The sequence below is a fragment of the Intestinirhabdus alba genome, from assembly GCF_009711095.1.
GTDB classification, from domain to species: domain Bacteria; phylum Pseudomonadota; class Gammaproteobacteria; order Enterobacterales; family Enterobacteriaceae; genus Intestinirhabdus; species Intestinirhabdus alba.
The window spans coordinates 1-51,109 of the sequence record NZ_WMJZ01000030.1 but is presented as its reverse complement, the minus strand read 5'-3'; the positions used below and the strand labels follow the sequence as shown (position 1 = coordinate 51,109).

Annotated in this window: 54 protein-coding genes, 1 tRNA gene and 3 pseudogenes; 30 read left to right on the top strand and 28 right to left on the bottom strand. The window is 52.3% G+C overall.

The window, feature by feature from the left end; all coding sequences use genetic code 11:
• The 7 genes from GJV78_RS18295 to GJV78_RS18265 form a co-directional block, all read left to right on the top strand.
• On the top strand, nucleotides 1–1,089 hold a 1,089-nt coding region (locus tag GJV78_RS18295), incomplete at its 5' end, for a thioesterase domain-containing protein (RefSeq protein ID WP_230979182.1).
• 574 nt (nucleotides 1,090–1,663) lie between these two features.
• On the top strand, nucleotides 1,664–2,506 hold the full coding sequence (locus tag GJV78_RS18290; RefSeq protein WP_061351358.1) for a DUF6387 family protein: 843 nt from the start codon (nucleotides 1,664–1,666) through the stop codon (nucleotides 2,504–2,506).
• A 175-nt stretch (nucleotides 2,507–2,681) separates the two neighbouring features.
• Nucleotides 2,682–2,900 (top strand): helix-turn-helix transcriptional regulator, encoded by a 219-nt coding sequence (locus tag GJV78_RS18285; protein WP_000249902.1) that lies wholly within the window; start codon nucleotides 2,682–2,684, stop codon nucleotides 2,898–2,900.
• A 139-nt stretch (nucleotides 2,901–3,039) separates the two neighbouring features.
• Nucleotides 3,040–3,357 (top strand): hypothetical protein, encoded by a 318-nt coding sequence (locus tag GJV78_RS18280; protein ID WP_061351357.1) that lies wholly within the window; start codon nucleotides 3,040–3,042, stop codon nucleotides 3,355–3,357.
• A 65-nt stretch (nucleotides 3,358–3,422) separates the two neighbouring features.
• Entirely contained in the window at nucleotides 3,423–3,659 is a 237-nt protein-coding gene (locus tag GJV78_RS18275) for a hypothetical protein (protein WP_000999357.1), read from the top strand.
• A gap of 70 nt (nucleotides 3,660–3,729) precedes the next feature.
• Nucleotides 3,730–4,026: a hypothetical protein gene (locus GJV78_RS18270; RefSeq protein ID WP_061351356.1), complete on the top strand. Its 297-nt coding sequence runs from the start codon at nucleotides 3,730–3,732 to the stop codon at nucleotides 4,024–4,026.
• A gap of 61 nt (nucleotides 4,027–4,087) precedes the next feature.
• Nucleotides 4,088–4,324 (top strand): H-NS family histone-like protein, encoded by a 237-nt coding sequence (locus tag GJV78_RS18265; RefSeq protein ID WP_061351355.1) that lies wholly within the window; start codon nucleotides 4,088–4,090, stop codon nucleotides 4,322–4,324.
• Nucleotides 4,325–4,372: 48 nt separating this feature from the next.
• On the opposite strand, the gene GJV78_RS18260 is transcribed toward GJV78_RS18265, so the two are convergent.
• Together GJV78_RS18260 and GJV78_RS18255 are read right to left on the bottom strand one after the other, a co-directional pair.
• The gene (locus GJV78_RS18260) at nucleotides 4,373–4,840 is read right to left on the bottom strand and encodes a DUF4756 family protein (RefSeq protein ID WP_001233361.1); all 468 of its coding nucleotides are present in this window, start codon (nucleotides 4,838–4,840) and stop codon (nucleotides 4,373–4,375) included.
• 98 nt (nucleotides 4,841–4,938) lie between these two features.
• Nucleotides 4,939–5,640 carry a hypothetical protein gene (locus GJV78_RS18255; RefSeq protein WP_116484567.1) on the bottom strand — a complete coding sequence of 234 codons (702 nt, stop codon included), beginning with the start codon at nucleotides 5,638–5,640 and terminating at the stop codon, nucleotides 4,939–4,941.
• An 881-nt stretch (nucleotides 5,641–6,521) separates the two neighbouring features.
• Here GJV78_RS18255 and GJV78_RS18250 point away from each other — a divergent pair.
• The 4 genes from GJV78_RS18250 (at nucleotide 6,522) to GJV78_RS18235 (ending at nucleotide 9,171) form a co-directional block, all read left to right on the top strand.
• On the top strand, nucleotides 6,522–6,854 hold the full coding sequence (locus GJV78_RS18250; protein ID WP_001059603.1) for a hypothetical protein: 333 nt from the start codon (nucleotides 6,522–6,524) through the stop codon (nucleotides 6,852–6,854).
• 504 nt (nucleotides 6,855–7,358) lie between these two features.
• Entirely contained in the window at nucleotides 7,359–7,925 is a 567-nt protein-coding gene (locus tag GJV78_RS18245; protein ID WP_155109655.1) for a hypothetical protein, read from the top strand.
• Nucleotides 7,926–7,940: 15 nt separating this feature from the next.
• On the top strand, nucleotides 7,941–8,495 hold the full coding sequence (locus GJV78_RS18240; RefSeq protein WP_155109654.1) for a lipoprotein: 555 nt from the start codon (nucleotides 7,941–7,943) through the stop codon (nucleotides 8,493–8,495).
• Nucleotides 8,496–8,511: 16 nt separating this feature from the next.
• Entirely contained in the window at nucleotides 8,512–9,171 is a 660-nt protein-coding gene (locus tag GJV78_RS18235; RefSeq protein ID WP_155109653.1) for a hypothetical protein, read from the top strand.
• A gap of 68 nt (nucleotides 9,172–9,239) precedes the next feature.
• On the opposite strand, the gene mobQ is transcribed toward GJV78_RS18235, so the two are convergent.
• The gene (gene mobQ, locus GJV78_RS18230) at nucleotides 9,240–10,727 is read right to left on the bottom strand and encodes a MobQ family relaxase (RefSeq protein WP_117098483.1); all 1,488 of its coding nucleotides are present in this window, start codon (nucleotides 10,725–10,727) and stop codon (nucleotides 9,240–9,242) included.
• Nucleotides 10,728–11,563: 836 nt separating this feature from the next.
• Between mobQ and GJV78_RS18225 the strand changes: the two genes are divergently transcribed.
• The 3 genes from GJV78_RS18225 to GJV78_RS18215 all read left to right on the top strand — a co-directional run bounded on the left by GJV78_RS18225 (nucleotide 11,564) and on the right by GJV78_RS18215 (nucleotide 13,828).
• A complete protein-coding gene (locus GJV78_RS18225; protein WP_061351351.1) occupies nucleotides 11,564–11,875 on the top strand; it encodes a conjugal transfer protein TraD in 312 nt (103 codons plus the stop codon).
• Nucleotides 11,876–12,020: 145 nt separating this feature from the next.
• Nucleotides 12,021–12,494: a very short patch repair endonuclease gene (locus GJV78_RS18220; RefSeq protein WP_155109652.1), complete on the top strand. Its 474-nt coding sequence runs from the start codon at nucleotides 12,021–12,023 to the stop codon at nucleotides 12,492–12,494.
• Nucleotides 12,495–12,727: 233 nt separating this feature from the next.
• Entirely contained in the window at nucleotides 12,728–13,828 is a 1,101-nt protein-coding gene (locus GJV78_RS18215) for a DNA cytosine methyltransferase (protein WP_061351349.1), read from the top strand.
• A gap of 65 nt (nucleotides 13,829–13,893) precedes the next feature.
• On the opposite strand, the gene GJV78_RS18210 is transcribed toward GJV78_RS18215, so the two are convergent.
• The gene (locus GJV78_RS18210; RefSeq protein WP_000572863.1) at nucleotides 13,894–14,901 is read right to left on the bottom strand and encodes a hypothetical protein; all 1,008 of its coding nucleotides are present in this window, start codon (nucleotides 14,899–14,901) and stop codon (nucleotides 13,894–13,896) included.
• A 296-nt stretch (nucleotides 14,902–15,197) separates the two neighbouring features.
• Between GJV78_RS18210 and kwaA the strand changes: the two genes are divergently transcribed.
• Complete coding sequence (kwaA, locus tag GJV78_RS24045) at nucleotides 15,198–15,833, top strand: anti-phage protein KwaA (protein ID WP_000204790.1); 636 nt, start codon at nucleotides 15,198–15,200, stop codon at nucleotides 15,831–15,833.
• 21 nt (nucleotides 15,834–15,854) lie between these two features.
• Nucleotides 15,855–16,862 carry a Kiwa anti-phage protein KwaB-like domain-containing protein gene (locus GJV78_RS18200; RefSeq protein ID WP_061351348.1) on the top strand — a complete coding sequence of 336 codons (1,008 nt, stop codon included), beginning with the start codon at nucleotides 15,855–15,857 and terminating at the stop codon, nucleotides 16,860–16,862.
• A gap of 52 nt (nucleotides 16,863–16,914) precedes the next feature.
• On the opposite strand, the gene GJV78_RS18195 is transcribed toward GJV78_RS18200, so the two are convergent.
• From GJV78_RS18195 to mutY, 7 genes are all read right to left on the bottom strand, one after another.
• The gene (locus tag GJV78_RS18195; protein WP_061351347.1) at nucleotides 16,915–18,159 is read right to left on the bottom strand and encodes a tyrosine-type recombinase/integrase; all 1,245 of its coding nucleotides are present in this window, start codon (nucleotides 18,157–18,159) and stop codon (nucleotides 16,915–16,917) included.
• Between the two features lie 179 nt (nucleotides 18,160–18,338).
• Nucleotides 18,339–18,414, bottom strand: a tRNA-Phe gene (locus tag GJV78_RS18190).
• Nucleotides 18,415–18,518: 104 nt separating this feature from the next.
• On the bottom strand, nucleotides 18,519–19,226 hold the full coding sequence (locus tag GJV78_RS18185) for a DUF554 domain-containing protein (protein WP_167519635.1): 708 nt from the start codon (nucleotides 19,224–19,226) through the stop codon (nucleotides 18,519–18,521).
• A 221-nt stretch (nucleotides 19,227–19,447) separates the two neighbouring features.
• Nucleotides 19,448–20,704 carry a nucleoside permease gene (locus GJV78_RS18180; protein ID WP_167519634.1) on the bottom strand — a complete coding sequence of 419 codons (1,257 nt, stop codon included), beginning with the start codon at nucleotides 20,702–20,704 and terminating at the stop codon, nucleotides 19,448–19,450.
• Between the two features lie 348 nt (nucleotides 20,705–21,052).
• Nucleotides 21,053–22,135, bottom strand: coding sequence for a membrane-bound lytic murein transglycosylase MltC (gene mltC, locus GJV78_RS18175; RefSeq protein ID WP_155109650.1), 1,083 nt, complete (start codon nucleotides 22,133–22,135; stop codon nucleotides 21,053–21,055).
• Between the two features lie 85 nt (nucleotides 22,136–22,220).
• Entirely contained in the window at nucleotides 22,221–22,496 is a 276-nt protein-coding gene (locus GJV78_RS18170; RefSeq protein ID WP_155109649.1) for an oxidative damage protection protein, read from the bottom strand.
• Between the two features lie 28 nt (nucleotides 22,497–22,524).
• A complete protein-coding gene (gene mutY, locus GJV78_RS18165) occupies nucleotides 22,525–23,577 on the bottom strand; it encodes an A/G-specific adenine glycosylase (protein ID WP_155109648.1) in 1,053 nt (350 codons plus the stop codon).
• A gap of 162 nt (nucleotides 23,578–23,739) precedes the next feature.
• Here mutY and trmB point away from each other — a divergent pair, with 162 nt between their 5' ends.
• From trmB to ansB, 4 genes are all read left to right on the top strand, one after another.
• On the top strand, nucleotides 23,740–24,459 hold the full coding sequence (gene trmB, locus GJV78_RS18160) for a tRNA (guanosine(46)-N7)-methyltransferase TrmB (RefSeq protein WP_155109647.1): 720 nt from the start codon (nucleotides 23,740–23,742) through the stop codon (nucleotides 24,457–24,459).
• Nucleotides 24,459–24,785, top strand: coding sequence for a YggL family protein (locus tag GJV78_RS18155; protein ID WP_155109646.1), 327 nt, complete (start codon nucleotides 24,459–24,461; stop codon nucleotides 24,783–24,785). Before trmB ends, GJV78_RS18155 begins: the two co-directional genes overlap by 1 nt.
• Nucleotides 24,786–24,837: 52 nt before the next feature.
• Nucleotides 24,838–25,557, top strand: coding sequence for a YggN family protein (locus tag GJV78_RS18150; protein ID WP_155109645.1), 720 nt, complete (start codon nucleotides 24,838–24,840; stop codon nucleotides 25,555–25,557).
• A 545-nt stretch (nucleotides 25,558–26,102) separates the two neighbouring features.
• Entirely contained in the window at nucleotides 26,103–27,149 is a 1,047-nt protein-coding gene (gene ansB, locus GJV78_RS18145; RefSeq protein ID WP_155109644.1) for an L-asparaginase 2, read from the top strand.
• Nucleotides 27,150–27,226: 77 nt separating this feature from the next.
• Here ansB and hemW read toward each other — a convergent pair whose 3' ends face one another.
• The 5 genes from hemW to GJV78_RS18120 are packed head-to-tail and all read right to left on the bottom strand — an operon-like array spanning nucleotide 27,227 to nucleotide 30,533.
• Nucleotides 27,227–28,363, bottom strand: coding sequence for a radical SAM family heme chaperone HemW (gene hemW / locus GJV78_RS18140; protein WP_155109643.1), 1,137 nt, complete (start codon nucleotides 28,361–28,363; stop codon nucleotides 27,227–27,229).
• Nucleotides 28,356–28,949, bottom strand: a complete 594-nt coding sequence (locus GJV78_RS18135) for an XTP/dITP diphosphatase (RefSeq protein WP_155109642.1) — start codon at nucleotides 28,947–28,949, stop codon at nucleotides 28,356–28,358. Before GJV78_RS18135 ends, hemW begins: the two co-directional genes overlap by 8 nt.
• 10 nt (nucleotides 28,950–28,959) lie before the next feature.
• On the bottom strand, nucleotides 28,960–29,250 hold the full coding sequence (gene yggU / locus GJV78_RS18130; protein WP_167519633.1) for a DUF167 family protein YggU: 291 nt from the start codon (nucleotides 29,248–29,250) through the stop codon (nucleotides 28,960–28,962).
• Nucleotides 29,247–29,810 carry a YggT family protein gene (locus tag GJV78_RS18125; RefSeq protein WP_155109640.1) on the bottom strand — a complete coding sequence of 188 codons (564 nt, stop codon included), beginning with the start codon at nucleotides 29,808–29,810 and terminating at the stop codon, nucleotides 29,247–29,249. The genes yggU and GJV78_RS18125 overlap by 4 nt, the downstream gene beginning before the upstream one ends.
• A gap of 18 nt (nucleotides 29,811–29,828) precedes the next feature.
• On the bottom strand, nucleotides 29,829–30,533 hold the full coding sequence (locus GJV78_RS18120) for a YggS family pyridoxal phosphate-dependent enzyme (protein ID WP_155109639.1): 705 nt from the start codon (nucleotides 30,531–30,533) through the stop codon (nucleotides 29,829–29,831).
• Between the two features lie 17 nt (nucleotides 30,534–30,550).
• On the opposite strand from GJV78_RS18120, the gene GJV78_RS18115 reads away from it, so the two are divergent.
• The gene (locus GJV78_RS18115) at nucleotides 30,551–31,531 is read left to right on the top strand and encodes a type IV pilus twitching motility protein PilT (protein WP_155109638.1); all 981 of its coding nucleotides are present in this window, start codon (nucleotides 30,551–30,553) and stop codon (nucleotides 31,529–31,531) included.
• 65 nt (nucleotides 31,532–31,596) lie between these two features.
• On the opposite strand, the pseudogene GJV78_RS18110 reads toward GJV78_RS18115, so the two are convergent.
• From GJV78_RS18110 to hprR, 9 genes and pseudogenes are all read right to left on the bottom strand, one after another.
• Nucleotides 31,597–31,914 (bottom strand): annotated as a pseudogene (locus GJV78_RS18110) (FAD-dependent oxidoreductase); the annotation flags it as partial.
• 338 nt (nucleotides 31,915–32,252) lie between these two features.
• Nucleotides 32,253–32,669, bottom strand: coding sequence for a Holliday junction resolvase RuvX (ruvX, locus tag GJV78_RS18105; RefSeq protein WP_155109636.1), 417 nt, complete (start codon nucleotides 32,667–32,669; stop codon nucleotides 32,253–32,255).
• On the bottom strand, nucleotides 32,669–33,232 hold the full coding sequence (locus tag GJV78_RS18100) for a YqgE/AlgH family protein (protein WP_155109635.1): 564 nt from the start codon (nucleotides 33,230–33,232) through the stop codon (nucleotides 32,669–32,671). The genes ruvX and GJV78_RS18100 overlap by 1 nt, the downstream gene beginning before the upstream one ends.
• An 87-nt stretch (nucleotides 33,233–33,319) precedes the next feature.
• On the bottom strand, nucleotides 33,320–34,267 hold the full coding sequence (gene gshB / locus GJV78_RS18095) for a glutathione synthase (protein ID WP_155109634.1): 948 nt from the start codon (nucleotides 34,265–34,267) through the stop codon (nucleotides 33,320–33,322).
• Between the two features lie 20 nt (nucleotides 34,268–34,287).
• Nucleotides 34,288–35,019, bottom strand: a complete 732-nt coding sequence (gene rsmE, locus GJV78_RS18090; protein WP_155109633.1) for a 16S rRNA (uracil(1498)-N(3))-methyltransferase — start codon at nucleotides 35,017–35,019, stop codon at nucleotides 34,288–34,290.
• 279 nt (nucleotides 35,020–35,298) lie between these two features.
• Nucleotides 35,299–36,003 carry a deoxyribonuclease I gene (gene endA, locus GJV78_RS18085; protein ID WP_155109632.1) on the bottom strand — a complete coding sequence of 235 codons (705 nt, stop codon included), beginning with the start codon at nucleotides 36,001–36,003 and terminating at the stop codon, nucleotides 35,299–35,301.
• Between the two features lie 124 nt (nucleotides 36,004–36,127).
• Entirely contained in the window at nucleotides 36,128–36,652 is a 525-nt protein-coding gene (locus GJV78_RS18080) for a SprT family zinc-dependent metalloprotease (protein ID WP_155109631.1), read from the bottom strand.
• Between the two features lie 42 nt (nucleotides 36,653–36,694).
• Complete coding sequence (locus GJV78_RS18075) at nucleotides 36,695–38,056, bottom strand: heavy metal sensor histidine kinase (protein ID WP_155109630.1); 1,362 nt, start codon at nucleotides 38,054–38,056, stop codon at nucleotides 36,695–36,697.
• Nucleotides 38,049–38,729 (bottom strand): response regulator transcription factor HprR, encoded by a 681-nt coding sequence (gene hprR / locus GJV78_RS18070; protein ID WP_155109629.1) that lies wholly within the window; start codon nucleotides 38,727–38,729, stop codon nucleotides 38,049–38,051. Before hprR ends, GJV78_RS18075 begins: the two co-directional genes overlap by 8 nt.
• A gap of 135 nt (nucleotides 38,730–38,864) precedes the next feature.
• Here hprR and hiuH point away from each other — a divergent pair, with 135 nt between their 5' ends.
• Nucleotides 38,865–39,275 (top strand): hydroxyisourate hydrolase, encoded by a 411-nt coding sequence (gene hiuH, locus GJV78_RS18065; RefSeq protein WP_155109628.1) that lies wholly within the window; start codon nucleotides 38,865–38,867, stop codon nucleotides 39,273–39,275.
• 166 nt (nucleotides 39,276–39,441) lie between these two features.
• Here hiuH and galP read toward each other — a convergent pair whose 3' ends face one another.
• Nucleotides 39,442–40,860, bottom strand: coding sequence for a galactose/proton symporter (gene galP, locus GJV78_RS18060; RefSeq protein WP_155109627.1), 1,419 nt, complete (start codon nucleotides 40,858–40,860; stop codon nucleotides 39,442–39,444).
• A 569-nt stretch (nucleotides 40,861–41,429) separates the two neighbouring features.
• Between galP and GJV78_RS24175 the strand changes: the two are divergent.
• Nucleotides 41,430–42,021 (top strand): annotated as a pseudogene (locus GJV78_RS24175) (DUF2345 domain-containing protein); the annotation flags it as partial.
• Nucleotides 42,022–42,246: 225 nt separating this feature from the next.
• Nucleotides 42,247–43,449, top strand: a complete 1,203-nt coding sequence (locus tag GJV78_RS23720) for a type VI immunity family protein (RefSeq protein WP_330998824.1) — start codon at nucleotides 42,247–42,249, stop codon at nucleotides 43,447–43,449.
• A gap of 282 nt (nucleotides 43,450–43,731) precedes the next feature.
• Here GJV78_RS23720 and metK read toward each other — a convergent pair whose 3' ends face one another.
• Entirely contained in the window at nucleotides 43,732–44,886 is a 1,155-nt protein-coding gene (metK, locus tag GJV78_RS18050) for a methionine adenosyltransferase (protein ID WP_155109625.1), read from the bottom strand.
• Between the two features lie 499 nt (nucleotides 44,887–45,385).
• Here metK and GJV78_RS24300 point away from each other — a divergent pair, with 499 nt between their 5' ends.
• From GJV78_RS24300 to speB, 5 genes and pseudogenes are all read left to right on the top strand, one after another.
• Nucleotides 45,386–45,529, top strand: a complete 144-nt coding sequence (locus tag GJV78_RS24300; protein WP_456237495.1) for a hypothetical protein — start codon at nucleotides 45,386–45,388, stop codon at nucleotides 45,527–45,529.
• A gap of 91 nt (nucleotides 45,530–45,620) precedes the next feature.
• A pseudogene (gene yqgB / locus GJV78_RS23715) lies at nucleotides 45,621–45,734 on the top strand (acid stress response protein YqgB); the annotation flags it as partial.
• A 142-nt stretch (nucleotides 45,735–45,876) separates the two neighbouring features.
• On the top strand, nucleotides 45,877–47,853 hold the full coding sequence (gene speA, locus GJV78_RS18040; protein WP_155109624.1) for a biosynthetic arginine decarboxylase: 1,977 nt from the start codon (nucleotides 45,877–45,879) through the stop codon (nucleotides 47,851–47,853).
• A gap of 139 nt (nucleotides 47,854–47,992) precedes the next feature.
• On the top strand, nucleotides 47,993–48,724 hold the full coding sequence (locus tag GJV78_RS18035) for a hypothetical protein (protein WP_155109623.1): 732 nt from the start codon (nucleotides 47,993–47,995) through the stop codon (nucleotides 48,722–48,724).
• 271 nt (nucleotides 48,725–48,995) lie between these two features.
• Nucleotides 48,996–49,916, top strand: a complete 921-nt coding sequence (gene speB, locus GJV78_RS18030) for an agmatinase (RefSeq protein WP_155109622.1) — start codon at nucleotides 48,996–48,998, stop codon at nucleotides 49,914–49,916.
• A gap of 83 nt (nucleotides 49,917–49,999) precedes the next feature.
• Here speB and loiP read toward each other — a convergent pair whose 3' ends face one another.
• Complete coding sequence (gene loiP / locus GJV78_RS18025; protein ID WP_155109621.1) at nucleotides 50,000–50,758, bottom strand: metalloprotease LoiP; 759 nt, start codon at nucleotides 50,756–50,758, stop codon at nucleotides 50,000–50,002.
• 277 nt (nucleotides 50,759–51,035) lie between these two features.
• On the opposite strand from loiP, the gene GJV78_RS24170 reads away from it, so the two are divergent.
• Nucleotides 51,036–51,109 (top strand): hypothetical protein (locus GJV78_RS24170; protein ID WP_369700119.1); only part of this gene is annotated, 74 nt, incomplete at its 3' end.

Here is a 51,109-nt window from a genome sequence, read left to right as displayed (position 1 = left end):
CCTGACGGCGAAGCCTTTGCCCGCGAAGCCTATGAGGCCCCACAGGGGGGAGTTGAGGAAATGATGGCCACTATCTGGTCCGAACTGCTGGGTGTACCGCAGATAAGCCGGCATGACTCATTCTTTGCCCTGGGAGGGCATTCACTGCTGGCTATAAAAATGATTGAAAGTGTAAGAAGGCAGGGATACTCAATGAAACTTAACGACGTATTTGAGTATCCGGTATTAGCTAGGCTTTCTAATAAAATAATAGAGGTGAGGACTGACTATCATGGGGGGGCTATTCCTGTCAGGAGTTATGGGCGGGGAATGCCATTGTTCTTTGTTCCCACTACATCAGGTGATTACTCATATTCTTACTCTTTAGCTGAAGATATTGATAGACCTGTTTATGTACTCCCTTGGCCGTCAATACATACTTTTGATGAGCAGAAAATAGGGGAGGTTGTTAATGACATGATCAATGCTTTGAAAGTCATCCAACCTGGCGGTGAATATAGCATCATTGGATACTCATCTAGTGGAGTAATAGCTTATGCTATCGCTGAAGAATTGATTAGGCGCGGTGAATCAATAGCTCATGTTGGGCTCATTGATACCTATTATCCCAGGTATCTTAAATCATTGATAACCAATGTTGAAACATCGTTTGTTAATGATGTAATTGACAACAACTCTGATGATTTAGAGTTTATTGATGAACTTTTAAGGCTCAAAGAAAAGTATAAACTTAGAGAAATAATTTCTTTGGTTCGTGAGAAATATGGCGAAATTAAAAATATGTCAGTGGATGTCGAGGCGAGACAGTGGGAATTAAGACACCATATGGAGGTTGAAATAGCATTGTATACACCGTCGACAATATCTGTTCCAGTATATTTATACTATGCAACAGAGGATTACATCCCCTTATCTATTGAGGCTAGATATGTTGAATATTTAAAAAATATACCTACAGACTTAGGTTGGAAGGCGATAGTTCCATCTGGATGCTTTAATGCTATACCTGTAAGTGGAAATCATATTTCCTTGATTGCTAATAAATCTCATCGTAAACAGTTAGCTTCTAAACTAAGCAGCATCTTATAAAAATTTGTAAGTATCCCAAGAAGGGTATCTATAGATTTCGAATAAGATGATTAAGGATAGTGTCCACTTATTTTAAGAGGACACTATCATCTTTGAATTAGAAGTTACTTGACAGACGTCTCTTGCGGGGAGTTTACTTTTGGTGAGTTCAGTGATCTTACCCACGTATTGTGGACACAGCCCTAATGTAAATAGAGATAACTACTGATAAACCAACAAGTTGTTGACTCAGAAAGCAAAAACCCCCGCCGAAGCGAGGGTTATAAATGAGTGGTGCCGGACTCGGAATCGTAGTTTGTGTTAACAGTATGAAATAAATGTAGAATAATCATAATCACCTTAAGTATACCAACTAATGTACCATCAGTTTATAAGTGTGATTGCAAATAAAGTCAATTATATTCAATTAGTTATGACAACATGCCCTGCCAAATCTTACTGAACAATCTTCAAGTCTGGACTGATTGTTCCGATGCTTTTCCCTGCTCTATTCAATAGATTACCGTCATCAAATCCGATATGTTTACTCATAACATATCAAAGCGATAAGTAAAGCCAGAAGGATAGATGCCACATGACCAAAGCGGAGATCGCCAGCGCTGTTAATGAGTGGTTCAACATTGAAAATTACAGCGTCCTGCAAAATTTGACAGTGGAGCAGCTTTTCCAAGAGATAGAGAACAGGATTGTCGCTTACCGCATGGGGCAAAACAGTGGGGAGTTGCCTCCTGAAAGCCGTCGCAGGCATCAGAACTATTACGAAGAACTGATTGAAGGTAAGGTCGTGTTTGGTGATGTTTTCGGGGGGCCAGAAAAAAGACTGTCTTCCAGCTATGCCATCAAGCCTGTCACACATCAGGAGCTATGGGAGGTGGCGGGTTATGTGGCTGCTTTCGATAAATACGTTAACCCGGAAGGAAAACCCCTACCTCATATGGAAGTCTCGCATTATCTGAAGGAAGCCGGGGTAAACAACGAAGGGTTGATGCTTGTTCAAATTAATCTGGCAGAAACATCACCCGAAGAAATCATCAATCACCTGAAAGTCATGGTTCCTGAGTGGAAACAGCAGCTACAGGCTCCTGAGCCTCCAGCCAGAGATTTTCGCTTTGGGGTCAGCAACCTTAAAAAAATACTCGATTACAATATTATCCCCATCATGGACCTGCTGTACTGGGCGCAGGATGAAGAGGTCAGGATTGGTATGCCACAACTGACCAGCTTTTTATACCCTGATGAGTTTAAAGACGGTATCCGTGATGTTGATAAGGTGAAGTCAACAGATCATCCTCTGGCAGTTAAGTATCTGACAAACCTTGCTCACTATCGCTCTTTTGTCGATTTTACATATAGATACGACGACAGAAGACACTGGAAGGTTCAGGATCTCATCACTGACGAACTCGGTGAGGACTGACATTCCCGGAGGCGGTGTGTTGCGCAATGCGGATATCGCCTACATTCACTCAACCTGAACATACCCTATTTTTATCCTCCCAAAAATCTGCGTAAAAAACTTCTTCTCGAACGTCCCTCTTAAATCACAAGAAAAACCCATACAATTATCTCATCGAACAACACAGGAGATAAATATGGTTCAAATCAAAACAGATAAACATCCCAAGCTTATTCGTTTACCTGAAGTAATGAGCAGAACTGGATTCGGGAAAACATGGATATATGAGCTTATTAAAGCGGGTTGCTTTCCCGCACAGATAAAAACAGGTGTGAGAGCAATCGCCTTTATTGAAAGTGAGGTGGATGCGTGGATTGAACGAGCTATTCAGGCATCACGAAAACAAGCAGTTTAACAAATATTATCCATATAATGATCTAAGGAGGTTTTATGTAAACATAAGAAAATAAAACTGTTGTAAATAATATCCCTTACCAAAATCATACAGATTTCTGTAGGGGGACGTTCAATTAAAAATAAAGAAGGAAATAAAAATGAGTAAAGCAATAACAGAAGTCCACGAAATCAAAGTTTACAATGAATCTACCAGATTATTCCTTGTAAAGTCATTTTATTGCTATGAGCTTTATATCAGTAATATGCAGGAATACATGGGCGATAGATTTGTTAAAATGGTTGAAGACAGAATATATATGGATGAGGTTTTTGACAAGGTAATAGAAAACAGTAAGGAAGGATTTAATAAGTTTCTTAAGGAGTGTAAAAGCTCAGGCTCTCTCAGAGATGTTTTATTTGATGAGGTCAAAGTGAATCTGAGACATATGCACAACGTTATTTTTAACTCAAACTAATGGTCATGTGATCAGTATATGGCCCCGCAAGGGGCTAATAATCAACTTAATAAAGGAACATTTAAATGAATGATAATATTGCAATATCAGTAAGTCTGCTATGTGAGCAAACACCTGAAATACTCTGCACCATCCAAGCAAGCGTCAGTACGTTCATTGCGCTATGCGGGTATTCAGCCGAGGAAGTAATGGATGATGAAAACCTGACAGATGCGTTGAACAGTTATGTTAATAACGAACTGGTCAGTGAAATGGATTTAAGATACGGATCAGTGATCATTAATCTGGTTTATAAAAAGTAGTTATCTGTTTATCCCTATTCCGGGGCTAAATAAAATAAGTCAAACAAATATGTAAAAATGAGGATTAATTATGTCTAAAGAAACTGTAGTAACAAATAAGTCTACACAGCTGTTCCTTGATCTTGCTATAAGATCGTTAGAGGCAAGCTGGAAACTTTTTCAGGAGATAAATGGAGATGGAGACGCTAATGATTATCTTGATGATCCTGACTTTATGAGTCCATTCATAATGCACGTTATTGACCATATTCAGAATAACTTTGAGAAGTTTACGACCCAAGAAGGAGATTACGGTGATATTAAGGAAGTTAACTTTGAGCAGATTGCTGCTCTGTTAGTGTGGCATTCAGAACGATTCAGAAAATAAGTTTTAATGTTGCCCCGCAAGGGGCTAACTAAAAAACAGTAAATAAAAACAGGAGCCAAAAATGGTTGATGAATTTCTTGTAATGTATATGTACAAAAAAATCCAAGCCGAAGCTCAGGCAACAGATATGAAAACACTGGAACGTTTATTGAAGAAGTTCCGCAAAGTTGTTGCGGAGCGTCGGGAAGAATACTATCAGGAGATTGGTGAGAAGAAGGCTCAAAAGCTAAGGGCAGAAAGATTACAACGGTTGCTTAAGAAAATGGAGCGTGATCGTGTATCACCACATGAGTTATAAAATAAAACCACCATATTGGTAATATACTGCCAGTATGGTAGTTTTATTTTAGATAGAAAATTTTCGGCGCTTTGTTGCTGATGCATTAAAATCAGAAGATATATCTGAAAGTTGCTCAAGACTCTGTTCAACAGAACGCTGGAACTCAATAGCAGCTTCTGTGCGCTGTTTTATGACCAGAGCGACGAGTTCATCAGGGCTTTTCTCAAGTAATGACTTTCGGTAGATAATGGACTCTTGTACTTTTTCAAGCTTTCTTGATGCAAGGGCTGATGCGTGACTTACAGGGTTGAGTTCTTCAATAAATTTTTCGAGTAGTGACTTTTTCTTCCTGTCTAATCTCAGAAGTTCGGTATGTGCCGATTTAAATTTCTTGGCTTCACTCAACGGTGAACCATCGGTTCTTATCCTGCGATATTCATCTCTGTATTCAGTCATCGTTGGATATTTTTTTAATGCTTTAATGGTGTTCATGTATTGAATTAAATCATCATTGTCTAATTTTACTTTCCTCATATATACCTCGAAAAAATAGTGGATATATTTATATTACGAGATATAGTGTAAGTGTCAAATAAAACCGAGAAATAAGAATGATAATATTCAGATGAAAACTATATTCTTTCTTCTTGATCAATATCTTCAGGATAATCAACAAAAATGTCATCTTCTGAAACAGAGTCCCAGTCAATATCTTCGTCGGGAGTAGAAAGTAAAGGTTTATCATCTTCTTTATCGATTGTTTTCTCTACGTTATTTGTAAGTACCGTATCTTTATAAACGGTGACGAATACGTCTTCTATGCCTTCACTGGTCGTTCTCAGCGACTTCTTAACATATTCTTTCCTTGTGGCATTTAATGTTCTGTACTGGCCTTTCAGAAAGAGATTCGCGTTTATCATGGTATGCTTCCCTTCTTTGACCAGAATGCCTTTATTTATTAGCTTATTCCAGCATTTACATACGTTAGATTTGCTCATATTAAGCTCTTCTGCGAGTGCCGACTGAGATATACTGGCAATGAGGTTTCCATGCTGCATGAGTTTACATAAGCGGATCATTATTGTGTATTCTGCACCAGACATATTTTTCCCGATCTTTTCCAGATTATCAAGAAAAGCATGAACATAGGCTATTCCCGGTCGAATATCAGAGCTTCGCTCTTTTTTTACATTTACGGTTATTTTATCTTTTTTGTTTCTGTTATAAAAACTGTAAATCTCCAGTTTCTGTTTGTCTGTAAAATGATTTCTGTTGATATATTCTTCCACTTCTTCACTGCTGGAGGTCATTATTGTATTGTAATCAATGCTCATCGGTTATCCTTTTATTGTTATTATGTTTATTCTATATAATGCAGGATATACTTTTGTCAAAAATAAATGTGAAAAAAGGAAAAATAATACACTTTTGCGAAATAGTGTTCACTTCTTTCCGGGTGTTTTAACTATAAAAAAGTTTCCCCAGAAGAAATTTTGGTTTCCGTACAGGAAACTTCGGTTTCCACAGAAGAAACTTAAATTTCCGTACAGGAAACTTTTTCCGTGAAATCTCTTTTAAATATAATAGGTTACACATCCTTAATACTATAATATGTTTAATAACCTTAACGGGGAGTGTGCCGGTTAAATGGCACCGTCTATTTTTCTACTTTGTTTTTACTTGATTTTATGGACAGCAAGTGATTGTTTTATACAATCACGAAGCGCTGCTGATTTTTTATTAAATATACAATTGTTTTTCCTCTACGTTATAGCGGCTACGCCTCAATTCTTTATGGATAAATCCATCATTAACAGGGATGAACCCTGTTTCAGCAGTGTGATTGTCTTGAGCAATCACTAAGTGCTGCTTCTATGAATATAGTTTTCCTATGCGTTTAAGAGCAAATACTATATCTTTTAGTGCTAATGCTGTTATGAAATATAGGATCGAAAATATTTAATCATGAATAAAAGAATAGATGTTGATCCTTTTGGCTTTACCCTAAAACATAGCAAGGACCATTGTTAAATCGTTAAATATATTTTACAGAGTTAGGGCGTAGCCGTGCGTCAGCACATGAGCTTTAGCTCATAAGAGATATATATTTTCAAAAGAATAAGAAAAAACAGGTAAAACGTTTATTAAATGAGTTAAATTTGATTTTTGCCGATTCGATATGGTATTAAATAATAAAAAAGAAGGAAAATAAAGAATGAACAACATTAAGATTATTACGCTCTTTCATACAAATAAAAAAATACCATTTATGACTTGTATTGTTAAAGATGTTGAAGAGAATGAACAAGTAATAAAACTCACTTTGCAAAATGGTGATAATATTCATGTCAAAGATTATGACTATTTCTTCTTATCAGAATCAGCACATGAGTGTGATCAGGAACGAATGATTAATACATACAGAAGATTGATTTCTGAACTAAGCCAAGTTAGCGAAGAAACAATAGAGTCCTTAGTTCCGAAGATATCGAATAATATGAAAACCAATTTCCCGGCAAGCGGTGTGAGTGCTTTGGAAGATGATTGAAAAATCTGAATGGTAGCAACCATTCCATATGAAACAGCATATTAAAACATGCGTTGCATACAGGTTTTTGCAACACCATATCGGAAGATAGCTACGTTACCTGAGATCTAACAATCTCTGTCTGCGTAATGGTCGACAGGGTATTACCTGTTCCGACCTATACCTTTCTATCTCCATCCATGTGCAAACAGCTACTGTCATGGCTCTTCGTGCACATTACACCACTTATTGATCGATATGAAAGATCAATAAATTTCTTTTGATAGGTTCAAGCTATTGAATGAGCATCAATTGATCGGTGTTTTAATTGTTTATATCGATCGATTGTGCGTTTATGATAGCTTAAAACTATCAAATGATTTGAATTCGATCGATACAAACGATATGACGAACAGAAAAATAAATTGAATCCTATCAATTGATTAATGCTTTTTTCAGCCCAGAGAGACCAACCTATGGGTAGGGCTGTCTTTGACATAAAGTTTCAACACATTGGGGATAGATATGAAATTACGGATAGTGATGCCACTGGTACTGTCTGCTGCCGCACTAACAGGATGCCAGCAGCTCAACGACGGCGTGAATACAATTAATGGAGCAATCAGCTCGTCTTTGTCTTCAGTAGGTAAAGCGCTGGGGGGAACAGCCACCACTCAAAGCCTTGGCCCGGTATCGTCTGTATCTGGCCTTGGTGCTGTCTGCAAAGACTATGAAGAAAACGCAATGGCAGCAGAGAAAAAATGGACGGGAAAACGGATCTCAATCGCAAATGCGACTGTTCTTGAAGTTACAAAGGGCAGAAGTGCCAGCGATATGATGACGGGAATGCCCATGTCAACCCCTAACTATTACCTGCTATTCAAAACAGCCGATACAAGCTATTGTGGTGGTATGGTCTGGCTGGATTACTACTCTGGTATTGATGATGCAGTTCTTACCTATAAGAAAGGCCAGAAAGTCAGCGTCACCGGAACTGTAAACAATTTCGAAGTCCGTGGATTCGCTACCGTCAACAACGCCGATATGCCAGTTCGTCTGGTTGTTCTGAGAAACGGTACGATTAACTATTAACTCTGGGATAATACGATGCGTAAATTTTTACTCGTGGCAGGTCTTACTGCTCTTTTATCGGGATGCGGTGAAAAAGGTGATTTTGAGAAAGCGATCAACGCGAAAATATCACAATCAAAGCTGTGCTACTCACTACAGGACAATGACATTGTGTTCAATAAAGGTTTCCCCATCCGGGTTAATCACGGCTATCGTTCTGCTGGATACAGTGCCAGTGATGAAATCTTAAAAGGTCTGGCTAATCAGGGACTGCTTGATGTTTCTCAACAAGCTAATGGTTTCAGTAGTGTCGATGTTCTGGAAGTAACAGACAAAGGCCAAGAGGTTGAGTTTTGGGACCGTGAGAAAGGTGCCTGTGTCGGTCATCGGGCAGTTGCTGAGGTTAAAAGCTGGACTGAACCGAGTGAGGGTAATGGCGTTAAAATGACGCAAGTGACCTATACGTGGAAACTGGATGGTGTGCCGGGCTGGGTTGATAAAAATGCTTTCTCCGGCTTGAAAGGGATGTCTGAACCAGAAGAAGCCAAAATTGTTCTGGTGAAAACCAATAACGGTTGGGAAGCACGGTAATTACAGGAAGAACTCTATGAATTCTATCTATTGGGTGATTTTCATGGGACTGCTGATAAACATACCATCACTGGTTCCTGTGTTGTTTCTCCGTAAGATTCAAAAGAACGTGAAGATATCTATTGCGATCAGACTGTTTCTACTTAACGCTTTCTTGGTGCTGTCATTGGTGACGGTATCGCAGAATATTACGCAAAAATACGGGCTGTTTCCTATATGGCTGGTATGGGTTGCTATCGCTCTTTTTATGGTCACTCTGGTATCAACAGTTAAATTCGTGCGTAAGGATTTAACTGTTGGTAAAAGTCGGGCTGTTATCCTTTCATCATTCCTGATTGTCTATGCCACCAGATTTCATGCCGTGTTTTCAGATGTGTATGGAAGTGGATATACGCTTAACGGATATAACGCCACATGGACATTCTTCTTCTTGTTTTCCAGTCTGTTGGCTTATATCGGTTGCTCTGGGAGTAAAACATATTCTGGTTATTCTGCGTCGTCATCTGCACCACAATCAGATTATTTTAAGCCGAACAATGAATATAAAACACAATCTCAAATTGACTACGATATTGCGGTGAAGGGGCGGAGTGTTCTGTCTGATCCCAATCTGAGTATTGTTGAGCAGCAGCGTTATCGGGATGCTCTTGAGAAAAAAGAAAAAGAACATTGGTAACATATATTTATTTACTTAATAAAGCCGATTCCCATCGGCTTTGAAGTTTCTTATCTAAAGTTGGCCTTTTATTTTCTATATCCCGGTGGCCTCATACGTGGGGCTTTATCTTTTCTGGCATGTGGTATGAGATCCATGCGATGATCACTTTCCGGCTGTTCTTTCTCAGGACGGCTTGGGAAACGTCGAATCTCATCAGGTGTTGGTTTATAGTCATCTTGGTTAAACTTGGCTTTTTTCTCATATTCAGTGCGAGAGATATGACGGCCTAATACCTCGTCAAAGACGTAGTTTTCAGCAATACGTTTATCATGTTCCTCACTGATAAGATCATTTTGGGATTTGTTTGCTTTAGCCCATACAAACTTCTGCTTGAAAAAATCTATGACAAGAGTTGTGAAGCGTTTAAAAATATTATCCTGACGTGGAGTAGTCTGTTTCCTCTTAACACGTTCAGGGGCGCTTCTGGATGCCCTATTTTGGTTTTGAGAGGAGGATGTTTTCAGGATAGTATTTATTCCAGAACCAGAAATACCTACTGATGGTTTCTTACCTGCAACGACCTTACTGACTTTTGTTTTATCACGGTAAGATTTAACGCCACGCATACGAGTATGAGGAGCTGGTGCAACCAAAACAGGTCTTTGATTCTCATCAGTAGAAGAACCGGAGCGTGTTTTAGGTAATACGATCTCTTCTGGTTCAGCAAGATGTGTAATCGTAAAGCTTCTGACATCAACGACGATTTCGAGGTCAAGTTCGCTGAAAGTCTTGTAGACTTCAACCGCTTCCTGCTTGGCAGCATCACGAACAGCCTGTTCTGCTGCTCTTTGCTCTTGTGCTGCTTTACTACGCCATTTGGCACTATGGATACGCTTCATTGGAGGACGGTTTGTTTCAGCGGCTTTAGCAAGCCATAGCGCTTTTTCTTCATTATCTAAAGCAACCGCCGCTTTTTCTAATGCCTCTTCATGCTGGGCCTGAAGAGAACGATGGTCAATACGTTCTGACGAGCCAGCGGCAGCGAGGTAGCTGTTAGCCATCGATGCCCATGATTCACGCCATAAAACAGACATTTTTCTGTCGTTCCAGCTTCTTTCTTTTTTACCAAAACCTTCAGGGCCTATGGTTTTTAATGTCAACATAACGTGAGCATGAGGATTATCGCTATCAAGATCGTGGAAAGCGATATCGGCAATCATGCCTTTATCAACGAAATTTTTCTGACAATACTCAAGGACAAGTCTTTTCTTGTCGTCATTGTTTAACTCGGCAGGAATAGCAACATCGAAATAACGGGATGTTTGACCATTGTTCTGGCGCTCAACTTTTTCCACTTCATTCCACAATGCTGTAGAATCTTTTACGATGTGTTCTGGTGCGTTAGCTGGAGCTAATATGAAGTGCCCATATAAATCAGTACGGCGACTGTAATCATACGTATCACCTGTTCTTTCATCTGTTATACGTGTACGAGCATGATAGGCAGCCTTCGCAACGGAAGACCTGCCTTCTGAACGTTTCACAATTTTAAAATCAAGATGAAAAATAGCCATACAATAAAAAGAACCTCAATATAATTTTAAATAACAAACCAAAATATAACTCTCCAATGCGACTATGCTGGTTTTAGTTTTTCGCAAGAAAAACTCTGGTGTTGACGTTGACCTTGTTTCCGAAGGAAACGGTGTTAGCCTGCGGCAGGCAACCGTCGGTAGACCCCACACACTGCGTAGCAGTGTATAGGTGGGCATTGCTTTATTTTTATATCTCCTAAAGGAGCTAAAAATAACGACAATGTAAAAAGTTTTCCTATGGTTAAATAATAACGCTAGTTTTAATGTCTGTGAAATTAACAGGGTGGGAATCGGATAAACGGTTGAGGTAGGGGGATAATATTGAATATTTGGCTTTAGAGAACGCCCGCAAGGGCAAAATTAGTTAAATTAGTCTCCCGCCGTAAGGCGGGAAAGCAGAATTTAAGATAAATAGTGAAAATTAAAAATACTTTTATGTGTTGCACAATTCACAGGTTAAGACCAGAAATCAGAGTCAAAAAGCAAGAGGTAAAATTGTTTTCATTGATACAATAAAATAAGTAACGCGGAGAGTATCAGGTAATTAATGTTAGTGACTACATTCGTATGTGTTGCATGTTTTTATTTTGAGCTTACTGATATCATATTTTTAAAAACAAAACACCATTTTTTCGGGATGAATCCAATCATTAACAGGGATGAACCCTGTTCCAGCAATGTGATTGTTTTGAACAATCATCTCGCGCTGCGTAATTTAATCTGGAATAAAAAGTATTCAACCTTCTGTCTATGGTTTGACCTTTTCCTTTTTTAATTGTATTTCATATTTTCAAAAACTAAAAGGAGAAGCAATTATGAGTGATAATGATAAAAACAGAAAGTCAAGAATAGAAAAAACAATAAAGCAAAAAATAGCCTCAGCGCAGATGCGTCTGAATCGTCTCAAGACCAAAGAGAAATCTTTATCCAAGAGCGCTGAGACACGCCTGAAGATCATCCTTGGTGCTGAAGTTGCTAAAGCTGTGGGCTGTAAAGTAGAAGACGTCGATAAGGAGTTTGTGTTAGGTATATTAATACATTTTCAAAATGTTGGTGCTGAGGATAAGGCAAGACTTAAATTAAAAGGGAGAATATTTCTTGAGTCTATAGTGGGAAGGAAGAAATAACTTTATGGTATTTATAGCACGTAAACAGGTTAACAAATTCAAATCACATTTCATGTATGATATCAAATTCATTATATGAATTAACATATTGAATTTTACGCCTTATGCTATAATATCATTATGATTTCATATAAAGGAGCTTATTATGAGAATATCTCAAGAAAAAAGATCACATATTATGAGGACAATACACTCAAAGAATACAAAACCTGAAATAATTGTTGAGGGAATTCTGAGTAATCTTGATATTAATTATATGGCTCATTGTCATAGCCTATATGGTAAACCTGATTTTTTGTGCGAAGTATATAAAGCCGCAATATTTGTAAATGGTTGTTTCTGGCACGGTCATCAATGTCATATGTTCAGATCACCAGACTCTACGAACAAATATTGGGTAAGTAAATTGCAGAAAAATTCTGAAAGAGATATTCGCGTAGTCTCTATTTTAAATAACCTAGGTTATAAGTTCATTGTTGTTTGGGAATGCGCTTTAATCGGGAAAAGGAAATTAGACCCCCTTGTTCTACAGGATTGTCTTGAAGAGTGGCTTTTAGCTGGGAATGGAAATTGTGAAATAGATTCTAAAGGTTTAAAAGCTATGGTTTCGAGTATTTAACATTAAATTTGAATGAAATATTTTCTCTCACCCTTTCCAAATGTATGTACTTCCTCTTTCAGTTTTGGCGTTTTTTCATATGATTTGCGCAAGAGTCATTCTCGAGAAAATTTATACAAATCAATACTTTGTGGTTTATTGCGATTTTTTTGTAACTTTTGCTGTACACACATGAAATTTTGTTTATTATGTATATAAGATCAGGTTAAACCCAAGGTAACGAGAGTAACGAAATGACAACAGTTATTGCAACAGAAATTAAAAGCGAAAAAATACATTTGCGTATAACTCCCTCTCAGAAAGAAACTTGGAGAGCCTTAGCTGAAGCTCAAGGTCTTAGTTTGGCTGCTTGGATTGAAAATAAAATATCGATAGCTTTAGCATCAAACAATGACACTTTCCAAAAAGAAAAATATAAACTTATTTCTCTTTTTTCTGGTTGTGGCGGGATGGACTTAGGTTTTTGTGGTGGGTTTTCTGTACTAAATAAACAATATAAAAAAACAAAATTTGAAATAACTTGGGCAAATGAATTTAATCCTAATGCAGTTAAAACATATAAAAAAAATTTCAGCCATAATATAGCTGAGGGTGATATTTGGGAACTTATAGATTTAGTGCCTAACGAATGTGATGTTTTAATTGGTGGGTTCCCTTGTCAAGATATATCTATCAATGGCAAAAGAGCGGGCGTCGATGGTAAACGTAGTGGTTTATATCTTGCGATGGTGGAAGCAGTCAAACGCTCTCGCCCAAAAATTTTTGTCGCCGAAAATGTTAAAGGGCTTCTTATGAAATACAACGAGGAGTCGTTAGCTCGTGTTATTAAAGATTTTAGCGAACTCGGTTACAATGTTAGCTATAAACTTTATAATTCAGCTAATTTTGGAGTTCCTCAAACGAGAGAGCGCGTTTTTATAGTCGGGACTCTACACGGAAATCCACTCTTTAAAGAACCCGTTGATATACTGCATAAAAACGAATGGTTGACTTGTTATGATGCAATTCATGATTTAGAAAATATCGATGAAGATCGTATCTTTAACCATATCTGGAGTAAAGCAAAAAAAAGCCCAGACCAAGGAAGTAGGCGTTTGAAAGAAGATAAACCATCTCAGACCATAAGAGCCGAATGCCATGGTAATATACAATTTCATTATAAACTGGACAGACGTATCTCAATGAGAGAAGCCGCTCGTCTTCAATCATTTCCTGATAACTTTGTTTTTGAGTCAAATTTGAGAGAAACTGAAAGACAAGTTGGAAATGCAGTTCCTCCTGTTTTAGCTTGGCATTTAGCGCAAGCCGTTGAGGAATATTTAGACAAATTATAATAATCCATTAAACTTATTGATACCATGATTAGTAAAATATACTAATCATGGTACCCTTTATCCTCTCAATACTCAATCTCGGTAAATAAAGTCTCAGATGGTATCCATCCCACCGCATAAGAATCAGCCAAATTTAACCAGTATTTGATTCTTTCATTTCTGTGTATAATTACTCCCCAATACTCTTCAAATAATGCATCTTCTAATTCATCAAAAGCTTTAATCATCTCTTTTTCTATATCTTTCAATGCTCTTTCAAGATAATTTCCACCTCTTACTGGTGATGCTCGCATAGCGACACTTCCTGCGGAAAATAAATCCCTAGCCTGATTGCACAATATTCCATAGTATGTGAGGAGAAACATAGTCACATCATCATATTTTCCTGATGCGCGGCTTGATTTAACTATCTGCGGGCAGAGCACTGCTGATTCTGCTCTGTATTTCCTCTTTTCTGGCTGGGACAGTTTAGTATATAATCTGACCTCTAATGGTAGAGTCCTTTCATCTGGTTGATCATCAATCCACCAAAGCCTTTCACCGGGTTTCAATCTATTCTTTGCATATTTTCTAATGAAAGGCATTTTTTCTTCCGGGCTTAACACTCTAAAATCATTATAGGCTATATTCAATTTATCAAATAACGGCTCTTTAGCATTTATTTCCACCTCAAACCTTGGAACATGTGATGTTCTTACATGCATTATGCATTCTTCATAGCGACCCCATTTAGCATCGGGTACACCGCCAGTTTTTCCAAATAAGAGATATACATAATCTACTCCTTGCTTTCGACTTCCCTCAAAGATACTGTTTGCTATTGATCTCCATGTATTGTTATCTGAGTATTTTACCTCTACACCAAAATTTCCAATAATTATATCCGGAAATTCTTGCGCTGGGGGACTCATGTCTACAGACAACCCCATTTCAGTTAATAAATCACCTAAAACTTCCCTAACCCTTTGCTCAAATCCTCTCGAGTTGTGATATTTACTTGATGTATTCAGATCCTGAGAGAGTCTTTCAGTCGCCTTCGTGAGTAACTTTTCAAAAAGCATGCGTTCGATCATTTTCTTCTACTTCTTCCTTATCCGTATGTATCACTAGATTACAACGATATACGCCTCCGTCACAAGTTAGAAAGAATTCATAAAAATCATAATGATAAAGGCTATGCTTGCACGGGGAGCCACTGAATTACAAGATGATGTATCTGAAGCCTCAACTCGCACCTCAATGTGTGATGTATATACAAAATTCTTTTACGAAAGATATAATGCCTGTTGTTAGTGTTGTTTTTCACTCATCTCTTCTGTTAAAATTACTTTTATAATATTAACAGCACTGTATTTTTGTAAGGTATACTATGACATCTACTAATTCTAACAGTGCATCATGCGACAATATAAAGTTCAAATATTATCTTTATTTTTTATCTTTGTGGATTTTATTTCTATCTGTTTCAATAATGTCCTTTGATTGGGTTTTTATTGAAAGATTGGTTAGATTTATTTTATTGAAGTATACATTTGAGGATGTATTTAACAACTTTAACAAGTTAAAAGTCAGGAACTTTGTTTTCATTTTCTGTATTTCGATGGTTTTTTCGGGTATTTCATCTGTAGTATATTTATTTTCATCGTTATCAAGAGGTTGGGGAAGCACTCATAAAGTGAGTAACGTTAAAAATCAAACGCATGAACATCTTGAATTTTTAACTACTTATGTTATGCCTCTTGTATTCACTGACGTTAATAGCAAAAGAACAGTAATCAACCTGCTGCTGATGATTTGTTTTATCGGTGTTATTTATGTCAGGACAAACAGATTTTATGCCAACCCATCGTTGGCAATACTTGGCTTCAGGTTATATAAATGTGTTATTAAAAATGATCCTTCTGGTAAGGAGTACACAGTAATATGTAGGGGGAAAATGTCTAATGATTGTCAAGTTAAAATAAAGAAAATTGATGATGATACTCTGATCGCAAAACTTATTTGATCTTATCAGGAGTCATGTTGAATGAAAAATGAATTAGAGGCCTTCGTTCAAAATAATGGTCTTACAGGTGAGATGTTTTTCATTATAAACGATAATGACAACTATATTTATCGACGTGTTATTTTACATGATGAAAATACTGAACCTCTCATCACTGAAAATTTCAAAAAATCTATCACTGATGAAATTATAAAGAGAATATCTATTAACGATAATGGTGATGCAATAATAGATAATATCACGGATATGAATTATGAACATAAAGGTGTTTACTATTTTGATATCGCCAGCGAAGATAAAAGCACTATCATTAAAATAATTGAAGAAATATCGTCGTTGACAGTTGCTGACAACCCTATTGACTTTAAATTCAATGACGTAAATCTCGATAACATTATTGGTCTTGTTTATCACATGAGTGATGGTGATAAAAATATTTTTTTGTATCAACATAGATACCCCAACTTTTTACACAAAAAATCAAGGCTCTCATTTTTAGGTGAGGGGGATGTATTAGTTCCTATACCTTACGATATGATAAACATATCCAAAGTAATTGATTTTTTTGTTTTTGATGGAATTAGTTATGCTATTAACATTAAATTATTAGAAGAAAGATATGGACTTACTCAAGTAATTGACAATATGGTTTCTGAAGTAACTCCAAAAATCATTGAAATGGAGATTGTCAATAAATCTGTCTTAGCCGAGCCAGAGAAAATCTTCGACGATATGAAAGATGATCGCGGTTTCATGAGAAAATTAGCCAGAGTTCTTAAAAACGGAATATTGGAACTAAATATCGATGTTAACATTGTTAATGAGATAAAGACTAGTTTCCCCACAATAGGAAGGAATATTGATATAATTAATGATGATAATGGTATACAATATATAAAGCTGACAAGTAAAGCACGCAAAAAAGCTTTTATCAGATTGTTGAATGATGAAGCCGTACGTTCAGTCTTAACACAAAAGCCATCGATTGCACAAAATCACAAACCTGAAAAAAATAACACTCCCACATGATGTAATAAATTCGTAAAAAAGGGCTTCTCAGCCCTCTTTTTACAACGAACTGTCAGTCTTTAAAATCGTAAGGTCGTAATATCCCTTTACGGTTGGCATCAAGATAGTCAGCCCACCACTGAAGCATTAGCCTCCGCTCATCGAGATGTTCAGCAAGATGGATGTAAGCAGCGCGAACGTTATTACGCTCCTGATGGCTCATCTGACGTTCAACAGCATCTTTTGACCATAAACCGGACTCGATCAAGGCACTGCAGGCCATAGAGCGGAAACCATGTCCACAAACTTCCGTTTTAGTGTCGTAGCCCATTTTACGAAGCGCGTTGTTGATAGTGTTTTCACTCATGGGCTTATAGGCATAATGATCACCAATGAAGATGATTTCCTGATCTCCACTGAGCTTCTGAATTTCTCTCAAGGTGGCTAAAGCCTGCTTGCTTAATGGAACAAGGTGAGGGGTTTTCATCTTAGAGCCACGGCTGGAGTGTTTCACCCCTTGAAGTTCCTCACGTTCCGCAGGTATCGTCCAAAGCGCATTCCTGAAATCAATTTCTGACCAACGGGCAAAACGCATCTCACTTGAACGAACAAAAGTCAGTAAAGTGAGTCGCACAGCAAGGCGGGTTAGCTGTCTTCCTCTATAGCTCTCAATACGGCTGAGAAGCTCTGTAATGCGTTCAAACGGAAGAGCCGGGCGATGGACTCGTTTTGCTGTTGCAATGGCACCTGCTAAGTCCTGTGCAGGATTACTATCGATAATACTGTTATGGACAGCATATCGCATGATAGCGGTGATACGTTGCTGGAGACGAGCAGCAATCTCAAGATGCCCGGACTTTTCAGCCGCCTTAATTGGTTGGAGTAGGTCACGGGTTTTGAGGTCGGTAATGTTTCGTTTACCAATAACAGGGAACACATGATTGATAAGGCTGTTCATTACCCTTTCAGCATGTGTTTCTGACCATTTGATGTTGCTTGCATGCCAGTCTCTGGCAACGGACTCAAAAGCAAGAGCGCCGCTTTGCTCTACCTTTTCTGTTTTTTTCTTTTCGGAGGGGTCGATACCAGCAGCAATTAATCTTCTGGCATCATCTCTACGGTTACGGGCATCAGCAAGAGAGACAGCAGGGTAGACCCCAAGAGCCAGTAGCTTTTGTTTTCCTGCAAAGCGGTATTGTAGACGCCAGTATTTGGAGCCATTGGGATGAATAAGAAGATGCATGCCGTTGCCGTCAGTGAGCTTTACAGGCTTGTCGGCGGGCTTGGCATTTCTTACCTTGACATCAGTGAGAGCCATCGTTTACCCCTCCCTGTGATGGTACAAAACGTATCGAACTAACAATACCAACAGATATACCATCAAGGCAATGTGGATGTTGATGAATGTTAGTGAACGTCAGTAAGGGGGATAAAGTAGATATTTTGTTGACTTTAAAAAGAAAAACGGACGTCAGTGGACGTCCGTGTATGAATAAGTGGTGCCCGGACCCGGAATCGAACCAGGGACACGCGGATTTTCAATCCGCTGCTCTACCGACTGAGCTATCCGGGCAACGGGGCGCATTAAACCCGATCCGCTCCGTTTCGTCAACGAAATTTCTTTAAATCAGCGCGGACTGCGCAAACCATCGCCATTTTGCCGCTATTGCGAACGTTTCAGGCGACAAAAGCGCTCCAGAGGGCGGAGAGCGGCATCGCCAGCGCCAGCGCGGGCAGCATATTCACCACCGCAAACATCTTGATTCCGCAGATGCGCAGGCCCGTCGCCAGCAGCAGCAGCCCGCCCACCGCGCTGAAATCGGCCATCATGGTCGGGGTGGTCAGCGGTAAAATCTGCGCGGCGCAGGCGGCAAGCGCCAGCTGAATAACCAGCATCGGCACGCAGATCGCCGAAACGGCAATGCCCAGCGAGCAGGCGAAGATCATCGCGGTGAAGAAATCCAGAAAGGACTTGGCGATTAAAATGCTCGGGTCGCCGGTCATACCTTCACGCATTGCGCCAAAGATCCCGGTGCCGCTGGCGCAGAACAGAACGATGATGGCGACAAAGTTCTGGATAAAGGCATCGTAGGCTGGTTTATTGCCCGGCTTTGCAAACAGCCGCTGCGCCTTCGCCACCGCGCCGTTAATGCCCTTTTCCAGATAACAAAACTCGCCGATTAGCGCGCCGATCAGCGTTGCCAGCACCATGACCGGCAGATTGGCGCATTTAACCACCAGCAAAATGCCAATGCCAAGGGAGGCCAGCCCGAAGATAGAGGTCATCGAAGCGCGAATACGCTCCGGCAGGCGCTGGCCGAGAAGGGTGCCGAGAATACCGCCCGCCAGGACGGCTCCGGCGTTAATAAAAGGTCCAGTTACCACGTAAACTCCTGTCATTACCGGCATCAACCGGCGTGAAGAACCGCTTCCGATGGGGTTATTATGCCCACAACTCGTTCCGCCATGCCTGCTTCACTTCATGAAAACGCTGGGTTGTACAGCGCAACGACCGCCGGGGACCGTAAACAGCGACAGCAGCCGGTTCAGGAGATAATACGACAAAGGGGGGCAGCTCCGCTTTCCCCCCCTTTGTTGACCGCTGATTAATGCGCGACGGGCGGCGTTCCGCCCGGAACGCGAACGTGCTTATAGCGGAACAGCGCCATAAAGGCGAAGGCCAGAATCAGCGAATAGCTGGCGAAAATTAACCAGACGCTCTGCCAGTCGGTGATATCGTTCAGGGTGAAGTGCTCCACCACTTTGCCGCTTGCCATGCCGCCGAGAATGCAGCCGAAGCCGTTGGTCATCATCAGGAACATCCCCTGGGCGCTGGCGCGGATCTCAGGGCGCACCTCTTGCTCTACAAAGACCGATCCGGAAATATTAAAGAAGTCGAAGGCGCAGCCGTAGACAATCATCGACAGCACCAGCAGGATCGTACCGAACGGCGTCGGGTCGCCGTAAGCGAACAAACCGAAGCGCAGCATCCACGCCAGTATGCTGATCAGCATAACGTTTTTAATACCGTAGCGGCTCAGGAAAAACGGGATGGTCAGGATAAACAGCGTTTCGGAAATCTGCGAAATGGACATCATCACCGAGGCGTGCCGTACGATGAAGCTGCCGGCGAACAGCGGATCTTTATCGAAGCTGTGCAGGAAGGTGTTGCCGAACATATTGGTGATCTGCAGCTCGGCACCCAGCATCATGGCGAAGATAAAGAAAATCGCCATCCGCTTGTTTTTAAATAACGCAAAGGCGTCCAGGCCGAGCATCGTACTCCAGCTCTGCTCTTTCTGCTGCCGGGCGACCGGGATGTGCGGCAGGGTCAGGGTAAACAGCGCCAGCAGCAGCGACAGCGTCGCGCCGATGTACAGCTGTATATGGCTCAGCTCGAAGCCAGAAAAACTGACCCCCCACATCGCCAGAATAAAGCCAATGGTGCCCCAGATGCGGATCGGCGGGAAGCTGGTAACAATATCCAGCCCGGCGGACTGCAGGCGATAGTAGGAGATGGTGTTAATCAGCCCCAGGGTTGGCATATAGGCCAGCGAGTTCAGCAGGATCACAATGAACATCGCCCCCGGCGTGGTGACGCCTGCGGCGATAAATAGCGTCGCGGCACCCATCAGATGACACAGGATATAGACCCATTTCGCGCTGAGCCATTTGTCGGCCACGATGCCTAACAGCGTCGGCATAAAGAGGGCGGCAATCCCGAGGGAGCTGTACACCGCCCCCACCGAGGCACCGTCGAATTTCAGGGTGACGAACATATAGGAGCCGAGGGTGGTTAACCAGCTCCCCCAAAGGCAGAACTGCAGAAAGGAGAGGACTTTCAGCTGCAGCTTAAGATTCACGTTATTTTCCTCACACGGTGAAGCGGATGGATGTTTTAAAAAACATAATTATTGCGGACTTATGATGGGATCTTATCAAAGGCGGACGATGATTTAGTGTTAGCTGTGGCAAATATCTGCAAGCAAATTCAGTTTGCAGTGCAAAAGAGTGATGCGGTTCAAACTATATTTCTTCACCGTTCGCGAATGCCGCTGGCGGTCATTCAGATCCGGGGCGGGGGCAGAACCGTAATATCCGGCTATTCCAGATGCCCGGCCCGGTGGGACGCGAGGCAGAAGCGCGGTCAGGCTTGATCGGGCGTTTGGCCGCCTCCTGCGCCCCGGAGAGGGGCGGGAGGACGGCGGTTTTTACTTCCGGAGCCAGGCTTTCTGCGCGGTGTTCACTTTATAGAGATAGTGCCGCGATTCGGCGGAGGGATGGCGGGTCGTCAGGGCCTGGTAAACCTCGCCCGGCGACAGGCGGTTAATTATCGATGCCGCCTGCGCCTTGTCGTTGGAGAAGATGCGCAGCACGCTGCCCGCCCCGCCGTTATAGGCGGTAATCACCGCGTAGCGGCGCGACGTCGGGTTGGCAATGCCGCTCAGGTAGACGTTATTGAGCATCGCCAGGTAGGCGGTGCCGGTATCGATATTGCTGGCAGGATCGAACAGATAGCTGCGGCTTGGGGTGCCGGATTTCCCCTGCGAGCGGAAAACGTCCTTCCCGGCCGAGTGCTGGACAACCTGCATCAGCCCGAGGGCGTCGGAGCGGCTCACCGCGTAGGGGTTGAAGGAGGATTCGGTCTGCATAACCGCCAGAATCAGTGACTCATCCACGCCATATCTGCGCGAGGCCTCGCGCACCATGCCGAGATATTTATGCGCGCGCTTATCCAGATGGTTCGGTACAAGGTCAATGGTCACGCTGTAGATCAGGCGAATGCCGCTGCTGCGGCTTTTCAGACGGCTCTGCAGCAGATAGTCGGCGAAATTGCTGGCGCGCCCCTCCCAGCGGATGGGCTGGCCGGTATTATCCACCACCTGGCCGTAGAGGAACGGCTCCCGGGAGATCTGAATATCATCGACGTCGGAATAGAGATCGATAGAGCCAGGATCGTCGCCCATCAGCAGGGTGCTGATAATGGCCCGGCGCAGGTGGGCGGCGGGTTCGGTTCCGGCGATGGTCTCAACGGTAATGGTGCCGTCGGTAAAATTAATATGGCTGCGGGTCTGGTAGCCGTCGGTATACTTGACGTAGTCCTTCGGACCGGCTATCAGGACCTCCTGATAGCCCCATAAATTTTCAATATTGTGGGCGAACTGCCCCATCAGAATATCAAAACCGTTGGTATCTTTGATCCAGGCTTCATTATAGCTGTCGCCTTTTTTAGTCGAGCTGGAGCAGGATATGAGCAACGGCGCAATCAGCGTTAGCGCGAGAAGTTTTTTCATCTTTCCGTGGGTGCGTGTTGTGTAGGGTTCAGCGACGGTTTGCCGGGAGAGGCTGCGTGTCCCCACCCCGGCAGTGCGCCCGACGCTATTTTTTCTCTTCCGGCGTATAGCCTTCGATATGTACGTCCTTGCCTTCGAAGAGGAAGCTCACCATCTCCTGCTCCAGCAGCTTACGGTGCCCGGCGTTCATCATGTTGAGCTTTTTCTCGTTGATCAGCATCGTCTGCTTATGCTGCCACTGCGCCCACGCCTCTTTGGAGATCTCGTTATAAATGCGTTTTCCCAGCTCCCCCGGATACAGCTGGAAGTCCTGGCCTTCGGCTTCACGCTGCAGGAAAGTACAAAAAATGGTTCTGCTCATAAATGATCCTCTTTAGTGACCGGGCGGCTTACGTCAGCGCACCGGTACTTAACTGCTGTAACAAACGCTCCACGGGGGCCGCCAGTCCGACCGACGGCGGTTGCGCTAAGTTATACCAGAGCGCGTTAACTTCATCCATGCACGAGCTGAATGAAGACACGGGAAGCCACAAAGGCACAACCTCCAGGTGAAAGTGGCTGAAGGTATGGCGAAATGCGTTAAGCTGGGTCAAAGTATCGGCCGGAATATGCCGCTGCGCCAGCCAGTCGCGCAGGCTCGCCTCGTCGGCAAACTGCGGAAAACAGTACAGGCCGCCCCACAGGCCGCTCGGCGGGCGCTGCGTCAGCAGCACTTCGTTCTGATGCTGCAGCAGCAGAAAGTAGCCCGTCCGCTCCGGCAGCGTCTGCTTCGGCTTCTTGCCGGGATAGCTCGCCCAGCTTTGGCTGGCGGCGGCGATACAGCCCTCCTGCAGCGGGCAGAGCGTGCACTTCGGCCTGGAGCGGGTGCAGATCATCGCCCCCAGATCCATCATCGCCTGGTTGAAGCGCGCCACGCCCTGCGCCGGCGTGACCTCCGCGCTAAGCTCCCACAGACGCTTTTCAACCTCCTTTTTCCCCGGCCAGCCGCCGATCGCACAGTAGCGGGCCAGCACGCGCTTCACGTTGCCGTCAAGGATGGGAAAGTGCTGATCCAGCGCCAGCGACAGCACCGCTCCGGCGGTGGAGCGCCCGACGCCCGGCAGTGCCGCCACTTCGTCGAAGGTTTCAGGGAATTTGCCGCCGTGCAGGGAAGCGATCCGCTGCGCCGCCTTGTGCAAATTGCGCGCGCGGGCGTAGTAGCCCAGCCCGGTCCACAGGTGCAGCACGTCGTCGAGGGGGGCGCGGGCGAGATCGGTTACCGTCGGAAAGCGCGCCATAAAGCGCTCAAAGTAGGGAATGACCGTCGCCACCTGGGTCTGTTGTAGCATGACCTCCGAGAGCCATACCTTGTAGGGCGTCTTCTCCACCTGCCAGGGCAGGGTTTTTCGTCCATATTTATCGTACCAGCCCAGGACCTGGGCAGAAAATTGCGCCGCTTGCATGGATACCAAACTCACTATTGCCGGGGGGCTGATTGCAGCACAGCGGCAGCAGGGTGTAAACCGGAACATTCCGCAGCGACGTTGCTTCCTTTACTTGCATCCGGCAACTAACTTTGGATAATGCCCGTTTTCAAAACATACTCACATGCAAAGTTGATTTTTATGAAAAACGACGTCATTTCACCGGAATTTGATGAAAACGGCCGCCCGCTGCGGCGGATCCGTAGTTTTGTTCGTCGTCAGGGGCGGCTGACGAAGGGGCAGGAACATGCGCTGGAAAACTACTGGCCGGTGATGGGCGTTGAGTTTAGCGAAGAACCCCTTAACTTCGTCGCCCTGTTTGGCCGCGACGCCCCGGTTACCCTGGAGATTGGTTTCGGGATGGGCGCTTCGCTGGTGGCGATGGCGAAGGCGCGCCCGGAGCAGAACTTCCTCGGCATTGAGGTCCACTCGCCGGGCGTGGGGGCCTGCCTGGCCGCCGCCCATGAAGAGGGAGTGACCAACCTGCGGGTGATGTGCCACGACGCGGTGGAGGTGCTGCATACCATGATCCCCGACGCCTCGCTGGATATGGTGCAGCTGTTTTTCCCCGATCCGTGGCATAAGGCGCGGCATAATAAGCGGCGCATCGTCCAGGTGCCATTTGCGGAGTTTGTTAAAAGTAAGCTGAAGCCGGGGGGCGTTTTCCATATGGCCACCGACTGGGAGCCTTATGCGCAACATATGCTGGAGGTGATGTCCTCCATCGACGGCTATCAGAATTTATCGGAAAGCAACGATTATGTACCGCGCCCGGCGTCGCGTCCGGTAACCAAATTTGAACAGCGCGGTCATCGTCTTGGCCACGGCGTATGGGATTTAATGTTCGGGAGAGTGAAATAATGGCAAAAAACCGTAGCCGTCGACTGCGTAAGAAAATGCATATCGACGAGTTCCAGGAGTTAGGCTTTTCGGTGGCCTGGCGTTTTCCGGAGGGCACCACGGAAGCACAGATCGACCGGCGCGTCGACGACTTTATCAATGAAGTTATTGAGCCGAACGGGCTGGCCTTCGACGGCAGCGGTTATCTGGCCTGGGAAGGGCTGATCTGTATGCAGGAGATCGGCAAATGCACCGGGGAGCATCAGGCGACCGTGCGCCAGTGGCTGGAGGCGCAGGGGCTGGAAGAGGTGCGCACCAGCGAACTTTTTGACGTCTGGTGGGACTAACAAGAGATAAAGGGCCAGCATCTGCTGGCCCGTTTCGTCTGAGGGAGTAATTATGATGCGTAAAACGCTGCTGGCTGCGGCTTTACTGACCACTACACTCGCCGCGCACGCGGAGTACAAATGTGACGTTACGCCGCGGGACGACGTGATCCTCAGCCCGCAAACGGTGCAGGTAACGGGCGAAAACGGCAACCTGGTCATCACGCCGGACGGTAACCTGACGTTTAACGGCAAGGCCTACACCCTGAGCGCGGCGCAGCGCGAGCAGGCGAAGGACTATCAGGCGGCGCTGCGCAGCAGCCTGCCGTGGATCGATGAGGGTGCCCGCGCGCGCGTTGAGAAAGGCCGCGCGGCGCTGGACAAAATCGTCGCCAGCGAAGTAGGCGAAAGCAGCAATATGCGCAGCCGCCTGACGAAGCTGGACGCCCAGCTAAAGGCGCAGATGAACCGCATTATCGAGCATCGCGCCGACGGCCTGACCTTCCACTATAAGGCGATCGATCAGGTACGCGCCGACGGGCAGCAGCTGGTCAATCAGGCGATGGGCGGCATTCTGCAGGACAGCATCAATGAAATGGGTGCCAAAGCTGTGCTCAAGGGCGGCGGCAACCCGCTGCAGGGCGTGCTGGGCAGCCTCGGCGGCCTGCAAACCGCCATTCAGAACGAGTGGAAAAGCCAGGAAAAAGACTTCCAGCAGTTTGGTAAAGAGGTCTGCCGCCGCGTCGTCACCCTGGAAGAGAGCCGCAGGACGCTGGTTGGCGGCCTGAAATAAGATTTATACCCGTCATACTTCAGGCCGCATGTGTGTTGGCTTCGGGTTACTCGTCTCATCCATGANATTTATACCCGTCATACTTCAGGCCGCATGTGTGTTGGCTTCGGGTTACTCGTCTCATCCATGAGCTGCGCGGCGTTCAAATCTGCTCCCGACAGATTTGTCATTCATCCCGGTCACCGTGTTCGCTATGCTCCCGGGGATAAATGAGGGACATCCCTGTCCCTCACCGAAGACGACCTGCGGTCGGGCAAATTCGTTCCTGACGAATTTGTCGCTCACTTGCCGCGTAATTCGGCCCGCGGCCTCACCCCTTTGGCTGTTCAAAACGCGCTGCGTTTTGTCATGCAACTCGAATTATTTAGGGTATCTCTCTTCGGCGCGGGGCCGCCGCGCCGTGCTTCCGTCGTCTCGTTTTGATAACTGCCTCCGGTTTTAACAAACTGAAAAATATATTTATCTGGTTAATTGTATGCAGTCACATTATTCGTCTGCGGCGCTGGGATAATGCAGCAAATTTACATAGCAGAAGAGAAAATAACATGGAATTTTTCAGGAAAACGGCGCTGGCCGCACTGGTTATGGGATTCAGCGGCGCGGCGCTCGCCCTGCCCAACGTCACGATCTTAGCCACCGGCGGGACCATCGCCGGGGGCGGTGACTCTGCCACCAAATCAAACTACACGGCGGGCAAGGTCGGCGTGGAAAATCTGGTGAAGGCCGTTCCGCAGCTGAAGGAGATCGCCGTTGTGAAGGGCGAACAGCTGGTCAACATTGGCTCGCAGGATATGAACGACGAGGTATGGCTGACCCTGGCGAAGAAAATCAATAGCGAGTGCGACAGCACCGACGGCTTTGTCATTACCCACGGCACCGACACCATGGAGGAGACCGCTTACTTCCTCGACCTGACGGTGAAGTGCAACAAGCCGGTGGTGCTGGTGGGGGCGATGCGGCCATCCACCTCCATGAGCGCCGACGGCCCGTTCAACCTCTATAACGCGGTGGTAACGGCGGCGGATAAAGCCTCCGCCAACCGCGGCGTGCTGGTGGTCATGAACGACACGGTGCTGGACGGCCGCGACGTTACCAAAACTAACACCACCGACGTCGCCACCTTTAAATCCGTCAACTACGGGCCGCTGGGCTACATCCATAACGGCAAAATTGACTATCAGCGCACCCCGGCGCGTAAGTTCACTACCTCTACGCCGTTCGACGTCTCGAAGCTGAACGCGCTGCCGAAGGTGGGGATCGTCTATAACTACGCCAACGCCTCCGCTCTGCCGGCGAAAGCGCTGGTGGCGGCGGGTTATCAGGGGATCGTCAGCGCGGGCGTCGGCAACGGCAACCTGTATAAGTCGGTTTTCGACACCCTGGCCAGCGCCGCCCATAACGGTACGGTAGTGGTGCGTTCGTCCCGGGTGCCGACGGGCTCCACCACCCGCGATGCGGAAGTGGACGATACGAAATATGGTTTCGTCGCCTCCGGCTCGCTGAACCCGCAGAAAGCGCGCGTTCTGCTGCAGCTGGCCTTAACGCAGACCACCGATCCCCAGCGGATCCAGACGATGTTTAACCAATACTAAGGCGGAGAAGCCGCCCGCAAAGGCAGGCGGCGTCCTGTCGGGCATAACCGGCCCGGCGGACGCCGTGTTACCGGGGGCTATTCCGCCAGGAACCGCTCCAGCAGATCGTTGAGAAACAGCTTGCCGCGCTCGGTTATCTGCCAGTGCCGCGCGCTTTCGTTCAGGTAGCCCCGGGCGATAGCCTCGTCTAACTGCGGGCGAATTACCGCCTCATCCAGCCCCGTAAAGTCGGTAAACTCCCGGCGCGGGGCGGCCTCCAGCAGCCGGAAGCGGTTCATAAAGAATTCAAACGGCCTGTCGGCGTCCGCGACCTCGCGCTGGCTCTCCAGATAGCGCCCCTGCATATAGCCGCGCGGATGGCGCGTTTTAGTGGTGCGCAGAATTCGCCCCTCCGGAAAGGTTATTTTGCCGTGGGCACCGCAGCCGATCCCCAGATAGTCGCCAAAGCGCCAGTAGTTGAGGTTATGCTCGCACTGAAAGCCCGGCTTCGCCCAGGCCGAGGTTTCGTACTGCTGATAACCTGCGGCGGCCAGCAGCCGGTGGCCCTGTTCAAAAATGTCCCACAGGGCGTCGTCGTCCGGCAGGATTGGCGGGCGCGAGCCGAACAGGGTATTTGGCTCAATGGTCAGCTGATACCAGGAGAGGTGGGGGGGATTCAGCGCAATCGCCTGGCGCAGATCCTCCCGCGCCTCTTCCAGCGTCTGGTCCGGCAGGCCGTGCATCAGATCGAGGTTGAAGCTGCGCAGCCCCAGCCCGGCGGCGAGGCGCGCGGACCGCTTTGCCTCCTCCGGGCCGTGAATACGCCCCAGGCGCTGCAGCTTCGGCGCGCTGAAACTCTGCACGCCGATGGAGATGCGGTTTACCCCGGCGCGCTGATAGTCGGTGAAGCGGTTCGCCTCCACCGTTCCCGGATTGGCCTCCATGGTGATCTCCACGTCCGCCGCCACGCTGAGCCGGGCGCGCACCCCGTCCAGTAGCGCCTGCATCGCCGGACCGGAGAGCAGGCTTGGGGTGCCGCCGCCGATAAAAATCGTCTGCACGTCACGCCCCTGGGCGTACGCCGCGTCGGCGGCCAGATCCCTCAGCAGATGCTGCACATAGTCGTCGTGCGGCACCTCGCCCTTCAGCGCGTGGGAATTAAAGTCGCAGTACGGACATTTCTGCACGCACCAGGGAATGTGAATGTAAAGACTCAGCGGCGGCAGCTTAACCATTGCGCAGGGCGTCCAGCAGCAGCTTCAGCGCCTGCCCGCGGTGGGAGACCGCGATCTTCTCTTCGCGGGTCAGCTCGGCGGCGCTTTTCCCGGCCGACGGCACAAAGAAGATCGGATCGTAGCCAAAGCCGCCGCTGCCGGTAGCCTCGCGGGCTATGACGCCCGGCCAGCTGCCGTGGCACACCAGCGGCGTCGGGTCTTCGGCGTGGCGCAGATAAACCAGCACGCAGTGGAAGCGCGCCTGGCGCGCGTCGTCAGGCACCTCCTGCATCGCCCGCAGCAGCTTTTCCAGATTCTCCCGGTCGCTGGCCTCTTCGCCGGCGTAGCGGGCGGAGTAGATGCCCGGCGCGCCGCCCAGGGCGTCTACCGCGAGACCGGAGTCGTCGGCGATAGCGGGCAGGCCGGTGGCCTTCGCCGCATGGCGCGCCTTGAGGATCGCGTTTTCAATAAAGGTCAGGCCGGTCTCTTCGGCGGAGTCGACGCCAAGCTCGGTTTGCGCCACCACGTCAAGGCCGAAGTCGCTGAGCAGCGAAGCCAGCTCGCGCACTTTACCGGCGTTGCCGGTAGCGAGAACAACTTTTTGCATAAAGGAATACCTAATCAGTTAACGCCGCGATTTCTGGCGGGATCTGCTGTGGGTGAATAATTTTTACCTGCTTGTGGCGGCCCAGCTCGCCTTTCTCAATGATGACCTGGCTTTTCGCCACGCGAAACTGCTTGCCGAGAAACTTCACCAGATGGCCGTTGGCCTGGCCATCCACCGGCGGCGCGGTGATGGCGACCTTTACTTCGTCGCCGTGCAGGCCAACGATGGCGTCGCGGCTGGCCTTCGGCTGGATATAGAGCCGCAGCACCAGCCCCTCTTCGCAGGGGGAGACAGCGCTCACGCCCAGCTCCAGATATAGGCCAGCGGTATGGCGATATTGCTTAACAGCTCGGTGACGCCCATGTTGATGACGTACATCAGCAGGACCAGGATCATCGGCGAGAAGTCGATGCCGCCCATTGCCGGTAAAAGGTTACGGATGGGTCGCAGCAGAGGCTCCGTCAGCTGAATTAACACGTACTCTACCGGGCTGCGTCCCCGGCTTACCCAGCTCATGATTGACAACATAAGCACAACCCAGAAGAGGAGCGAGCCTGTGGTCTTTATCAGGATGAGCGCCGCAGAAAAAATAATGTAGATGCCGGAGACGGAAACATAGGGGTTTAAAAAGACCTTACCCACGCTGAGCAGCAGCGCAATCAGCAGGGACGCGGTATCCACCGGACCCAGCGCCGGGATCAGGCGACGCAGGGGGCCAACGACAGGCTGCGTGGCCTTCACAATAAATTGCGCAAACGGATTATAAAAATCACAGCGTGCCCACTGCATCCAGATTCGTAACAGCAATATCATCGTATAAATCTGGATGACCAGTGAAAGGAGAGTGGACAACGTATTCATGGCGTTCCTCGGTTTTCCTTAATTATTAGTGTAATGGCGTGCGCCAAAGATGGCAGTGCCGATGCGCACCATCGTGCTGCCCGCCGCGATAGCGGCTTCCATATCGTCCGACATGCCCAGGGACAGAGTGTCAACGTCGGGGTAGTGCGTTTTCAGGCCGGCAAATGCTACCGCCATTTGCCGGGCGACTTCAAACTGCCTTACATAATCTGACTCAGGGGCCGGGATCGCCATCAGCCCGCGCAGGCGCAGGCGCGGCAGCCCGGCCACCTGCGCCGCCAGCGCGTCAAGTTCGCCGGGGGCAATGCCCGACTTGCTGTGCTCGTCGCTGATGTTGATCTGAATCAGCACGTTCAGCGGCGGCATATCCGCCGGGCGCTGTTCGCTGAGTCGGGCGGCGATGCGCAGGCGGTCGATGGTATGGCACCAGTCGAAGTGCTCCGCCACGAGGCGGCTTTTGTTGGACTGCAGCGGGCCGATGAAATGCCACTGCAGCCCTTCCGTACCCTGCTCGCGGAAGTGCAGAATTTTTTCCACACCCTCCTGAACGTAATTTTCGCCAAACGCCCGCTGCCCGGCGGCAGCGGCCTCTGCGATAGCGCTCGCAGGTTTAGTTTTACTGACTGCAAGCAGCGTAATTTCTTCCGGAGACCGGCCGCAACTCGTCGCGGCGGCGGAGATTTTGTCCCGGACCTGTGCCAGATTATGCGCGATATCGTTCATTTTCCGAGGTTGTCCGTATGGATATGCAAGAAATGGTGGCCCTTAGTGTAAAGCATAACGTCTCGGATCTACACCTGAGCAGCGCGTGGCCCGCCCGCTGGCGCAGGCGGGGGCGGGTGGAGGAAGCCCCCTTTGCCGCCGTTGACGTCGACGGGCTGTTGGCGCGGTGGCTCGACGAGGCGCAGCGGGCGGCGCTGCGGGCGAACGGCCAGCTTGATTTCGCGATCTCGCTGGCGGACGGCCAGCGGCTGCGGGCCAGCGCCTTCGCCCAGCGGCAGGGAATTTCGCTGGCGCTGCGGCTGTTGCCAACCCGCTGTCCGACCCTTGCGACGCTGGGCGCGCCGCCAGCGCTGCCGCCGCTGCTCGGCGAAGAGAACGGGCTGATTCTGGTGACCGGAGCCACCGGCAGCGGCAAATCCACCACCCTGGCGGCGATGGTGGATTTTCTCAATCAGCATGTCGATGCTCATATTCTGACGCTGGAAGATCCCGTTGAGTACCTCTATACCAGCCGGCGCTGCCTGATCCAGCAGCGGGAGGTTGGCGTGCACTGCGCCTCCTTTGCCGCCGGGCTGCGCGCGGCGCTGCGCGAAGATCCGGACGTCATTCTGCTGGGCGAGCTGCGGGACGGCGAGACCATCCGCCTGGCGCTGACGGCGGCGGAGACCGGGCATCTGGTGCTGGCGACCCTGCACGCCCGCGGCGCGGCGCAGGCGGTGGAGCGGCTGCTGGATGTTTTTCCGGACGGGGAGAAAGCGGCAGTGCGCCACCAACTGGCGGGCAGCCTGCGCGCGGTGCTCTCCCAGCGGCTGGAGGCGGATAAACAGGGCGGGCGGCTGGCGCTGTATGAGCTGCTGATCAATACGCCGGCGGCGGGGAATCTCATCCGCGAGGGAAAGTCCCACCAGCTGCCGCACGTGATGCAGACCGGGCAGCAGGCGGGGATGGTGACCTTTGCCCTGAGCCTGCAGCAGCGGCAGGCCGAGGGGCGGCTTTAGGCCATGTTCCTTAACCGTTCGTGAGCGTCAACGCCACGCCCGGTTACAAGGGACACCGCCTGGCACAGGTTAAGGGGGTAAACCGCGGGCAGCGCGCCGGCGGTGGCGACGATCTCCAGGCGGATTTCGCTGACCTCCGGCGCTGCGTCAAAGCGAGGCCGGCAGACGGAGTGGCGGCTTCGGGTTACCTCCGCCAGCAGCGCGCCGTCGCCCCACAGGCGGTAGTGGGTAATGCAGTGCGGGGAGAGCGGGGCGTGGTGGCCCATCTGCACCGTCTCCATGGCGTTGTCGAAGTCGTTATCCTGCACCAGCGTCAGGCTGCTTATTCGCTGTGGCGTCGGCCAGCGCCAGCTCGCCGTCGGCTGCGGGCACCCAGCCGCTGGCCTGCAGCAGCTGCTGCAGCAGGGAGACGCGCTCCCTGGAGGCCAGCTCGCGCGGCGTCAGGCTCTGCTGGCTGCACAGCGCCGCCGCCCGGTGTCCATTCCGCCGCGCTGGCCTTCGCCGGAACGTGGCAGATTGACGACGCGGCGGAGGCGGAGCGCCTGGGACAGCTTGCCTCGCTGACCCGTCTTATCACTCAATAGCGATCCGATCGGCCTGACGAAGAGGCGGCGAATAGCCGTCGCTTGTTATGTGTTTCTTTTGTAGAAACAATGGGGCGGGTGCAAACGATCCCGCCATAAAATGTGACCAGGATCGAAGGATTAGGCGGAAAAGCGGATCAGTAGCCCTGTTCGAAGTAGCTTTCGAGGATCACAACGGCGGAGGCGGAGTCCACCTTGCCCTTGCTGAGCGCGCGGTAGCCGCCCTGCCCGAACAGGCCGGAGCGCGCCTCCACGGTGCTGAGTCGCTCGTCGTGCAGGGCGACCGCCACGCCGAAACGGCCGTGCAGTCGGTTGGCGAATTTGCGGGCGCGGACGGTGAGCGGCTGCTCCGTACCGTCCATGTTCAGCGGTAGCCCGACAACGATCGCCTCCGGCTGCCACTCGTTAATCAGCCGCTCAACCAGGCTCCAGTCCGGGGTGCCGTCCTGCGCCTTCAGCGCCGGCAGCGGACGGGCGGTGCCGGTAATGCGCTGCCCGACGGCCACGCCGATGCTTTTGGTGCCGAAGTCAAAGGCCAGTAAGGTTCCGCTCATCAGGCGTGCCCCGCCACGCCGGGCATGGTCAGAATATCGATCCCGATGAGCCTGGCGGCGTCGCGCCAGCGGTCGGCAATCGGCGTTTTGAACAGGATGTTGAGATCGGCAGGCGCGGTCAGCCAGACGTTGTCCAGCAGCTCCTGCTCCAGCTGGCCCTTCTCCCACGAGGCGTAGCCCAGCGCCACCAGCACGTCGGCGGGCTGCTCCGGGGTGCCTAACGACTCCAGCACGTCGCGGGAGGTGGTGATCACCGTGTTATCCGAAATGCGGATGCTCGACGAGAAGCGCGACGGCGGCGTGTGCAGAATAAAGCCCCGATCGTCAGCCAGCGGGCCGCCAATCATCACCGCTCTGTCCAGGCGAATCGCCGGATCGCGCGGCTCAGGCTCGATCTTCAGCTTTTCCAGAATCCCGTCAACCTGCAGATTCTCCAGCGGTTTATTGATGACGATCCCCATTGCTCCCTCTTCGTTGTGCTCGCAAACGTACACCACGGAGCGGCGGAAAATCGGGTCCTGGAGAGCGGGCATGGCAATAAGAAAATGATGCTGTAAATTCATTGGCAGAGGTTCTGTTTCCGGATTCAAAAATTCGTCAGGATGGCAAGGCCGGAGTGGGCGTCAAAGCGCCGCCGTCCGGCGTTCCCTCTATTTTTGCAGGCGCGCTTCGATGGCGTCCATCAGCATCCCGGTAATGGACACCGGGTACGCGGCTTCGATCTCGCGAATGCAGGTCGGGCTGGTGACGTTAATCTCCGTCAGGCGGTCGCCGATAATATCGAGGCCGACAAAAATCAGCCCTTTGGCCTTCAGGGTTGGCCCGACGCGGCGGGCGATCGCCAGATCGCTGTCGGTCAGCGGACGCGGTTCGCCTCGGCCGCCGGCCGCCAGGTTGCCGCGGGTTTCGCCGCCCTGCGGAATACGCGCCAGGCAGTAGGGCACCGGCTCGCCGTCGACCACCAGCACGCGCTTGTCGCCATCCTTAATGGCCGGCAGATAGTTCTGGGCCATGCAGTAGCGGCTGCCGTGTTCCGTCAGGGTCTCAGCGATCACCCCAAGGTTCGGATCGCTCTCCTTCACCCGGAAGATGGAGGCACCGCCCATGCCGTCCAGCGGCTTAAGAATGATATCACCGTACTTCTGCCAGAAGGTCTTCAGCTGCGCTTTGTTACGGGTGACCAGCGTTTCCGGAGTCAGGTCGGAGAACCAGGCGGTAAACAGCTTTTCGTTGCAGTCGCGCAGGCTCTGGGGCTTGTTGACGATCAGCGTCCCTTTCTCTTCCGCGCGCTCCAGAATATAGGTGGCGTAGATAAACTCGGTGTCGAACGGCGGGTCCTTACGCATCAGAATCACGTCCAGATCGGCCAGCGGCAGCGCCTGCTCGGTGCGGAATTCGTACCATTTGTCGTAGCTCTGCGCGACGCTGAGGGTGCGCGTGCGGGCGCGGGCCTCGCCGTTTTCCAGATACAGATCGGCCATCTCCATATAATGAAGTTCGTAACCGCGGCGTTGCGCCTCCAGCAGCATAGCGAAGCTGGAGTCTTTTTTAATGTTGATGCTTGCGATGGGGTCCATCACGATGCCGAGCTTGATCATGGTTCTTCTCCGTTGATGCTTCAACCCAGGTCGCCAAAACGCACCTGCAGCGCGGTAATGGCGGTGAGCGCAGTTGTTTCTGTACGCAGAACGCGGGGGCCTAACAGGATATCAGTAAACTGATAGCGGGCGGTCATGGCAATTTCATCCGCCGACAGGCCGCCTTCCGGGCCGATCAGCAGGCGTACGCGCTCCACCGGCAGCGGCAGGGTGTTGATGCTGGCGCTGGCGCGCGGGTGAAGGTTTAGCTTCAGGCCCGTCTCCGGCTCGGCGCACCAGGCCTGCAGATCCATCGCCGGGCGGATCTCCGGCACCCGGTTGCGGCCGCACTGCTCGCAGGCGGCGACGGCGATTTTCTGCCACTGCTGGCGCTTTTTTTCCAGACGTTCGGCGTCCAGTTTAACCCCGCAGCGCTCAGAAAACAGTGGCGTAATGAGGCTTACCCCCAGTTCGATGGATTTCTGGATGGTGAACTCCATTTTTTCGCCGCGCGACATCACCTGACCGAGGTGGATATGCAGCGGCGACTCGCGATCGTCGATCTTCCCCTGCCGCACGCTGACCTCCACGCTCTTTTTGCTGGCGCTGACGATTTCGGCGTCGAAGACCTGGTTGCTGCCGTCGAACAGCTGCAGGGCCTGTCCCGGACCCATGCGCAGCACGCGGCCGATATGGTTGGCGGCATCGTCGCTCAGGGCGAACCGGCTGCCGACCGTGACGGGCTGAGGATGATAAATGCGGGGAATACGCATAGTAAAAAATCCGCGTCTTGACCCCACGCGCGCTGGCGTGGGGAAGGTTAAAAATGATTCCCGCCAGGCCGCGTCCCTTGCTGGTGCATAAGGGGCGCTGGCGGCCATTCAGGCCCGGAGCGTCGCCGCAGATGTGGCGATCGGCGCGCCTGCGCAGTGCTGCCGGGCGCGTACTTCGGCCGTCGGGGCTGGCCGTTATTTACGCGGCTTCGCCCTGATGACGAGCTTTCAGCGCGGCGTCGACGCCGCGCCCGGTTAAGGGGCGCAGCCTAGTGTAAGTTAGCTGTTTCGCGCCTGGCAAGCGCGCTGTACATAAGGGTTATGGTTTCCCTGCACCCTGGCGATGCGCGCGTCGCGCGTACACTCCCAGTCGGTAACCGGGTAGAGTCGGTTCCAGGCGTTAAAGAGCTGGGTCTGCTGGCGGGAGAGGTTCAGGTGGTAGCGGTCGCGCATATAGAAATAGGTTCGGGCGATAATGCCCCGGGCGCGGGCGGGCGGTTCGGCCACCTTCTGTTTAAAATCCACTTTCATCGCGCACTGGCCGTACTGGCCTTCGCCACCGTTCCACTGGCCGTACATAAAGTTGCCGCGATCGCCGTTCACCTCGCCGACGGCGGGCTGCAGATTATGCATATCGCTTTCCATCTGCCGGTAGAGCGGATCTTTGGCGCAGTTTTTACGCCCGCCCTCCTGCCAGCACTGGCGCTGGTGGCCGAACTGCCAGGCGGGAACCACATGCTCCCATTCGACGCGGCTGGCGCGGTTCTCGTTTTTGCGCACCCGGTAGCCGCAGGAGGCCAGATCGAGCAGACCTTTTTTACCCTGCCAGCTGATTTTGCAGCCGCAGTAGAAATCGCCCGGCGCGTCGGCGTTGACCTTTACCCCGGCGCTTTTCGCCTGGGAAAAACTATGAATGCCCCCGGCCAGCGCCGGGGCTGAAAATGCCGCCAGCAGCGCGGCGGCAAGTGAGAAATGACGGTACATCACGAACTCCGTGTTAAAACGAGCCCGCAACGTAGCGAAAGTTGTTTCTGTATGCAATCAGGCAGAGCGGGAAAGTTCCCGATAGTTCTGTAAATCCAGGAGAATCTTAACGGGGCGCTGGCGCTTATTCAGGCCCGTGTGGGGAGGCCGGCGGCTGCGCCATCAGCGTTTCGCCGCAGCGGACGCAGCGATAGGTCGCTTCGCCGCGCACGACGCGGTTATGGCGGCGAACGGTCAGCTGATGCTCCTGACACCGACAGCGATAGGGATAAGTATTGCGGCGCACCGACTGCAGCGCAAAGCGGTGGGTGCGCCTGGCGGGCACTCCAAAGACGCTCTCCATCATCCATTTCCACTCTTTGCCGTGCGGCGCTTTTCTGCCGAAGTGTTGCCATACCAGCAGGTGCGCCAGCTCATGGGGCACCACCTCGACGATAAACGCCTCGACGTTTTCCATCAACAGCACCGGGTTCAGGCGGATTTCATAGCTTTCCGGCCAGGCGGTGCCCGCGGAGGTGCCGCGCTGGCTATAGACGAGCCGGGGTTCCGGGTAGCTGCGGTTAAGCGCCAGGTTGGCCTGGGCGAGCGCCTCCCGCAGGCGGCGCATTACGGCCTGCTGGACGGCGATAGGGAGACGGGCGGTTTTCATGGGGCCAGAGAATAGTGCCTGCGCAGGATAACTGCAAGACGCTTACCGGCGCTCCTCCGGGAAGGCGACGGTGAAGCGGTGCTGCCCGTCAGCAAAGCGATAGCTGACGCCGCCGCCGTGGAGCGCCATCACCGCTTTCACCAGCGACAGCCCAAGGCCGTAGCCCGGCGAATGTCGCGCGTTGTCCCCCCGCCAGAAGCGGTTAAACAGATTCTCCGGGGCGGCGAACGGCTCGCCGGGATTGGCAATCTCGATCGCGCGTTGCTCCCCGACGGCGCGGGTGGTTATCCGGATCGTCGCGCGATCCGGCGAGTAGCGTATCGCGTTGCTGAGAAGATTTATCAGCACCCGCTGCAGTAGCACCCTGTCGGCAACAATCTCGCCGCTGCAGTGGACCGCAAAGGCGATCTGTTTTTCCTCGGCGCTGTAGCTTAGAAAATCAACCAGCTCGGCGATGATTTCGCCGCAGGGCAGCGCCGCTTTTTTCAGCCGGATAGCGTGGTGCTCAGCCCTGGCCAGAAACAAAATGCTTTCGGTCAGGCGGGACAGCCCCTCAAGCTCCTCAACGTTGTTCGCCAGCACCTGCTGGTACTCCTCCGCCATACGCGGCCTGGCGAGCGCCACCTGGTTGTGGCCGAGCAGGATGTTTACCGGCGTGCGCAGCTCGTGGGCCAGGTCATCAGCAAACTGGTTCAGACGGGCGAAATCGTCGGCCAGCTTCCGGCGCATGACGTTCAGGGCGCTCCCCAGCGGCTTCAGCTCGGCGGGTAAATCACTTACCCTCAGCGGCTGTCTTAGCCCCCGGCTGTCCGTATCGGCGGTCAGCCTGCTGAGGGCGCTTATCGATCGCAGCCCGCGCCGGATAAGCAAAGGGCTGAGGGCGGCACAGGCCAGAACAGCAATAATGCAGATGAGTACGCTGTTGTAGCGGTACTGCTCCAGCATGTGCTTTCTTTCGCTGGCCAGCCGGGCGACGGTGATGGTGAGCGGCCCTTCGCCGCCGCTCACCGCCAGACGCACCGCCGAAAGCTGGGTGCCATCGACGGTCGTGCGGGCGATCGTCCGGATGGTGGCCTCGTTTTGCATCGGGATCGCCTCCAGCAGACGGCGTTGGACTCCCGTGTGGTTAATCGTAATATTTTCCGAATCCGCCGTATGAATCAGCAAAATATCCTGGCGGGTATCCATCATCCGGTTGAAGTAAAGGGGAAGGCTTTGCGGCTCCGCGCCGTCCTGCAGTAGCTGCCCGATCTGGTTCGCCCGATTGACCAGCATGACGTCGTCCCGCCACGTCAGCTCGCCGCTGAGCGCCCGGTATAAGGTCCAGCTGATGCCGGTACAGGCCAGCGCCAGCGTCAGCACAAAGGTGAGGGTCAGGCGCAGGGTCATCGACAGCTCAGGCATCGCCGTGGCCCTCCGCCGCCAGCCGGTATCCCATTCCTCTGACGGTGGCGATCAGCTTCTGCGGGAAGGGGTCATCAACTTTGGCGCGCAGCCGGCGAATGGCGACGTCCACCGTATTGGTTTCGCTGTCAAAATTGATGCCCCACACCTCGCTGGCGATTACTGCTCTGGGGATAATCTCGCCGGGCCGGGAGGCCAGCAGCCACAGCAGCAGAAACTCTTTTCGCGTCAGGATAATCGTCTGCCCGTCCCGGGAGACGCTCTGCCGGGCCGAATCCATCTCCAGGCCGTTTACCTGCAGGCGCGTGCCGGTTTCGGCATTTTGCCGCAGCTGGGTGCGCACCCTGGCCAGCAGCTCGGCAAAAGAGAACGGCTTCACCAGATAGTCGTTGGCACCGGCCTCCAGCCCGCGGACCCGATCGTCCACCGAGTCCCGGGCGGTCAGGCAAATGACGGGGGTTTGCCGCGCGGTGCGCAGCGATCTCAGCACCTGCCAGCCGTCCAGCCCCGGCAGCATGATGTCGAGGATAATTAGCGCATAGGGAGCCTGCAGGGCCAGCCGCAGCCCGTCCCGGCCGTCGCCGACCCGGTCCACGACGTAGCCCGCCTCCGTCAGCCCCTGGCTGACCCAGTCGCTGGTTTTCTGGTTATCTTCAATCAACAAAATTTTCATGGGGCTACTCTGCCACAGAATGGCGTGCGCCGGGGAAAAGCGTGCCGGGGATGACAAAAATGTAATGCGCGTGAAAGGTGAAATCCGGGCGGGTCATATACATTGAAGGGGTATCCATTATAACCGGAGTGAAAAATGAAAAAGCGTTTACTGAGCATCGCGCTGCTTTCCGCCCTGGCGGCACCGCAGCTGGCTACGGCTGCGGCTAACAACGCCCTGAGCGTCCATATCCTCGATCAGCAGACCGGAAAACCCGCGGCCGGGGTGGAGGTTGTGCTGGAGCAGAAGCGTGACGACGGCTGGCGGCAGCTTAATATGGGGCAGACCGATAAGGACGGCAGAATCAAGGCGCTGTGGCCGGAACAGGAGGTTGCGCCGGGGGATTATCGCGTCACGTTTAAAACGAAGCCCTGGTTTGACGCGCAAAAACAGGAGAGCTTTTTCCCGGAAATTCCGGTGGAGTTTCATATCAGCAACCCCCATGAACACTATCACGTTCCGCTGCTCTTAAGCCCGTACGGCTACTCGACCTATCGGGGAAGCTGACGGCGCGCGCAGGAGAAAAGCGCCCTTTTCCGTAAGGAGGAGGGCGCTGCTTTTTTAGGCTGCGTCCCGCAGGGCTGGGGCCATTCAGCTCCGCTGCCGCGCATCTGGAATAACCAGACCTTACGGCTCGCACCTTGCCCCGGACCTGAATGACCGCCAGCGACGCTCACGAACGGTTAAGGGACACAGCCTGGTCCTGGGAGCCGATTTCGCGCAGCTTGCGCCCCTTCATCAGGTTGCGCTCAATGCGCTCCAGCGAGACGTGCTTGGTCTCCGGCACCAGCCACAGGGTCAGCAGGATAAACAGCACGTTCAGACCGGCATAGACCCAGAAGGTGTTGGCGTTGCCCAGGCTGTTGAGCATGGTCAGGAAGGTCGCGCCGACGATCATGTTGGCGATCCAGTTGGTGGCGGTGGAGCAGGTGATGCCAAAGTCCCGGCCCTTCAGCGGCTGGATCTCCGAGCACAGCACCCAAATCAGCGGCCCGGCGCTCATCGCAAAGCCGATGATAAACATCAGCAGCATGGCGATGGCAAAATATTGCGCGGAGGGCGAGTGGATGCCGATATGCATCATGGTGCCGAGAATACCCATGCCGGCAGCCATCACCAGGAAGCCCAGCGTCAGGGTCGGTTTGCGGCCCCAGCGGTCAACTAGCCCGATGGCGATAAAGGTGGCCAGCACGTTGGTCAGGCCGACAATCACGGTGCCCCACATCTGCTCGGTGGTGTTGGTGTATCCGGCCAGTTCGAAAATTTTCGGCGCGTAGTACATGATGACGTTCATCCCGGTGAACTGCTGCATGATCTGCAGCAGAATGCCGAGGTAGACCGCGCGGCGGAAGTTACCGTTCTCTTTAAACAGCGCCCAGCCGCTCTGCTTGACCTGCAGGCTTTCGCGGATTTCATCAAGCTCGCGCCTGGCCTCCGCGCTGCTGTCGCGCAGGCGCAGGAGCACGCGCTCGGCGTCGTGGAAGCGGCGTTTCGCGGCGAACCAGCGGGGGCTGTCCGGCAGAAAAAAGACCCCAATCAGCAGCAAAATCGCCGGGATAATGATCACCCCGAGCATCCAGCGCCATGCGCCGCTGTAGCTGAAGGCGGTGTCCGACAGATAGGCACCGAGGATACCGATGGTGATCATCAGCTGATACATCGAAATCATGCTGCCGCGAATTTTCTCCGGGGCAATCTCAGAGAGATAGAGCGGCGCGGTGTAAGAGGCGATGCCTACCGCCAGCCCCAGCAGCACGCGGGAGAGGATCAGCACCTCAACGTTGGGGGCGGTGGCGGAGAACAGCGAGCCGGCGACGAACAGGATCGCGCCGATCATCAGGCTCTTTTTGCGCCCGAGCCTGAAGGAGAGCCAGCCGCTGCCGACGGCACCGACGGCGGCACCGAACATCATAGAGCTGACCACCCACTCCTGGGTGTGCGCCGAGATGTTGAATTCGTCGGCGAGGAAGGGGAGCGCGCCGGCGATAACGCCGATGTCAAGGCCAAAGAGGAGTCCGGCCAGGGCCGCAAGGAAGCAAACAAAGAAGGTCATAGCCTTATTTGAACGCCCCTGTTTTTGATTGTCAGGCATTGTACCCTCCGTTTGGGTAAGCAATTTTAGTGAGGTTAAGGGTAGTAAGCGCACCGTGAAATTATGTGATATTTATCACATTGATGTAATCGATTACACTATCGCCGGTATTGAGTAACGCTATAAACTGATTTTCGATACTCAAAAAGGGGGGCTGCATACTCCGCTTAAATAAGATTTAGCAGCAGATAAAACCTGCCCTCGCAAAGAGAATACTCTCAAATGTTTCCGCAAGAGTGTATGTAATCGCTTTCATTTTATGCGGTGAAAGCCTTAATCAGGATAGCAGGGCAGGGGAAAAGGGGGATTTTAACGCAGAAAAAACGCACGCCTGGCTCAGGGGCTCTTTCTCCGGGCGTCACGGGCGCGGCTGTTCTTACCGTAACCGGACGCCGCCGCCCCGCGGCGGGCGCGTTGGCTGCGTGGTTTGCCGATTTCTCCATGTCTTCGCCGCTGTACACATCGGCCGCCAGCCGACCCGTTACTCTCACCTGGCACCGGGGTCGCTATGCTGCGGGAATGAATAAGGGGCATCCCTGTCTCTTATCGGAGGCAGTCCGCGGCCGGGCATGACGGCCCGCTTGTTCAGCCACAGCCACCATCTTCTGGCGGTCAGGGGCTGCCAGTCCACGCTGGACGTGCCAGGCCTTTTAAGGAGAGGAGGCCTTAAGCCGGCCCTTCCGCTACCGCATCGAGTTCACCAGCCCGGACCACGACATCACTAAAGAGAATATGCTGCTGAAGCCGACCTCGCTGACCCAGCGCGCCCCGCCGGACCAGGGGTTCGGGATAGCGGCGCAGCGGCCGCTGCGGGTGATTCAGGGGGTGGTGGAGCGGGAAGTGAGCGTGGTGAAGAACCTGTTTATCGGGGTGGGAAACGCGCTGAGCGTGTTTGTGAGGAAGCTGGGTATAAAGCTGATTGCGAACCAGGGGCCGGTGGAGGTGCAGGCGCAGAACGATACGATGGCGCTGCTGGCGCGGCACGGACTGACGATAAGCAGCACGGAAGATGAGATAAAAATCACGGCGAAGAAGAAAATCACGCTGAACGGCGGGGGAAGCTACATCACGCTGGACGAGAACAAAATCGAGTCGGCGACCCCGGGAGACTACCTGACGAAAGCGGGATACTACGGCCGGCTGGAGCGGGCCTTTCAGCCTCCCGTCGATAATATTGCAACGGTGATTGAGATTAAGTTTGATGAGACAAAGGATCGATTATCGCCGGAACAACATGAGGCGTATTTAAAGATTGTCGGGGGAGATATACAAAAATTTCGTCTGCTGACCTCCGGCCAGTGCGATCGGCGCAGCCGCAGGCGGCGGGAGGCCGAGCTGGCGGAGGCCAGGGTGGACCCGGTCTACGGCTTTGTGGGAGATAAAGCGATGGGCCATCCCGATAACGTGATCCTGCCGGCCCTGGAGGAGCAGGTGCAGCGGGACTATGCGCTGGTGCAGCGGCGGGTGGCGGAGTGGGGCAGAGAGATGGAGCGGCGCTCTCCTTATCTGCTGCTCCCCGCCAGGGATCGCCGCGGGGAGGCGCGCAGCCGGGCGCAGATTGAGATGGCGCTGGTCTCCGTAGGCGCGGGGGGTGAGGCGGGCAGCCTGGCACTGACGGAGGGGGCCACGCTGCGGCTGGCCGCCGGCAGCGCCGGCAGGGTGGTGCAGCTTCCCACCCGGATGGTGACCGGCAGCGCGCCCTCCCTGGACTATGTCAGTGACTATCAGATTAAAATCTTTTCTAATGCCCGCTGGTATGAAGAGATACATCAGCCAGTTTCTTACGCCAGCTTCTATCTGCCGTTTGAGGCGCTGAAGGGGGAGGGGCGGGAAAGGTTTGAAGCGCTGGTGCTCGCCTTCTGCCGGCTGCTGAAGCCGATGCACGGCCTGGCGGGGCTGGGGCTGCAGCAGTGCTATGAAAGCCATGAGTATCAGTATCTGGAGTATACCATCGCCCATCAGTTCAGCGGGCTGGATATCTCAGGGGGAAATACGGATGAACGCCTGCATAACGGCTTTAAGTCGGTGAACTGGCTGACCCTGTTGGGAGAGGCGCTGGTGGCGAAACTGGGCGGGGCCGCGGCGCTGCAGAGGCGGAACGCTGACCCGGTGGTGACCTTCACCCCCTACGCGGGCGGCCTGGTGGTGAAGGCCGGGGAGGCTCCGGCGCTGGGCTACGTGCAGAGCGACCCCTGGCCGCGGGCGTATGTCAGGGTGAATAACCTGCTGCGGGTGGCCCGGGCACCGGAGATAGATTCGCTGGGCTTTGGCTCCATTGCCGGGGAGATCCGCTTTAACGATCGCACCACGGCGCAGTGGCTGGCGCGCTTTGATCGGGCGGAAGAGGAGGAGGCGCGGCGGCTGCGGCCGTCGGGAGAGCCGGGCCAGCGGGCCATAATGGTGGTCAGCGGGCAGCTGTGCCGCTTCAGCGGGCTGTGGTCGGGCAGCGTGGCGGGAGAGCCGGAGCCGGTTTACGAGGAGCTGGAGCAGGGCTTTGATGCGCCGTTCTGGCGCGACGCCGACGGGGTGGAGCACGAGGTGGTCTGGACGCTGCTGCGCCGGGAGGACGGCGGCCCGGTACAGGAATAAACGTGCCGGTTAGTCAGGCGGAAGGGCCGGGGGAGGGCCTTATTAGCGGCCTGATTAAAACGAGGCTTTCGGCAATTTAAGGCCAGCGTGAAGCTGACCTGAGACTAATGACAAACTCCAGACCAAACTCGTTCGGCCATAATCACCACAAAAATAAACAAGGAAAATCAACCCATTGATTTTCGGCTGCTAACCACAAAGAGGGAAAAACCACGTTTTTTCCCTCTTTGTCAGCAATCTGAGGCCAGCGTGAAGCTGGCCTTTTACAACAGGCGTCGCGGTTTATTTCAGACCCGCGGCGTCGCGCAGCAGCTGCGCTTTGTCGGTTTTTTCCCACGGGAAGCTTTCGCGACCAAAGTGGCCGTAGGCGGCGGTCTGCTGATAGATCGGGTGCAGCAGATCCAGCATCTGAATCAGGCCGTACGGACGCAGATCGAAGAACTCGCGCACCAGCAGGATCAGCTGGTCGGCAGGCACCTTTTCGGTCCCGAAGGTCTCGACCATGATCGAGGTTGGCTCCGCCACGCCGATGGCGTAGGAGACCTGGATTTCACAGCGGTCGGCAAGGCCGGCGGCGACGATATTTTTCGCCACATAGCGCGCCGCATAGGCCGCAGACCGGTCAACCTTCGACGGATCTTTACCGGAGAACGCGCCGCCGCCGTGACGGGCCATGCCGCCGTAGGTGTCAACGATGATCTTACGACCGGTCAGGCCGCAGTCGCCCATCGGGCCACCGATAACAAAGCGTCCGGTCGGGTTGATGAAGAATTTGGTCGAGGCGTTCAGCCATTCGGTCGGCAGCACCGGCTTGATGATCTCTTCCATCACCGCTTCCTGCAGCGCTTTCTGGTCGATATCTTCCGCGTGCTGAGTGGAGAGCACCACCGCATCGATGCCGACGATTTTGCCGTCGTCATACTGGAAGGTCACCTGACTTTTCGCATCCGGACGCAGCCACGGCAGGGTGCCGTTTTTACGCACTTCAGCCTGACGCTGCACCAGGCGGTGGGCGTAGGTGATCGGTGCCGGCATCAGCACGTCGGTTTCATTGGTGGCATAGCCGAACATCAGGCCCTGGTCACCCGCGCCCTGCTCCAGCGGGTCGGCGCGGTCAACGCCCTGGTTGATATCCGGAGACTGTTTGCCGATGGCGCTCAGTACCGCACAGGAGTTGGCGTCAAAGCCCATATCGGAATTGACATAGCCAATCTCGCGGATCGTGTTGCGGGCGATCTCTTCAATATCCACCCAGGCGCTGGTGGTGATTTCGCCGCCGACTAAAACCATGCCGGTTTTCACATAAGATTCACAGGCCACCCGGGCCTTCGGATCCTGGGCGAGGATCGCATCAAGCACGGCGTCGGAGATTTGGTCAGCGATTTTATCAGGATGTCCTTCTGATACGGACTCGGACGTAAAGAGGTGTTTTGCCATATTTAATTTCACCTGAGGAGGGTTTAGTTAGCTCAAACTGCTGCACAGGCCGGTTGTTCTGGATGCATCTACCGCGGCCTGCAGGCTGTCGTTTCTGGCAGTCTGAATGTTAATCAGTATGGATGGATTAACATCTGGACGGCTATTTTAGGTCACAACTTTATCTGAATTCCAGTTTTTTTTGAATCTGCCCGCACCGTAGCGCAGCAGACGTTGGAAATTTTTCCGGACAGTGCTGACGTTACGCGCAGATATAGTTTGCATTTTGAACATCTTATCGGTATAAAACGCGGCGCGCGGCTCATATCCGTCATACTTCGGGTGGCGCTGGCAGCCGCGGCTCGTCAGCGGGCGTCGCCGCACCTTACAATCCGAACTGGCCAGGATAGATAAAAAGCACACGATGGGTTTTTCGTGTCGCCACTTCCGGCCGGGCTAAAACGTTGGCTTTGGCTTGTCGGTTCGTCCTGCGGGGCGGCCGTGGAGGTGATACGAGATAATGAACCGTTGTATTCTGCTGAACCAGACGCACCGTTCCGATGTGCGCTCTTCCCACCTGTTTTGCATCTCTGCATTGCATTCCTGCCGATGTTATACCCATTTTGGCGCTTCTCAGGACTTCAGGGCCGGTAACGGCGGCTAAGTGCTGAACAAGGGCGCTCTTGCTCGCGCAGGGGCTTTCTCGTGGTTTCGCCGAACGTCATACGCAGTTCGGTTACGTGTTTTACAATGATATGAAAAAGAAACCGGTCGCGCAGGCGGAGCATCAGCACTATCTGCTGGAAAAACCGCCTGTACATGGGTTGTTATCGCATCTTTGTGCTGCGATAGTAGTCAACTGTTTTACACCCGTCGCTTTTCGTGCGGCAGGTACGTTAGCCGTTTTTGCCCGCCCCGGAAGCGTTCGTTTCCGGAGTCTGGCCGCGCGGCTGACCGCCTGGCGTATCAAATTCACCGGGTATGCACTTTCCAGAAAAGTTGAGGTTCGCTATGTCTGACGACATGTCTTTGGGTTCGCCTTCGTCAGCGGGCGAACAGGGTGTACTACGCTCCATGCAGGAGGTTGCTATGAGCTCCCGGGAAGCCAGCAAGATGCTGCGCACTTACAATATTGCCTGGTGGGGCAATAACTACTATGACGTCAACGAGCTGGGCCATATCAGCGTCTGTCCGGACCCTGACGTACCGGAAGCGCGCGTCGATCTCGCCACGCTGGTGAAGGCCCGTGAAGCCCAGGGCCAGCGCCTGCCCGCGCTGTTCTGCTTTCCGCAGATCCTGCAGCACCGGCTGCGCTCCATTAACGCCGCCTTTAAGCGCGCGCGCGAATCTTACGGCTACAACGGCGACTACTTTCTCGTTTACCCGATTAAGGTGAACCAGCATCGCCGGGTGATTGAGTCGCTGATCCATTCCGGGGAGCCGCTGGGGCTGGAAGCTGGTTCCAAGGCGGAGCTGATGGCGGTGCTGGCGCACGCCGGCATGACCCGCAGCGTGATCGTCTGCAACGGCTATAAGGATCGGGAATATATTCGCCTGGCGCTCATCGGTGAGAAGATGGGCCATAAGGTCTACCTGGTTATCGAGAAGATGTCGGAGATCGCCATTGTGCTGGACGAGGCCGAGCGCCTGAGCGTCGTTCCGCGCCTCGGCGTGCGTGCGCGTCTGGCCTCCCAGGGCTCCGGGAAGTGGCAGTCCTCCGGCGGCGAAAAATCCAAATTTGGCCTCGCGGCCACCCAGGTGCTGCAGCTGGTAGAAACGCTGCGCGAAGCCGGACGCCTGGAGAGCCTGCAGCTGCTGCACTTTCACCTCGGCTCGCAGATGGCGAATATTCGCGATATTGCCACCGGCGTGCGTGAGTCCGCCCGCTTCTACGTTGAGCTGTACAAGCTGGGTGTCAACATTCAGTGCTTCGACGTCGGCGGCGGCCTGGGGGTGGATTATGAGGGCACCCGCTCCCAGTCCGACTGCTCCGTTAACTACGGGCTGAATGAGTACGCCAACAATATTATCTGGGCGATTGGTGACGCCTGCGAAGAGAACGGCCTGCCCCATCCAACGGTGATCACCGAGTCGGGCCGCGCGGTAACCGCCCATCACACGGTACTGGTTTCCAATATTATCGGCGTGGAGCGCAACGAATATACCGTGCCGACCGCGCCCGCCCAGGACGCGCCGCGCGCCCTCCAGAGCATGTGGGAAACCTGGCTGGAGATGCGCGATCCCGGCACCCGCCGTTCGCTGCGGGAGTGGCTGCACGACAGCCAGATGGATCTGCATGATATTCATATCGGCTACTCCTCGGGCGCTTACAGCCTGCAGGAGCGCGCCTGGGCGGAGCAGCTCTACTTAAGCATGTGCCACGAGGTGCAGAAGCAGCTGGACCCGCAGAACCGCGCCCACCGGCCGATTATTGACGAGCTGCAGGAGCGGATGGCGGATAAGATGTACGTCAATTTTTCGCTGTTTCAGTCAATGCCGGACGCCTGGGGAATCGATCAGCTGTTTCCGGTGCTGCCGCTGGAAGGGCTGAATCAGATCCCCGAGCGCCGGGCGGTGCTGCTCGACATCACCTGCGACTCTGACGGTGCCATCGATCACTATATCGACGGCGACGGCATCGCCACCACCATGCCGATGCCGGAGTACGATCCTGACAACCCGCCGATGCTGGGCTTCTTTATGGTGGGAGCCTATCAGGAGATCCTTGGCAACATGCACAACCTGTTCGGCGACACCGAGGCGGTGGACGTCTTCGTCTCCCCGGACGGCAGCGTGGAGGTGGAGCTGTCCGACGAAGGGGATACCGTGGCGGATATGCTGCAGTACGTGCAGTTGGACCCGAAAACGCTGTTAACCCAGTTCCGCGATCAGGTGAAAAACACCGATCTCGACGCCGGGCTTCAGCAGCAGTTCCTGGAAGAGTTTGAGGCAGGGCTGTACGGCTATACCTATCTCGAAGACGAATAAGCGCGCTTCCCGGCGGCCGGTTTAATGGTTTAAATCGGCCGCCGGGGATGTAAAGCGGCGGGCGCGATAGCGCTTCTCTTTTGCTCTGAGTGTTTTATACTCAGCGGGATTTTCAATCACACCCGCACGAGGAAAAACCATGAAAGGACGCACCCTTAACGGCCTGTTGGCCGGTATTTTACTGCTGCTAGCGGGCTGTTCAGGCCCGGTGCAGTACCACGCCACGCCGTCCAGAGCCGTCGGAACCGCCTGGGGAGAGGAGGTTCATTCTTCGGTGACGGGGGTGGCCGCCAAGCGGGCGGAGCGCGATCCTGCCGACGTGATATTAATTCACTATGCCGCAGAGCCTTATTCAGGACATGACGGTGTCTACAGTATTCGCGCCGGTGAACTGGAATATGCGATACGCGATGCTAATTTTAACGCTTTGCCCATTACCCGCCGCTATAACGCTTCGACCGGAGGGTGGCAGTATAATGTCCCTGCCCGGGTGGGAAGCCGCTATCAGCTGTACGTGCGTAACTACAGCCGCGACGTTCGCTATGAAATCGTCGCCACGGTTGACGGGCTGGACGTGCTGAGCGGCAGGCCCGGTTCGCTGAATAACAGCGGCTATATTGTCGATCCCGGCGCTTCGCTGGCTATCAAAGGCTTCAGAAAAGATAAAAATACCGAGGCGGCGTTTGAATTTTCCGCTGTTGAGGACGCCTATGCGGCAAACTCAGCTTACGGCGATGCGCGCCACGTTGGGATCGTCGGCTTTGCCGCTTTCCGGCTGCTGGGGCCGGCGACAAAAGCGCTGCCGCCCTGTTCCGCGCAGGCTTTCCCGGCGGACAGCGGCGGCTATGCGCCACCGCCCTGTCGCAGGTAAATATCCCGCTTGAAGGCGGGTAAATTTCAGGCGATAATCGCGCCAGAAACGTTATATGTAAAACAATCCCTTCCTCGTCGGGCCTAACGACGCGGAGGGGATTTTTTTTTCATCTATACTCGCCATACTTCCGGCTGCCGACGCGCGGGCGGGCACTCCGGGAGCAGCGAGTGAATAGTTACCAGGCTGTGTCCCGTAACCGTTCGTGAGCGTCGACGCCACGCCCGGTTACGGGACACAGCCTAACATCGATTTAAAAAGAGGTCAGTACATGAGCACCCTGGGCCATCAGTACGATAACTCCCTGGTTTCCAACGCCTTTGGTTTTCTGCGTCTGCCGCTGAATTTCCAGCCCTATGACAGCGACGCCGACTGGGTTATCACCGGCATCCCTTTTGATATGGCCACGTCGGGCCGCCCCGGCGGTCGCCACGGCCCGGCGGCGATCCGTCAGGTTTCCACTCACCTGGCCTGGGAACACCACCGCTTTCCCTGGAACTTCGACATGCGCGAGCGCCTGAACGTGGTGGACTGCGGCGATTTGGTGTATGCCTTTGGCGACGCCCGCGAAATGAGCGAGAGGCTGCAGGCGCATGCGGAGAAGCTGCTGGCGGCCGGTAAGCGGATGCTCTCCTTCGGCGGCGACCACTTCGTCACCCTGCCGCTGCTGCGCGCCCATGCAAAACATTTTGGCAAAATGGCGCTGATCCACTTTGATGCCCATACCGATACCTATGCCAACGGCTGTGAGTTCGATCACGGCACCATGTTCTACACCGCCCCGAACGAAGGGCTGATCGATCCCCATCATTCGGTGCAGATCGGTATTCGCACCGAGTTCGATAAGGACAACGGCTTTACCGTACTGGACGCCTGCCAGGTGAACGAGCGTGGGGTTGACGATATCCTCGCGCAGGTGAAGCAGATTGTGGGCGATATGCCGGTCTACCTGACCTTCGATATCGACTGCCTGGACCCGGCCTTTGCGCCAGGCACCGGTACGCCGGTCATCGGCGGGCTGACCTCCGATCGCGCCATTAAGCTGGTGCGCGGCCTGCAGGATCTGAATATTGTTGGTATGGACGTGGTGGAAGTGGCACCGGCCTACGACCGCTCTGAGATCACCGCGCTGGCGGCGGCAACCCTGGCGCTGGAGATGCTCTATATCCAGGCGGCGAAGAAGGGCGAGTAATCGGAATCAGGCTCTTTTGGACCCGGGCGGTGCGCTGCCCGGGTCGTCAGTAACGTCAGGTTTGTTACACGTTGGGGCGAGGATTACTTGATGCCGTCCGCAGCCATCCGATCGCGGATATGCTGCGCGCGCTCCGCCGAGGCCGGGTGATCGTCAAACATAGAGCTTTGACGCCCCGCCTCCAGCTTCGCCAGCTTTTCAAAGCTGGTGGCGAGGCCCAACGGGCTGACGCCGCGCTTGCGCAGCAGATCGTAGGAGTAGTCGTCCGCTTCGGACTCCTGGCGCTGGGTAAACTGTGAGTTAACCAGCTTTTCGCCCAGATCGCCCAGCTCCGACTGCGACAGGCTGCCGACGATGCCGCCCGCAGAGGCCGCGGCGGTGCGTACGGCGTTAGCGCCAAGCGCCACCTGCATACCTTTTTTCACGTGGCCCAGCGCGACGTGACCCATTTCATGGCCGATCACCGCCTCCACCTCGTTATCGGACATCATATCCATCAGGCCGCTGTAAACGCGGATGCAGCCGTTGGCCATCGCAAAGGCGTTAACGTCTTTGGTGACGTACACCTTGTAGTTAACCGGCTGGCCGTTGATGTTATCGCCAAGGGAGGCGGCGATCTTGTTCAGCCGCGTGACGTATTCACTGCCGGCCGGGGCGAGAGTGGCTTTGGCGTCCATCTCCTGGCAGGCCTGGTCGCTTAGCGCGATAACCTGGGCGTCGCTCAGGCTCCAGGCCTGAAAAGCTTCTGCGCCCGAAGAGAGCAGCCCGTTTGAGTCCATATTCTGGCAGCCGGTCAGAACCGTTGCCACGCTCATTGCAAACAGTAAGGCGCGAATTTTCATTTTTTCTCTTTCAGCGGAAGTCGGGATTGTTCCAATTGTGCGCTTCTGTAGATGAATCAGCGCTGTAGCTAAGTATAAAGAAAAGAACGACAAGCGGGCGAGCGGATTGCGCAACGTACAATAACGATCCGGAGATTTCTGAAAAGGTGAAAGGGTGCTCCATGTACATGACCTGCGGCTTGGGTTACATTGTTGGCACTTTTTTCCGGCGTAGCCCAAAACGCGCAGTCGTCAAGCCGTCACGGGCACGGCCTTCATTATCCGATCTGGAGTCAAAATGTCCTCACGTAAAGAGCTTGCCAATGCTATTCGTGCGCTGAGCATGGACGCAGTACAAAAAGCCAAATCCGG

What these genes read in the sequence shown, in the direction of transcription:
- GJV78_RS18290 (WP_061351358.1), top strand. Translation starts at nt 1,664, where the DNA reads ATGACCAAAGCGGAGATCGCCAGCGCTGTTAATGAGTGGTTCAACATT.
- GJV78_RS18285 (WP_000249902.1), top strand. Translation starts at nt 2,682, where the DNA reads ATGGTTCAAATCAAAACAGATAAACATCCCAAGCTTATTCGTTTACCT.
- GJV78_RS18280 (WP_061351357.1), top strand. Translation starts at nt 3,040, where the DNA reads ATGAGTAAAGCAATAACAGAAGTCCACGAAATCAAAGTTTACAATGAA.
- GJV78_RS18275 (WP_000999357.1), top strand. Translation starts at nt 3,423, where the DNA reads ATGAATGATAATATTGCAATATCAGTAAGTCTGCTATGTGAGCAAACA.
- GJV78_RS18270 (WP_061351356.1), top strand. Translation starts at nt 3,730, where the DNA reads ATGTCTAAAGAAACTGTAGTAACAAATAAGTCTACACAGCTGTTCCTT.
- GJV78_RS18265 (WP_061351355.1), top strand. Translation starts at nt 4,088, where the DNA reads ATGGTTGATGAATTTCTTGTAATGTATATGTACAAAAAAATCCAAGCC.
- GJV78_RS18260 (WP_001233361.1), bottom strand. Translation starts at nt 4,840, where the DNA reads ATGAGGAAAGTAAAATTAGACAATGATGATTTAATTCAATACATGAAC.
- GJV78_RS18255 (WP_116484567.1), bottom strand. Translation starts at nt 5,640, where the DNA reads ATGAGCATTGATTACAATACAATAATGACCTCCAGCAGTGAAGAAGTG.
- GJV78_RS18250 (WP_001059603.1), top strand. Translation starts at nt 6,522, where the DNA reads ATGAACAACATTAAGATTATTACGCTCTTTCATACAAATAAAAAAATA.
- GJV78_RS18245 (WP_155109655.1), top strand. Translation starts at nt 7,359, where the DNA reads ATGAAATTACGGATAGTGATGCCACTGGTACTGTCTGCTGCCGCACTA.
- GJV78_RS18240 (WP_155109654.1), top strand. Translation starts at nt 7,941, where the DNA reads ATGCGTAAATTTTTACTCGTGGCAGGTCTTACTGCTCTTTTATCGGGA.
- GJV78_RS18235 (WP_155109653.1), top strand. Translation starts at nt 8,512, where the DNA reads ATGAATTCTATCTATTGGGTGATTTTCATGGGACTGCTGATAAACATA.
- mobQ (WP_117098483.1), bottom strand. Translation starts at nt 10,727, where the DNA reads ATGGCTATTTTTCATCTTGATTTTAAAATTGTGAAACGTTCAGAAGGC.
- GJV78_RS18225 (WP_061351351.1), top strand. Translation starts at nt 11,564, where the DNA reads ATGAGTGATAATGATAAAAACAGAAAGTCAAGAATAGAAAAAACAATA.
- GJV78_RS18220 (WP_155109652.1), top strand. Translation starts at nt 12,021, where the DNA reads ATGAGAATATCTCAAGAAAAAAGATCACATATTATGAGGACAATACAC.
- GJV78_RS18215 (WP_061351349.1), top strand. Translation starts at nt 12,728, where the DNA reads ATGACAACAGTTATTGCAACAGAAATTAAAAGCGAAAAAATACATTTG.
- GJV78_RS18210 (WP_000572863.1), bottom strand. Translation starts at nt 14,901, where the DNA reads ATGATCGAACGCATGCTTTTTGAAAAGTTACTCACGAAGGCGACTGAA.
- kwaA (WP_000204790.1), top strand. Translation starts at nt 15,198, where the DNA reads ATGACATCTACTAATTCTAACAGTGCATCATGCGACAATATAAAGTTC.
- GJV78_RS18200 (WP_061351348.1), top strand. Translation starts at nt 15,855, where the DNA reads ATGAAAAATGAATTAGAGGCCTTCGTTCAAAATAATGGTCTTACAGGT.
- GJV78_RS18195 (WP_061351347.1), bottom strand. Translation starts at nt 18,159, where the DNA reads ATGGCTCTCACTGATGTCAAGGTAAGAAATGCCAAGCCCGCCGACAAG.
- mltC (WP_155109650.1), bottom strand. Translation starts at nt 22,135, where the DNA reads ATGAAAAAACTTCTCGCGCTAACGCTGATTGCGCCGTTGCTCATATCC.
- GJV78_RS18170 (WP_155109649.1), bottom strand. Translation starts at nt 22,496, where the DNA reads ATGAGCAGAACCATTTTTTGTACTTTCCTGCAGCGTGAAGCCGAAGGC.
- mutY (WP_155109648.1), bottom strand. Translation starts at nt 23,577, where the DNA reads ATGCAAGCGGCGCAATTTTCTGCCCAGGTCCTGGGCTGGTACGATAAA.
- trmB (WP_155109647.1), top strand. Translation starts at nt 23,740, where the DNA reads ATGAAAAACGACGTCATTTCACCGGAATTTGATGAAAACGGCCGCCCG.
- GJV78_RS18155 (WP_155109646.1), top strand. Translation starts at nt 24,459, where the DNA reads ATGGCAAAAAACCGTAGCCGTCGACTGCGTAAGAAAATGCATATCGAC.
- GJV78_RS18150 (WP_155109645.1), top strand. Translation starts at nt 24,838, where the DNA reads ATGATGCGTAAAACGCTGCTGGCTGCGGCTTTACTGACCACTACACTC.
- ansB (WP_155109644.1), top strand. Translation starts at nt 26,103, where the DNA reads ATGGAATTTTTCAGGAAAACGGCGCTGGCCGCACTGGTTATGGGATTC.
- hemW (WP_155109643.1), bottom strand. Translation starts at nt 28,363, where the DNA reads ATGGTTAAGCTGCCGCCGCTGAGTCTTTACATTCACATTCCCTGGTGC.
- GJV78_RS18135 (WP_155109642.1), bottom strand. Translation starts at nt 28,949, where the DNA reads ATGCAAAAAGTTGTTCTCGCTACCGGCAACGCCGGTAAAGTGCGCGAG.
- GJV78_RS18125 (WP_155109640.1), bottom strand. Translation starts at nt 29,810, where the DNA reads ATGAATACGTTGTCCACTCTCCTTTCACTGGTCATCCAGATTTATACG.
- GJV78_RS18120 (WP_155109639.1), bottom strand. Translation starts at nt 30,533, where the DNA reads ATGAACGATATCGCGCATAATCTGGCACAGGTCCGGGACAAAATCTCC.
- GJV78_RS18115 (WP_155109638.1), top strand. Translation starts at nt 30,551, where the DNA reads ATGGATATGCAAGAAATGGTGGCCCTTAGTGTAAAGCATAACGTCTCG.
- ruvX (WP_155109636.1), bottom strand. Translation starts at nt 32,669, where the DNA reads ATGAGCGGAACCTTACTGGCCTTTGACTTCGGCACCAAAAGCATCGGC.
- GJV78_RS18100 (WP_155109635.1), bottom strand. Translation starts at nt 33,232, where the DNA reads ATGAATTTACAGCATCATTTTCTTATTGCCATGCCCGCTCTCCAGGAC.
- gshB (WP_155109634.1), bottom strand. Translation starts at nt 34,267, where the DNA reads ATGATCAAGCTCGGCATCGTGATGGACCCCATCGCAAGCATCAACATT.
- rsmE (WP_155109633.1), bottom strand. Translation starts at nt 35,019, where the DNA reads ATGCGTATTCCCCGCATTTATCATCCTCAGCCCGTCACGGTCGGCAGC.
- endA (WP_155109632.1), bottom strand. Translation starts at nt 36,003, where the DNA reads ATGTACCGTCATTTCTCACTTGCCGCCGCGCTGCTGGCGGCATTTTCA.
- GJV78_RS18080 (WP_155109631.1), bottom strand. Translation starts at nt 36,652, where the DNA reads ATGAAAACCGCCCGTCTCCCTATCGCCGTCCAGCAGGCCGTAATGCGC.
- GJV78_RS18075 (WP_155109630.1), bottom strand. Translation starts at nt 38,056, where the DNA reads ATGCCTGAGCTGTCGATGACCCTGCGCCTGACCCTCACCTTTGTGCTG.
- hprR (WP_155109629.1), bottom strand. Translation starts at nt 38,729, where the DNA reads ATGAAAATTTTGTTGATTGAAGATAACCAGAAAACCAGCGACTGGGTC.
- hiuH (WP_155109628.1), top strand. Translation starts at nt 38,865, where the DNA reads ATGAAAAAGCGTTTACTGAGCATCGCGCTGCTTTCCGCCCTGGCGGCA.
- galP (WP_155109627.1), bottom strand. Translation starts at nt 40,860, where the DNA reads ATGCCTGACAATCAAAAACAGGGGCGTTCAAATAAGGCTATGACCTTC.
- GJV78_RS23720 (WP_330998824.1), top strand. Translation starts at nt 42,247, where the DNA reads ATGGGCCATCCCGATAACGTGATCCTGCCGGCCCTGGAGGAGCAGGTG.
- metK (WP_155109625.1), bottom strand. Translation starts at nt 44,886, where the DNA reads ATGGCAAAACACCTCTTTACGTCCGAGTCCGTATCAGAAGGACATCCT.
- GJV78_RS24300 (WP_456237495.1), top strand. Translation starts at nt 45,386, where the DNA reads ATGAACCGTTGTATTCTGCTGAACCAGACGCACCGTTCCGATGTGCGC.
- speA (WP_155109624.1), top strand. Translation starts at nt 45,877, where the DNA reads ATGTCTGACGACATGTCTTTGGGTTCGCCTTCGTCAGCGGGCGAACAG.
- GJV78_RS18035 (WP_155109623.1), top strand. Translation starts at nt 47,993, where the DNA reads ATGAAAGGACGCACCCTTAACGGCCTGTTGGCCGGTATTTTACTGCTG.
- speB (WP_155109622.1), top strand. Translation starts at nt 48,996, where the DNA reads ATGAGCACCCTGGGCCATCAGTACGATAACTCCCTGGTTTCCAACGCC.
- loiP (WP_155109621.1), bottom strand. Translation starts at nt 50,758, where the DNA reads ATGAAAATTCGCGCCTTACTGTTTGCAATGAGCGTGGCAACGGTTCTG.